At 67.6% G+C, this 57,211-nt stretch carries 50 protein-coding genes, 1 tRNA gene and 1 pseudogene (1 of these 52 cut by a window edge); 31 read left to right on the forward strand and 21 right to left on the reverse strand.

Going from position 1 to position 57,211, the window contains the following annotated elements; translation table 11 throughout:
• Both ACFPUZ_RS06420 and ACFPUZ_RS06425 read right to left on the reverse strand, forming a co-directional pair.
• Positions 1-369, reverse strand: a 369-nt coding sequence (locus tag ACFPUZ_RS06420; RefSeq protein WP_377000958.1) for a transposase family protein, incomplete at its 3' end; no start/stop codon positions are given.
• 226 nt (positions 370-595) lie between these two features.
• Positions 596-2,086: a hypothetical protein gene (locus ACFPUZ_RS06425; protein ID WP_377000959.1), complete on the reverse strand. Its 1,491-nt coding sequence runs from the start codon at positions 2,084-2,086 to the stop codon at positions 596-598.
• Between the two features lie 506 nt (positions 2,087-2,592).
• Between ACFPUZ_RS06425 and ACFPUZ_RS06430 the strand changes: the two are divergent.
• Together ACFPUZ_RS06430 and ACFPUZ_RS06435 are read left to right on the forward strand one after the other, a co-directional pair.
• Positions 2,593-2,865: pseudogene (locus ACFPUZ_RS06430) on the forward strand (GNAT family N-acetyltransferase); the annotation flags it as partial.
• Positions 2,866-3,301: 436 nt separating this feature from the next.
• Positions 3,302-4,153: an Abi family protein gene (locus ACFPUZ_RS06435; protein WP_377000960.1), complete on the forward strand. Its 852-nt coding sequence runs from the start codon at positions 3,302-3,304 to the stop codon at positions 4,151-4,153.
• 1,162 nt (positions 4,154-5,315) lie between these two features.
• Here the strand turns inward: ACFPUZ_RS06435 and ACFPUZ_RS06440 are convergent.
• Both ACFPUZ_RS06440 and ACFPUZ_RS06445 read right to left on the reverse strand, forming a co-directional pair.
• A tRNA-Arg gene (locus ACFPUZ_RS06440) sits at positions 5,316-5,388 on the reverse strand.
• Positions 5,389-5,498: 110 nt separating this feature from the next.
• On the reverse strand, positions 5,499-7,055 hold the full coding sequence (locus ACFPUZ_RS06445; protein WP_377000961.1) for an alpha/beta hydrolase: 1,557 nt from the start codon (positions 7,053-7,055) through the stop codon (positions 5,499-5,501).
• A gap of 107 nt (positions 7,056-7,162) precedes the next feature.
• Between ACFPUZ_RS06445 and argS the strand changes: the two genes are divergently transcribed.
• Both argS and lysA read left to right on the forward strand, forming a co-directional pair.
• Positions 7,163-8,809 (forward strand): arginine--tRNA ligase, encoded by a 1,647-nt coding sequence (argS, locus tag ACFPUZ_RS06450; RefSeq protein ID WP_377000962.1) that lies wholly within the window; start codon positions 7,163-7,165, stop codon positions 8,807-8,809.
• A 4-nt stretch (positions 8,810-8,813) separates the two neighbouring features.
• Positions 8,814-10,145, forward strand: coding sequence for a diaminopimelate decarboxylase (lysA, locus tag ACFPUZ_RS06455; RefSeq protein WP_377000963.1), 1,332 nt, complete (start codon positions 8,814-8,816; stop codon positions 10,143-10,145).
• Here the strand turns inward: lysA and ACFPUZ_RS06460 are convergent.
• Positions 10,142-10,840: a hypothetical protein gene (locus tag ACFPUZ_RS06460; RefSeq protein WP_377000964.1), complete on the reverse strand. Its 699-nt coding sequence runs from the start codon at positions 10,838-10,840 to the stop codon at positions 10,142-10,144. The two genes, lysA and ACFPUZ_RS06460, sit on opposite strands and share 4 nt — an antisense overlap.
• Before the next feature lie 162 nt (positions 10,841-11,002).
• Here ACFPUZ_RS06460 and ACFPUZ_RS06465 point away from each other — a divergent pair, with 162 nt between their 5' ends.
• Positions 11,003-12,334 (forward strand): homoserine dehydrogenase, encoded by a 1,332-nt coding sequence (locus ACFPUZ_RS06465; protein WP_377000965.1) that lies wholly within the window; start codon positions 11,003-11,005, stop codon positions 12,332-12,334.
• 11 nt (positions 12,335-12,345) lie between these two features.
• The gene (gene thrB / locus ACFPUZ_RS06470) at positions 12,346-13,272 is read left to right on the forward strand and encodes a homoserine kinase (protein ID WP_377000966.1); all 927 of its coding nucleotides are present in this window, start codon (positions 12,346-12,348) and stop codon (positions 13,270-13,272) included.
• A gap of 18 nt (positions 13,273-13,290) precedes the next feature.
• Here thrB and ACFPUZ_RS06475 read toward each other — a convergent pair whose 3' ends face one another.
• The 8 genes from ACFPUZ_RS06475 to ACFPUZ_RS06510 are packed head-to-tail and all read right to left on the reverse strand — an operon-like array spanning position 13,291 to position 24,812.
• Positions 13,291-13,989: a helix-turn-helix transcriptional regulator gene (locus ACFPUZ_RS06475; RefSeq protein WP_377000967.1), complete on the reverse strand. Its 699-nt coding sequence runs from the start codon at positions 13,987-13,989 to the stop codon at positions 13,291-13,293.
• Positions 13,990-13,996: 7 nt separating this feature from the next.
• A complete protein-coding gene (locus ACFPUZ_RS06480; protein WP_377000968.1) occupies positions 13,997-15,886 on the reverse strand; it encodes an ATP-binding cassette domain-containing protein in 1,890 nt (629 codons plus the stop codon).
• Positions 15,887-15,896: 10 nt separating this feature from the next.
• Complete coding sequence (gene modA, locus ACFPUZ_RS06485; RefSeq protein WP_377000969.1) at positions 15,897-16,613, reverse strand: molybdate ABC transporter substrate-binding protein; 717 nt, start codon at positions 16,611-16,613, stop codon at positions 15,897-15,899.
• Positions 16,613-17,398, reverse strand: a complete 786-nt coding sequence (narI, locus tag ACFPUZ_RS06490) for a respiratory nitrate reductase subunit gamma (protein ID WP_377000970.1) — start codon at positions 17,396-17,398, stop codon at positions 16,613-16,615. The genes modA and narI overlap by 1 nt, the downstream gene beginning before the upstream one ends.
• Before the next feature lie 2 nt (positions 17,399-17,400).
• Entirely contained in the window at positions 17,401-18,093 is a 693-nt protein-coding gene (gene narJ, locus ACFPUZ_RS06495; RefSeq protein WP_377000971.1) for a nitrate reductase molybdenum cofactor assembly chaperone, read from the reverse strand.
• On the reverse strand, positions 18,090-19,724 hold the full coding sequence (gene narH, locus ACFPUZ_RS06500) for a nitrate reductase subunit beta (RefSeq protein ID WP_377000972.1): 1,635 nt from the start codon (positions 19,722-19,724) through the stop codon (positions 18,090-18,092). The genes narJ and narH overlap by 4 nt, the downstream gene beginning before the upstream one ends.
• Entirely contained in the window at positions 19,724-23,464 is a 3,741-nt protein-coding gene (locus tag ACFPUZ_RS06505; protein ID WP_377000973.1) for a nitrate reductase subunit alpha, read from the reverse strand. Before ACFPUZ_RS06505 ends, narH begins: the two co-directional genes overlap by 1 nt.
• A gap of 13 nt (positions 23,465-23,477) precedes the next feature.
• On the reverse strand, positions 23,478-24,812 hold the full coding sequence (locus tag ACFPUZ_RS06510) for a nitrate/nitrite transporter (RefSeq protein ID WP_377000974.1): 1,335 nt from the start codon (positions 24,810-24,812) through the stop codon (positions 23,478-23,480).
• Between the two features lie 240 nt (positions 24,813-25,052).
• On the opposite strand from ACFPUZ_RS06510, the gene ACFPUZ_RS06515 reads away from it, so the two are divergent.
• Positions 25,053-25,532 carry a molybdopterin-binding protein gene (locus tag ACFPUZ_RS06515; protein WP_377000975.1) on the forward strand — a complete coding sequence of 160 codons (480 nt, stop codon included), beginning with the start codon at positions 25,053-25,055 and terminating at the stop codon, positions 25,530-25,532.
• Here the strand turns inward: ACFPUZ_RS06515 and ACFPUZ_RS06520 are convergent.
• The 6 genes from ACFPUZ_RS06520 to ACFPUZ_RS06545 are packed head-to-tail and all read right to left on the reverse strand — an operon-like array spanning position 25,529 to position 31,777.
• Positions 25,529-26,659, reverse strand: a complete 1,131-nt coding sequence (locus tag ACFPUZ_RS06520; protein ID WP_377000976.1) for a DNA methyltransferase — start codon at positions 26,657-26,659, stop codon at positions 25,529-25,531. The two genes, ACFPUZ_RS06515 and ACFPUZ_RS06520, sit on opposite strands and share 4 nt — an antisense overlap.
• An 11-nt stretch (positions 26,660-26,670) precedes the next feature.
• Positions 26,671-27,282 carry a molybdenum cofactor guanylyltransferase gene (gene mobA / locus ACFPUZ_RS06525; protein ID WP_377000977.1) on the reverse strand — a complete coding sequence of 204 codons (612 nt, stop codon included), beginning with the start codon at positions 27,280-27,282 and terminating at the stop codon, positions 26,671-26,673.
• The gene (moaC, locus tag ACFPUZ_RS06530; RefSeq protein ID WP_377000978.1) at positions 27,231-27,695 is read right to left on the reverse strand and encodes a cyclic pyranopterin monophosphate synthase MoaC; all 465 of its coding nucleotides are present in this window, start codon (positions 27,693-27,695) and stop codon (positions 27,231-27,233) included. The genes mobA and moaC overlap by 52 nt, the downstream gene beginning before the upstream one ends.
• A gap of 6 nt (positions 27,696-27,701) precedes the next feature.
• Positions 27,702-28,922: a molybdopterin molybdotransferase MoeA gene (locus tag ACFPUZ_RS06535; RefSeq protein WP_377000979.1), complete on the reverse strand. Its 1,221-nt coding sequence runs from the start codon at positions 28,920-28,922 to the stop codon at positions 27,702-27,704.
• Between the two features lies 1 nt (position 28,923).
• Positions 28,924-29,994, reverse strand: a complete 1,071-nt coding sequence (gene moaA, locus ACFPUZ_RS06540) for a GTP 3',8-cyclase MoaA (RefSeq protein ID WP_377000980.1) — start codon at positions 29,992-29,994, stop codon at positions 28,924-28,926.
• A 49-nt stretch (positions 29,995-30,043) separates the two neighbouring features.
• Positions 30,044-31,777, reverse strand: a complete 1,734-nt coding sequence (locus ACFPUZ_RS06545) for a long-chain fatty-acid--CoA ligase (RefSeq protein WP_377000981.1) — start codon at positions 31,775-31,777, stop codon at positions 30,044-30,046.
• Between the two features lie 353 nt (positions 31,778-32,130).
• On the opposite strand from ACFPUZ_RS06545, the gene rho reads away from it, so the two are divergent.
• The 19 genes from rho to ACFPUZ_RS06640 all read left to right on the forward strand — a co-directional run bounded on the left by rho (position 32,131) and on the right by ACFPUZ_RS06640 (position 48,906).
• Positions 32,131-34,098: a transcription termination factor Rho gene (gene rho, locus ACFPUZ_RS06550; protein WP_377000982.1), complete on the forward strand. Its 1,968-nt coding sequence runs from the start codon at positions 32,131-32,133 to the stop codon at positions 34,096-34,098.
• On the forward strand, positions 34,098-35,171 hold the full coding sequence (gene prfA, locus ACFPUZ_RS06555; RefSeq protein WP_377000983.1) for a peptide chain release factor 1: 1,074 nt from the start codon (positions 34,098-34,100) through the stop codon (positions 35,169-35,171). Before rho ends, prfA begins: the two co-directional genes overlap by 1 nt.
• Position 35,172: 1 nt before the next feature.
• Positions 35,173-35,994: a peptide chain release factor N(5)-glutamine methyltransferase gene (prmC, locus tag ACFPUZ_RS06560; protein ID WP_377000984.1), complete on the forward strand. Its 822-nt coding sequence runs from the start codon at positions 35,173-35,175 to the stop codon at positions 35,992-35,994.
• 4 nt (positions 35,995-35,998) lie between these two features.
• Positions 35,999-36,667: an L-threonylcarbamoyladenylate synthase gene (locus tag ACFPUZ_RS06565; RefSeq protein WP_377000985.1), complete on the forward strand. Its 669-nt coding sequence runs from the start codon at positions 35,999-36,001 to the stop codon at positions 36,665-36,667.
• 1 nt (position 36,668) lies between these two features.
• Complete coding sequence (locus tag ACFPUZ_RS06570) at positions 36,669-37,844, forward strand: MraY family glycosyltransferase (protein ID WP_377000986.1); 1,176 nt, start codon at positions 36,669-36,671, stop codon at positions 37,842-37,844.
• Between the two features lie 32 nt (positions 37,845-37,876).
• A complete protein-coding gene (locus ACFPUZ_RS06575) occupies positions 37,877-38,299 on the forward strand; it encodes a hypothetical protein (RefSeq protein ID WP_377000987.1) in 423 nt (140 codons plus the stop codon).
• A 486-nt stretch (positions 38,300-38,785) separates the two neighbouring features.
• A complete protein-coding gene (gene atpB, locus ACFPUZ_RS06580; RefSeq protein ID WP_377000988.1) occupies positions 38,786-39,583 on the forward strand; it encodes a F0F1 ATP synthase subunit A in 798 nt (265 codons plus the stop codon).
• A gap of 101 nt (positions 39,584-39,684) precedes the next feature.
• Complete coding sequence (locus ACFPUZ_RS06585) at positions 39,685-39,939, forward strand: ATP synthase F0 subunit C (protein ID WP_377000989.1); 255 nt, start codon at positions 39,685-39,687, stop codon at positions 39,937-39,939.
• 39 nt (positions 39,940-39,978) lie between these two features.
• Positions 39,979-40,551, forward strand: coding sequence for a F0F1 ATP synthase subunit B (locus ACFPUZ_RS06590; protein ID WP_377000990.1), 573 nt, complete (start codon positions 39,979-39,981; stop codon positions 40,549-40,551).
• Positions 40,552-40,556: 5 nt separating this feature from the next.
• Positions 40,557-41,375: a F0F1 ATP synthase subunit delta gene (locus tag ACFPUZ_RS06595; RefSeq protein ID WP_377000991.1), complete on the forward strand. Its 819-nt coding sequence runs from the start codon at positions 40,557-40,559 to the stop codon at positions 41,373-41,375.
• 59 nt (positions 41,376-41,434) lie between these two features.
• On the forward strand, positions 41,435-43,078 hold the full coding sequence (gene atpA, locus ACFPUZ_RS06600; protein WP_377001212.1) for a F0F1 ATP synthase subunit alpha: 1,644 nt from the start codon (positions 41,435-41,437) through the stop codon (positions 43,076-43,078).
• A gap of 56 nt (positions 43,079-43,134) precedes the next feature.
• Positions 43,135-44,109, forward strand: coding sequence for a F0F1 ATP synthase subunit gamma (locus ACFPUZ_RS06605; RefSeq protein ID WP_377000992.1), 975 nt, complete (start codon positions 43,135-43,137; stop codon positions 44,107-44,109).
• 3 nt (positions 44,110-44,112) lie between these two features.
• Positions 44,113-45,558 carry a F0F1 ATP synthase subunit beta gene (gene atpD, locus ACFPUZ_RS06610; protein ID WP_377000993.1) on the forward strand — a complete coding sequence of 482 codons (1,446 nt, stop codon included), beginning with the start codon at positions 44,113-44,115 and terminating at the stop codon, positions 45,556-45,558.
• Between the two features lie 12 nt (positions 45,559-45,570).
• Positions 45,571-45,942 carry a F0F1 ATP synthase subunit epsilon gene (locus tag ACFPUZ_RS06615; protein ID WP_377000994.1) on the forward strand — a complete coding sequence of 124 codons (372 nt, stop codon included), beginning with the start codon at positions 45,571-45,573 and terminating at the stop codon, positions 45,940-45,942.
• A 258-nt stretch (positions 45,943-46,200) separates the two neighbouring features.
• The gene (locus ACFPUZ_RS06620) at positions 46,201-46,665 is read left to right on the forward strand and encodes a DUF2550 domain-containing protein (RefSeq protein WP_377000995.1); all 465 of its coding nucleotides are present in this window, start codon (positions 46,201-46,203) and stop codon (positions 46,663-46,665) included.
• 21 nt (positions 46,666-46,686) lie between these two features.
• On the forward strand, positions 46,687-47,379 hold the full coding sequence (gene nucS / locus ACFPUZ_RS06625; protein ID WP_377000996.1) for an endonuclease NucS: 693 nt from the start codon (positions 46,687-46,689) through the stop codon (positions 47,377-47,379).
• Entirely contained in the window at positions 47,379-47,678 is a 300-nt protein-coding gene (locus tag ACFPUZ_RS06630; RefSeq protein ID WP_377000997.1) for a hypothetical protein, read from the forward strand. The genes nucS and ACFPUZ_RS06630 overlap by 1 nt, the downstream gene beginning before the upstream one ends.
• Before the next feature lie 10 nt (positions 47,679-47,688).
• Positions 47,689-47,985, forward strand: a complete 297-nt coding sequence (locus tag ACFPUZ_RS06635) for a thiamine-binding protein (protein ID WP_377000998.1) — start codon at positions 47,689-47,691, stop codon at positions 47,983-47,985.
• Between the two features lie 9 nt (positions 47,986-47,994).
• Positions 47,995-48,906 (forward strand): tetratricopeptide repeat protein, encoded by a 912-nt coding sequence (locus tag ACFPUZ_RS06640; protein ID WP_377000999.1) that lies wholly within the window; start codon positions 47,995-47,997, stop codon positions 48,904-48,906.
• 57 nt (positions 48,907-48,963) lie between these two features.
• Here ACFPUZ_RS06640 and glgB read toward each other — a convergent pair whose 3' ends face one another.
• On the reverse strand, positions 48,964-51,171 hold the full coding sequence (gene glgB / locus ACFPUZ_RS06645) for a 1,4-alpha-glucan branching protein GlgB (RefSeq protein ID WP_377001000.1): 2,208 nt from the start codon (positions 51,169-51,171) through the stop codon (positions 48,964-48,966).
• A gap of 69 nt (positions 51,172-51,240) precedes the next feature.
• Positions 51,241-53,259: a maltotransferase domain-containing protein gene (locus ACFPUZ_RS06650; protein ID WP_377001001.1), complete on the reverse strand. Its 2,019-nt coding sequence runs from the start codon at positions 53,257-53,259 to the stop codon at positions 51,241-51,243.
• Between the two features lie 93 nt (positions 53,260-53,352).
• Between ACFPUZ_RS06650 and ACFPUZ_RS06655 the strand changes: the two genes are divergently transcribed.
• From ACFPUZ_RS06655 to ACFPUZ_RS06675, 5 genes are all read left to right on the forward strand, one after another.
• Positions 53,353-54,210, forward strand: coding sequence for an ABC transporter ATP-binding protein (locus ACFPUZ_RS06655; RefSeq protein ID WP_377001002.1), 858 nt, complete (start codon positions 53,353-53,355; stop codon positions 54,208-54,210).
• A 6-nt stretch (positions 54,211-54,216) separates the two neighbouring features.
• Positions 54,217-55,032, forward strand: a complete 816-nt coding sequence (locus ACFPUZ_RS06660) for an NUDIX hydrolase (RefSeq protein WP_377001003.1) — start codon at positions 54,217-54,219, stop codon at positions 55,030-55,032.
• Positions 55,032-56,183: a THUMP-like domain-containing protein gene (locus ACFPUZ_RS06665; RefSeq protein ID WP_377001004.1), complete on the forward strand. Its 1,152-nt coding sequence runs from the start codon at positions 55,032-55,034 to the stop codon at positions 56,181-56,183. The genes ACFPUZ_RS06660 and ACFPUZ_RS06665 overlap by 1 nt, the downstream gene beginning before the upstream one ends.
• A gap of 79 nt (positions 56,184-56,262) precedes the next feature.
• On the forward strand, positions 56,263-57,060 hold the full coding sequence (locus ACFPUZ_RS06670) for an electron transfer flavoprotein subunit beta/FixA family protein (protein ID WP_377001005.1): 798 nt from the start codon (positions 56,263-56,265) through the stop codon (positions 57,058-57,060).
• Between the two features lie 30 nt (positions 57,061-57,090).
• On the forward strand, positions 57,091-57,211 hold the 5' end (the start) of the coding sequence (locus tag ACFPUZ_RS06675; RefSeq protein ID WP_377001006.1) for an electron transfer flavoprotein subunit alpha/FixB family protein. It continues 830 nt past the right edge of the window; 121 of the gene's 951 nt are visible here — the first part of the coding sequence; its start codon is at positions 57,091-57,093; its stop codon lies off the right edge, out of view.

The following is a 57,211-nucleotide window of genomic DNA, read 5'->3' on the forward strand; positions in this document are numbered from 1 at the left end:
CATCCGGTCAATCGCCAGTCGTTGCAGGACCCAGCGCGTGACGCGGTGGGTGAGCTTGGATCCATCATCCGCACAGGCCAGCGAAACCTGAAAGATCTTGCGGGGGCAGGACGCCATCGTGCACAGGAATCTGGGGACGCGCACACGCAGGCGGGTCGGGAACCCCACCACCGGCAAGTCGACCAGAGTCCGGACCACGTGATCACGTTTCGTCCCGGGGTGTCCGCACTCGGGACAGGTGGTGGCCACGGCCACCGGGGTGGCGTCGATGATGGTGAAGGGCCCGGCGTCAGCCGCACCGGTGATGGTCAGGCCGATTTCTGCCGTGCGGCAGATGGTGTCGGCGACGAGGTTGCCACTAGACTGCACAGCAAGGTCCTGGTTCGGTCAGATGGAAGCTTCGCAACTCTCATCTTGTACCGGCCAGGACCCCTACATGTTGTGCCACCCCGAACCCCACCCCGTGGTCAGCTACGCACTTCAAATCGTGAAGAGCCGCCAAAGCCTCACATCCCCATAGTGAAGGGCCCTGTATCCCCTGACGCGAGGCCCGCAATCCCCTTAGCAGATGCACCCAGTTTACAGGTGCGATTGGCTACCAGCCGCGGACCTCTTTAAGATGCGAAAACATACAGGCTGGAGTACCGGGAATCTCGTACACGAGGCGATCCCACACGGAGCCTCGGGGGATGGAAAGATCGCCTAGCGTGGCCGCGAAGACGCTGATCCGAGTATGTGCGGCCGTACGGAGCATCGAATACTGTTTGGTGTCCTTCGCGGGCTCAAGAGGAAGTTCTGTGGCAAGCGTGCCGTTTGGGTGAACGGCGAACACGGCTTCTTTGCCTGTATCCGGGTGGAAGGCCAGCACGGATGAGGCATTGACAGGGGAGGCTGTTGTCTCGAAGTCGCTGTAGTCTTTCCTCATCGCGCTGAGATGTGCTCTCCATCGCGCGAACACTCGGATGCGTTCGTAAATATTGATTAGGTGGGTTTCGAGCTTGCTGAAATCCGGCGACCATCCACCTCGAGATTCCAGACCTGATTTCCCAAGCAGGGCCAGTGCCGTTATCGGATAATCCCGGCGCCGCTTACAAACTTGGTCGGCTAAGTAAGAGTCGACTTCCGCGAAGGTATCTGCACAAGCCCCCAGGTCTTCTGCCGTAGGGGCGTAACCATTGTGGATGACCATGTTCCTGACTTCCGACACTTTTTCAATCCAGCGCTCAAGAGCTTTCGGGAGTTCTGTCTGGCCGCTCAGTAGAGGAACCAATCGTTCTTTGACCAGGTTGGTGATGCCCTCGTTTCTGAACTTCTTACCTCTTTTCGGAGCCTTGCCGTTCTGTGAAAACTCGACGGCGGCCTCTCTGGGGTTCAGGCCCCCTTCCCAGAGCAGGTGCTGTAGGAGTTCATCGAAGTACGACTCACATGCCGATGCGTACAGGATAATGGCTACGCGGTAGTCCCCGGCTACACGATGATAATGGGTAGCCTCTCGACGCAAGTCCGCGTAGGAGGAAAACGGTCCCTTCTCCGAGACAGACGCTAGGGCGGAGCCCAAGAAGCCGTCTAAGTTTTCGATGGGAGGCGGAGCTGCGAGAGAGAAAAGGTTCCCGTTGACCAACTGAACAACTTCGGGTCGCACTTTAGGTAGCTCTTGTCCCTGTAGCTCCCAGGGCTCGAATGCTCCCGACGCGGCGGTGAGCAGCGGAGGTAGGGACTCGAGAGTCACCTTCGGCACCAGTGTGTTTTGGATGAGTGCTAACGCGCTGAGGGTCTCGTTGAGCCGGGAAATGGCGTAGGTAAAGGCTTCGTGGAATCTCCTAGACTCGTCCTCGTCTGCATCTGCGACCTCTTCGTCAAACCTCTTGAATTTTTTGCTGACGACAACTTCCGCCACCGTAAATGACATGCCGGAGATGGAATCTCTGAAGGATCCACGGTCGGCGGGACCCCGCAGGCTTCGCGTATCCAGCACGCTCGACACCGCTACCAGGCCTGGCAGAGGATTGGTCTCCACTGTCTGCTGGTGGAAGACGATGTGAACGCTGTCATCTCCCGGATAGGGTGCGCCGTCGGCCGCCACCATATTCGATGGGTGGCGTGTTACAGGGTAACCGTCGGGAACCGGCGCGGCGGGGCTAAAGGGGATGAAGAAGTGCCAGGAATGAAGACGCACAAAAGCTCCTTGTTTCGGCTCAGGCTGCCAATGTGTCCGGACATCGACGGGCCCGTCCCAAGCAGTTTTTTAAACTCTATCACCAACATTTTTGGCTCAGGCGCGTGTCGTCATAGCTGCGGACTGCGAACCGTTATGAAAGGTGAGCCGCATGGGCGCTATAGCTCCCGTGGTTTTCATCCTCACACTCGTCTCCTGGGCCCTAGGCTCGAGGCCCTGAATACCTAAGGGCCAGCACGCCCCCCACCCAAACAAGTCTACGGCACCAGGTGGCATCCCACGTCATGAGCAATGTCACCGTCCGCTCCTTCGCCCCCCTTTGACAAGACCGAGGTCATGGACGTGTAGATCCGCTACCACCTCTTCTTCCGAGGAGGAGGTGCGCACGACGAAGCCAGTAGCGTCATCGGTCAGGCATAACGACTGGCGACAGTCTCATCGTCGTCGCGGAGGCCAGTGCGTCGACGGTCGATCTTGATCGTGTAACGCCGATGCCTGCGGCTGGGGAGCGCTGGTACATCCAGGACCTGTGGGTGGAACCGGCGTATCGCCGGCACGGGGTGGCGTCCGCGATGATGGGGGACATTGAGGCGCAAGCGAGGAGGGCGTCGGCTCCGTTCCTGGAGGCTGAGGTGCGAGTGGAAAACCCTGACGCTCAGAAGCTGATGCGGAGAGTCGGGTTCCAGCTTGTCGGCACCGAGTCGATCATGACGCGGCGGGCAACGTACGCGGACTTTATCCACGACTACAATTGCCACCGAGCCCACACCGCCATCGGCGGCTTAACCCCCATGCAACGCGTTCACAACGTCACGGGGAAGTACAGGCGGTCGGCGTGTCTACATTGAGAACGGCAGTTGATTGGCCTATTGTTACAGCCAACAGATCCCGCAGCCGCCTCTCTCGGAAGCGTCCCGCTGTAGTGGCCCTGGTAGGCCCTAGAAGCACATCGCTTCTAGGGCCTATCCCATTTATGCTAGGTTTGTCCAATGCGGATTAGGAGTCGGTGGAATGGTAAGGAGGGTCCCGTTCCTCTCTATCGGGCAGAGGGTTGACTATCTATATCGAAAAGACTATTTTCCGGATGGCAGTTTACAAGATCAGGATGTAGAACGTCTTGACGCAATGAACTTCCACTATTTCCTTGGTTATGCCCGGAATTTTCGGGAACTTCATTTTGAAGGAAAGCTGACAGGAGCGAAGCTGCCCTCAAGGGTGTTTCGTCTGATTGATGTTGACGCTGAGGTGTCAACTCTTCTTTACTCAGGAATCCGAAATTCTGAATGGCTATTAAGGCACTTTCTGGTTCGGCACTATTGCCAGAAGTTCGAACCCCATGGTTCGTTTCTTGATTTCGAAACTTACCTCGATCTAGGTGGTGAGTACTCGAATGGCCATCTTGCCCGTGGGCTGATGAATGACATACTGGAATACAGTGAATCATATGTCGTCAAACAGCTTCAGGAAGCAGGGTGGGAATTGGGCTACGACGTTCCCATGCGCTGTACGTCAGCTAACTGGGAGCTCTGCCGCGACCTTTCTGACCGCCTTCCTTTCTGGGCGGTAGCGGACAGTTTCTCCCTTGGGCGGCTGGTGAAATTCGTGCAGCGTTGCGACAACGACGAGGACTCTCGCACTCAACTCTGGAGGTCCGTTGCGGACGATATGGGGGTCCCGGCCAAAAGGTTTCAGAGTGGGGCAGAATCTCTGCGGTCGCTCAGGAACCTCGTCTCCCACCAAGCAAGGCTTTGGATGAGACCTACAACCAACACGGCGACGAAAAAGGGTCAGTTCCGCAAGAGGATTGACCGCTGTCACAAGAAGTCGATGCTGGTGGCGTTTTACAGCGTAGCGAGTTTCCAGGGAGACGAGTCGAAGAGACTTGAATTTGCTGATGGGCTTGAGAAGCTGATCAAAAACGAACCCGATTATGAATTTGGTGTCGGTAATTTCGGATCATCCACCCTGCTTGACTGACGGGTACTGGTTCCCATCTCGCCATTTACTCCCAATGTGTATCCTCATAATACCCATCTCCTCCCGTTCCTCCTCGCTCAGTCCCGCGAACGGGCCCTCTCCGTCGAACATACCCTTCGACATTGCTGCCTCAGCCCGTTTCTGGGCTATTCGCGTAGGTCAGAGGGTGTGGGCGCCGAGGCACTTCCGCGTAGGAAGCCCTGTTTTCCCAGGAGGGAACTTTGAAACAGTGCGTCAACCTTCAGTCCTCCTCACCATGGGCTCGAAAAAGGAATTGCCTCCTGGAGGGGGACCTGGTGGGACGTGTAGGAAGCCTCAGCCTGCTCCTGAAGACTGGGAAGGGGTACTCAAAAGGGGACGCGGAGAGGGTGATGCAGAGCGGGGTTAGGAGGGTACAAGATAGGGACCTCATCCACACGGGAGAGGAGCCGAGTTGGGGAGTGGTGTCCTGCTCCCAGGGCTCGCTGCACGAATGCCCGCGCACCTGCTGTACTAGGCGTGGTGCCGCCTTGAACCCAGACCCGCAAAGAATCGCGCAAGCGCCGCATGCCTGTTTCTGCAACTGTTTTGTCAGACTCGGATCGTGTCCCCGACAGTGTCTGGGTGCAGGAATTTGTTGACAGTGCTGATCTGGAGGGGGTAGCAGTGGTGGTTGAAAGGTGAGTCGGGACATCGTTGACACTGTCCAGGCAGTGGGATGTCCATGAGCTATGACAACCCGAACCTTGCGATCGTCAAAGCGACCACCGAGCAGCACATGATCGTGACTGCCGCGGCCCGCGGTTTCGGCCGGTCTCGCCAGTGGATTTACACTCTGCTGGCCCGCTACCGAGTCGGCGGGGTGCAAGCCTTTGCGTCTCAGTCGACGACCCCGCACTCCAGCCTCCGACGCACTCCATACGCCCACATTGACAGTGATCAGTGGGACCCAGGCTACGACCACTAACCGGGACTCCGGGGAGGTCATCGCCGAGCACGACCTGAACCCGAGTCGTCGATACCAGCCCAATCAGCTCAACCGGTGAGCAGAGAACACACGCCCTGCCGCAGAAAAGCAAAAATGAGTCAGGCCCTCACCGAGAACACGTTCTCGAGGTGAGGGCCTGACTGTCAACGATGTCGCGACTCATAGTGTCAACTATGTCCCGACTCATGACATTTGTGTCCCCGACAGGATTCGAACCTGCGACCTTTGGTACCGGAAACCAATGCTCTATCCACTGAGCTACGGAGACATTGCCGCCATCCGCGGGGGATGACAACGGTGAAAGTTTAGCACCACGTCCGGGGTCGGCCCAATCCGGTGCCTGATAGGCGGGAGCGAAGGCTCGGCGACCCCTTGCCGCTACCGGTTCAGCCCCGGCACCTCGGTCACGCTCGCGGACCCGGTGCGCAGGTACTCCACCACCACGTCATCGACGGCCGCGTTCCCCAGGCCGACGTGGCCGTGGCCGCTGCCGTCGACGGTGAGCACGTGGGCATTCATGGCCTCAGCCAGCGCGCGGTGCGTGCCATACGGCGTCTGCGGGTCGCCGGTGGCCTGGATGAGCAGCGGCCGGACCTCCAGCTCCGCCCCGGACGTCGGCGGCAGCCCGGCCACCGGCGCGGCGCCGGCGCAGGCGGCACCGGAGGTGAACATCGCGTTGGGCGCGGTGAAGATGTCGCCGCTGACGAAGTTGCTCCACGCGAACTTCGGCAGGTCGGCCGGGTTGGCGGGGTAGGTGTTCTCGTTGCACATGATGAGGCGCTGCATGAGCTGGGAGTTGGCGGAGTCAAGGAGCCCCTGCTCGGTGGTGGATCCGGCGATCTCCTCGGCGCTGGGCACGGGGTGGGTGCCGTTGATCATGCGGGCCAGGTTGTCCCACTGGGAGACGAAGGGCAGGCCCATGCGGGTGAGCATGAGCAGGGGAGAGGTGGCCTGGTTGCCGCCGGTGGCGGCCTGGGAGCTCAAGCCCTGGGAGGAGACGAGCGCCGGACCGGAAGAGGTCATGGCCTGGGCCCCCACCTCACCCGAGGAACCAAGCCCCGGGGGCAGGTCGCCGACCTGGGCCGGGGGCGGGACGACGGTGGGGTTGGTGCCGGTCTCGGCGACGATGCGCGCGGACCAGGCCTGGTAGACGGCGAGCGGGGTGCGGCCGAGGCCGTAGACGTCGTCACGCTCGGCGACCCATGCCAGGAAGTCGTGGAGGGAGTTCTCGTAGCTGGCCTGCTGGGAGCCCATGATGCCGTTCCAGGCGAGTCCGGGGTCCATGGCGGAGTCGAGGACGACGCGGTCGGTGTGCTGCGGGTAGCGGGTGGCGTAGGCGGAGCCGAGGAAGGTGCCGTAGGACAGTCCCAGGATGGAGATTTTCTCGCGGCCCAGGGCCTGGCGGACCCATTCCCAGTCGTCGACGGTGTTGTCGGTGGTCAGGGAGCCGGTGTAGCCGGGGTGGACGCGCTCGCAGGCCTCGCGGATGAAGGCACCCTGGCGGGTGAGAGTGTCCACCGGGCCCATGGCGAAGGCCTCCTGGGCGCAGGTGATGCCGGTGGAGCCGGGCAGGCCGCGCGGCTGGACGGCGACGCGGTCCCATTCGTTGACGATGCCCGCCGGCCAGGCGGAGTTCTCGGCGTCGCCGAAGTAGGTGTAGGCATCGCCGCCGGGCCCGCCCGGGTTGCCGAACAGCGTGCCGCGGGCGGTGCCGGAGGCGGCGGGCACGCGGACGAAGCCGACGGAGATGGTCTCGCCGGTGGGGTCGGAGTGGTACATGGGGACGTCGATACGCCCGCACTGGGCGCTCGGCTCGGTGACCTGCGCGGGGCAGGCCTCCCAGGTGATCGCGGGCGCGGCGGCGGCCGTCGGCGCGCTCAGCGGCAGCAGGCTGAGGGTGGCGGCGGCGGCGAGAGTGCGGGGGAGAAAACGCATGGGGGACTTCCGGTCGTCGATACGGTGTGGTCGGCTTATATGCTAGCCGCTTCCGGTCCCCGGGGCGGGCGAGAACGCGGCGGGCAGGTGCACTAGACTCATCGCCCATGACACCTGCTGATCTTGCGTCCCTCATCCGGGAGACCGCCGCCGGCGTGCTGGACTCCCGTGACCTCGACGCCTCTGTTCTTCCTGACCCGGTCGTCGTCGAGCGCCCCCGCAATCCGGAGCACGGCGACTACGCCACCAACCTGGCCCTGCAGGTGGCCAAGAAGGTCGGCATGAACCCGCGGGAGCTGGCGACGCTGCTGGCCGACGCTCTCGCGCAGGATCCGGCCATCGACGAGGCCACCATCGCGGGCCCGGGATTCCTCAACATCCGCCTCGCGGCGGCGGCGCAGGGCGAGATCGTGGCCAAGATCCTCGCGGCCGGGGCGGACTACGGGCACCTCGACCTCTACGCGGGCCAGAAGATCAACCTCGAGTTCGTCTCCGCGAACCCGACCGGCCCGATCCACCTCGGCGGCACCCGCTGGGCGGCGGTCGGCGATTCGCTGGGCCGCGTTCTCAGCGCGGCGGGCGCGCAGGTCACCCGCGAGTACTACTTCAACGACCACGGCGGCCAGATCGACCGTTTCGCCCGCTCCCTGGTGGCGGCGGCGCAGGGCGAGCCGACCCCGGAGGACGGTTACGGGGGTGACTACATCCGGGAGATCGCGCAGGCGATCGTCGAGAAGCATCCCGGGGCGCTCGAATCCGACGACGTCCAGGAGACCTTCCGCGCCGCGGGCGTGGAGATGATGTTCGCCCACATCCGGGAGTCGCTGCACGAGTTCGGGACGGATTTCGACGTCTACTTCCACGAGAACTCGCTCTTCGAGTCCGGCGCCGTGGACAAGGCCGTGCGCACGCTCAAGGAGAACGGCAACCTCTACGAATCGGAGGGTGCCTGGTGGCTGCGCTCCACCGACTTCGGCGATGACAAGGACCGCGTGGTGATCAAGTCGGACGGCGACGCCGCCTACATCGCCGGCGACATCGCCTACGTGGCCGACAAGATCGACCGCGGACACGACCTGTGCATCTACATGCTCGGCGCCGACCACCACGGCTACGTCGCGCGCCTCAAGGCCGCCGCCGCCGCGCTGGGTTACGACGCCGACCAGGTCGAGGTCATGATCGGGCAGATGGTCAACCTCGTCCGCGACGGCGAGGCCGTGCGCATGTCCAAGCGCGCCGGCACCGTCATCACCCTCGACGACCTCGTCGAGGCGATCGGCATCGACGCCGCCCGCTATTCGCTCATCCGCTCCTCCGTCGACTCCTCCCTGGACATCGACCTGGCGCTGTGGGCCTCCCAGTCCTCCGACAATCCCGTCTACTACGTCCAGTACGGCCACGCCCGCCTGTGCTCCATCGCGCGGAAGGCCGCGGAGCTGGGCGTCACCTACGAGGATCCGGATCTCTCGCTGCTCACCCACGAGCGCGAGGGCGATCTCATCCGCACCCTCGGCGAATTCCCCGCTGTGGTCAAGGCCGCCGCCGAACTGCGCGAGCCGCACCGCATTGCACGCTACGCTGAGGAACTGGCCGGCGTGTTCCACCGCTTCTACGACAACTGCCAGATCCTGCCGAAGGCGGACGAGGAGGCCGCGCCGATCCACAGCGCCCGCCTGGCGCTGGCCGCCGCCACCCGTCAGACCCTGGCGAACGCCCTCGCCCTGGTCGGTGTCACCGCCCCGGAGAGGATGTAAGCGTATGAGTGCAGACTTCAACGACCTGCCCGCCCACGTCTGGCCGCGCAACGCCGCGCGCCAGGAGGACGGCGTGGTCACCGTCGCCGGCGTGCCGCTGCCCGAGATCGCCGAGGAGTACGGCACGCCCGTCTTCGTCGTCGACGAGGACGACTTCCGCTCCCGCTGCCAGGACATGGCCCGCGCCTTCGGCGGCCCCGAGCACGTCCACTACGCCTCCAAGGCCTTCCTCACCCGCACTATCGCGCGCTGGGTCGACGAGGAGGGGCTGTCGCTCGACGTCGCCTCGCTCAATGAGCTCAAGATCGCCCGGGCCGCGGACTTCCCGGCCGCGCGCATCACCGCCCACGGCAACAACAAGGGGCCGGCCTTCCTGCGGGCCTGCGTCACCGAGGGCGTCGGCCACGTCGTGCTCGACTCCGAGCAGGAGCTCGAGCTTCTCGACGCCATCGCCGCCGGTGCCGACACCGTGCAGAAGGTGATGATCCGCGTGAAGCCCGGCATCGAGGCCCACACGCACGAGGCCATCGCCACCTCCCACGAGGATCAGAAGTTCGGCTTCTCCCTCGCCTCCGGCTCCGCCTACCGCGCCGCCGAGGCCGCCGTGCGCGCCGAGAACCTCGAGCTCGTGGGCCTGCACTGCCACGTCGGCTCCCAGGTCTTCGACGCCGAGGGCTTCACCATGGCCGCCGACCGCGTCCTGGGCCTGTACTCGCAGATCCACCGCGAGCTCGGCGTGCAGCTGCCTGAGCTGGATCTCGGCGGCGGCTACGGCATCGCCTACACCGAGGACGAGCAGCCCCTCAACGTCGACGAGGTCGCCCACGACCTGCTCACCGCCGTGGCCAAGACCGCCGCGGAGCTGGGCATCGAGCCGCCCACCGTCCTCGTCGAGCCCGGCCGCGCCATCGCCGGCCCCGGCACCGTCACCGTCTACGAGGTGGGCACCGTCAAGGACGTCACCATCGCGGACGACGCCAAGCGTCGCTATCTCTCCGTCGACGGTGGCATGTCCGACAACATTCGCCCGGCCCTCTACGACGCGCTTTACGACGCCCGCCTGGTCAACCGCTTCACCGAGGGCCAGGCCGTGGCCTCGCGCCTCGTCGGCGCCCACTGCGAATCCGGCGACATCCTCGTCCGCGACGCCGCCTACCCCGATGACATCGCGGTGGGTGACCTCGTGGCCGTCGCCGCCACCGGCGCCTACGCCTACGCCATGTCCTCGCGCTACAACGCCTTCGGCCGCCCCCCGGTGGTCGCCGTGCGCGCGGGCAAGACGAAGCTCATGCTGCGCCGCGAGACGGTGGAGGACATCCTGGCCCTGGAGCCTTAGGACTCCGCCGGCCGGAGCTCGCCGAAGCCCTCCAGGAGTGACATGACCAGGGAGGTGTAGAGCGGGCCGATGTCAGCGCCCGGCAGCACGGGCGGCCGTGCCTGCCCGGTGCACCGCGCCAGCGCGCTGCGGGCCTCCCGGGCGGCGGAATCCGCCCCCGGGGTCCGCTCCCACGCCCGGTCCCAGGATTCGGCGGCGGCGACGGACAGCCCCGTGCGGTAGTCGTGCAGCGGCGTGAAGCGCTGGCTGTCCAGCCGCTCGCGGGCCGCCGCGCGCGGCAGCGCCTCCCGACGGGCCAGGTCCCGGCGGCGCTCGTTGCGGTCCACCAGAACCCGCAGCGCGGCACTCGCCTCCTCGCCCGTATAACCCACCCGCTGCCCGGCGGCGTTGATCCGGTCGACGGCCGCGCGCACCGGTTCCGGCATGTCCGCCAGCTCCTCGGTGGTCTTGTCCGCGTGCCACACCCGCGCCAGCGACATGTCCGCCCCGGAACCGGGGATGTCCCGCAGGATCTCGGCGGACCAGTTGGCGGCGAAGATGCCGGACAGGGCGAGCATCTCCTCCCGCTCGGCGGTGGTGGCCAGCACCGTGCAGGTGGGCCCGGTGACGTGGACGTCGGCGGCGGGGGAGAGGGGGACGTCGATAAGCGGGGCGCACAACAGCGCGGCGGCGAGCATGCGCGCACGACGGGACATGACCTTCCTCCTTGCGACGTCAACTAGTGGTGCGTTTAGGTTAATAGGAAAAACGTGTTTCGTCGAGTGGGTGGACCTATTCTTGACCCCGGGCGCTGTGGAAAAGGACTGCGCCCGGTAGGCTGGTGCACGTTTAGCCCGGCCACAACCCTCAGGAGCACCATGACGGACCTCACGCAGCCCAGCTACAACCCCGGCAAGGGAGCCGGCGAGCCGGTCGGCATCGCCATTCTCGGCCACGGCACCGTCGGCTCCGAGGTGCTGCGCCTCATGGGCGAGTACTCCGACGCGCTGGCCCACCGCATCGGTGGCCCGCTCGAGCTGCGCGGCGTGGCCGTCTCCGATCTGTCCAAGCCGCGCCCGGGTGTCGCGCCGGAGCTGCTCACCGACGACGCCATGAGCCTGATCAACCGCGATGACGTGGACATCGTCGTCGAGGTCATCGGCGGCATCGACTACCCGCGTGAGCTGGTGCTCGCCGCCCTGCGTGCCGGCAAGTCCGTGGTCACCGCCAACAAGGCCCTCGTCGCCGCGCACGCCGACGAGCTGGCCGACGCCGCCGACGCCGCCAACGTCGACCTCTACTTCGAGGCCGCCGTCGCCGCCGCCATCCCGGTCGTGGGCATGCTGCGCCGCTCGCTGGCGGGCGACAACATCCTGCGTATCTCGGGCATCGTCAACGGCACCACCAACTTCATCCTCGACGCGATGGAGTCCACCGGCGCCACCTACGAGGACGCGCTCGCCGAGGCCACCCGCCTGGGCTACGCCGAGGCCGACCCGACCGCCGACGTCGAGGGCCACGACGCCGCCTCCAAGGCCGCCATCCTCGCCTCCCTGGGCTTCCACACCCGCGTCAAGTTCGACGACGTCAGCTGCGAGGGCATCACCCAGGTCACCGCCGAGGACATCGAGGCAGCCCGCGACGCCGGCTACGTGATCAAGCTCCTGGCCATCTGCGAGCGCCTCACCAACGACGACGGCACCGAATCCGTCGCCTCCCGTGTGCACCCGACCCTCGTGCCCGTCGATCACCCGCTGGCCTCGGTCAACGAGTCCTACAACGCCATCTTCGTCGAGGCCGAGGCCGCCGGTCGCCTCATGTTCTACGGCAACGGCGCCGGCGGTGCCCCGACCGCCTCCGCCGTCCTCGGCGACCTCGTCGGCGCCGCCCGCAACAAGGTCCACGGCGGCCGCGCCCCGGGCGAGAACACCTACGCCAACCTCTCCATCGCCGACCTCGGTGACGTGCGCACCCGCTACCACATCGACATGGAGGTCGAGGACCGCACCGGCGTCCTCGCCGAGCTCTCCGCCATCTTCGCGGCGCGCGACATCTCCCTCAAGACCGTCCGCCAGGAGGAGTCCGGCGACGACGCCCGCCTCATCGTGGTCACCCACTCCGCCCGGGAAGCCGACCTGGCCGCCACCGTCGAGGACCTCAAGCAGGCCCCCGCCGTCAAGGCCGTCGACTCCGTGCTGCGTCTCATCTAGGAGGATCGTCGTTGAGCATCCAGCTTGAGGTGGGCACCCGCGTCACCGTCACCGTCCCCGGCTCCTCCGCGAACCTCGGCCCCGGCTTCGACACCCTCGGCCTGGCCGTCGGCATCTACGATACCGTCGAGGTCGAGGTCATCGAGGCCGGACTCGAGGTCGAGGTCTTCGGCGAGGGCGAGGACGACCTGCCCCGCGACGGCTCCCACCTGGTGGTCAAGGCCATCCGTTCGGGTCTGCACGCCGCCCACGCCGAGGCCCCCGGCCTGCGCGTGGTGTGCACCAACAACATCCCGCAGTCCCGCGGGCTCGGCTCCTCGGCGGCGGCCGCCGTCGCCGGCGTCGTGGCGGCCAACGCCCTGGCCGGCTCCCCGCTGACCACCGACCAGGTCGTCCAGCTGTCCTCCGCTTTCGAGGGCCACCCCGACAACGCGGCGGCCTCCGTCCTCGGCTCGGCGGTCGTCTCCTGGACCACCACCCCCGTCGACGGCACCCAGCCCGGCTACCGCGCCGTGTCCGTCCCCGTGGACCCCCGGATCCGGGCCACCGCCCTGGTGCCGAACTTCCACGCCTCCACCCAGGCCGTGCGCCGGGTGCTGCCGAGCCACGTCACCCACACCGACGCGCGCTTCAACGTCTCGCGCACCGCGGTGATGACCGTCGCCCTGCAGAGCCACCCCGAACTGTTGTGGGAGGGCACCCGCGACCGCCTGCACCAGCCCTACCGGGCCGATGTCCTGCCGGTCACCGCGGAGTGGGTCAACCGCCTGCGCAACCGCGGCTACGCCGCCTACCTCTCCGGCGCCGGGCCGACCTGCATGGTCCTGTCCTCCGGGCCGGTCGAAGAGAATATTCTCGACGAGGCCCGTGCCGCCGGTCTGCGCATCATCGAGCTCGACGTCGCCGGCCCCGTGACCGTGGAGCTGTCCCGGGCGTAGGCCGTTCGGGCGGGTATGTCAGACTGCTTCGGGACGGGAAACCACCGTGCACATCCCGGCCGGGTGGAAAGGTCGCAGGTTGAGTGTGACCGGCGCTGAGCCCATCGACTCCTGCAGGAAGCCTTCGTGCATGGCGCACACGACCAGGGAGGGACGTCCCTGGTCGGTGACAAAGGGGCAGGCCTGCAGGTGGATGTCTACATGGTCGCTGTCGTCGACGGCGAGGAGGGCGGGATCGAAACCGAGCTCCCGGAGGCGTGCGGTCAGAACGTCGAGCGCGTCCTGGATCGTCTCGACACCGGCCCCCGAATCCGACATTCGTCGCGCCCAGGCGCGGCCGATCTCCCGGGCCTTGTCCATGGCCTCCGGCGAAGGGGACTCTTCGCCGACGACCATCTCGGCGAGCACCTCGACGAGGGAAATGTATTCGCGGGCGATGGCCCGGTTGTCAGGCACCCGCACCTGGAAGATGAGGGACGGCCGACCGCGTCCCACGGCGGGGGCAGTGGTGGCGTGCACGGCGCCGCGGGCGATGAGCTCATCGAGGTGACCGCGGACCGTGTTGACGTGCATGCCCAGGACTGTCGCCAGGTCCGAGGAGCGGGCGCCGCCGGGGAAGGTCTGCAGCAGGTCGAGGAGTTCACGCTGCTTGGTGCTCAGCTGGAGGGATTCGGGGAAGAGCTCCGCGGTGGGGCGGGGATGCCGGGCATCACTCATCGTTCACTCAACTCCTGTCGGGCCGGTGCAGCGTGTGCACCGTGATGGCGGTCGCCTTGATGACGCACTCGACGTGGGTTCCGGGGCTGAGGCCGAGGTCCACGATCGAGCGCCTGGTCACCGGAACGGTGATGCGGGCCGGGTCTGTGCCGGAGTGCAGCGCCACGGTGAGCAACGTGGCCGGGTGTCCGGCCGACGACTCCAGGGATTCGATTGTTCCCGGCCAGACGTTGCGGGCCGAGTCAGTCCGGGCCGGTGGTGTCTGCGGGTGACGCACGGTGACCGCCTCCGGAGGGAAGGTGGCCACGGCGGCAGCGCCGGGGTGGGGCATCGCACCGTATGCGGCTGGCACGACGCCTGTCACCCTCAATTGTCCTCGGTCCAGCGTGACGGTGTCAATTTCCGTTCGTGCCACGGTGCCCTCGAGACGATGGAGCCCGGCGAGGGAGGAGACGAAGTCACTCGGAGGCACGGCGAGGAGCTCAGCCGTGGGGCCGGCGGCGGTGACCTCTCCGCCCTCGAGCACGAGGAGATGCTCGGAGAGCCCGGCGACGTCGAGGGGATCGTGGGTGACCATCAGCGTGGTCCGGTCGTGGGCGGCGGCGCGGAGCAGGGCGCGCCAGGCGGTGGTGGAGGCGACGTCGACGCCCGCCAGAGGCTCATCGAGGATGAGCACCTCGGGCCGCGCGGCCAACGCCCGGACCAGGGCGACCTGTGCGGCCTGCCCGCCGGAGAGTGCGGGGACCGGGACGTCGTGGAGGGGGGTGAGCCCGGCGGCGTCGAGAAGCTCGCGGGTGCGGGTTACCGAGCGGGTCACCATGGTGACGGCCCCCGCGACGGTGGTGGTGCGCGGCAGGCCGGGGCGTTGGGTGAGGAGGATGACGCGGCCCTCGACACGCACCGGGCGACCGCGCAACCGCCCGGCGACCAGCCCCATCAGGGTGGATTTGCCCGCGCCGTTGGGGCCGACGACGGCGGTGATCCGGTCGGCGGGAAGGGTGAACTCACCGATGTGGACGGGCACGCCGCCGCCGGGCGGGGCGGTGAGTGCGCGCAGGCGGGTGGCGTCCAGTGTCCCGAGGGTGCGGGCCTGGGGCGCGGGCTCCCGGCGCAGCACGGCGGGAAGAGCTGAGAGGCCCAGCACCAGCACGGCCAGGCCGATGAGGACGGCGCCGAGGGCATAGGCGCGCCCGGGGTCGGTCTCCCGCTCGAGGTAGATGCCCAGCGGCATGGTGCGGGTGATGCCGGGCATGGATCCGGCGAAGGTGAGGGTGGTGCCGAACTCGCCGAGGGAGCGCGCGAAGGCCAGCCCCGCCCCGGTGGCCACGGAGGGGGCGATCGCGGGCAACGTCACCTGGCGCAGGACCTGCCCACGGTTAAGCCCCACCCCGGCGGCGGAGGCGGGGATCTCGGGGTCCAACTGTCGCAGTGCCGCGTCGACCGTGACCACCACGAAGGGCAGCGCGATGAAGACGTGGGCGAGCACGACGCCGGGGAAGGCGAAGGCGAACTGCAGCCCGGTGGCCTCCAGCAACGGCGCGGTGATGCCCCGCCGCCCCAGCGCTGCGGTGAGCGCCAGGCCCGCGACCACCGGCGGCATGGCCAGCGGCAGCAGAACCAGGAGGCGCACCAGGCGCCCGCCGCGGCTGAGGTGCTGGATCCACAGTGCCAGGGGCACGCCGAGCAGGACGGCGAACAGGCTGGTCCACACCCCGGCGCCGAGGGTGATCCGCAGCAGGTCGTGGGTGGCGGGATCGCCGAGCACCTCGCCGAGACGGCCCCACGGCACGCGCACCCCCAGCGCCAGCACGGGCCCGAGGATGAGCAGCAGGCCGACCAGGCCCAGCCCCGCCACCACCAGCGGGGGGCGGGTCGGGGCGGGGAATGGTGCGGACATGCCGATCAGACTAGCGGGTCGGGGTGAAACCGTGGTTCTTCCAGACCGGGGTCATCTCCGCGGAGGTCAGCAGGTCGACGAAGGCGCGCGCCTCGGCTGCGTCCCGGGCCGTGGTGGTCGCGGCGGCGACCAGGGAGTTCGGATGGTTAGCAGCCCCCGGCAGGTCAATGACCTCGACCCTATCGCCCGCGGCGACGGCGTCGGTGCGGTAGACCCACCCGGCGTCGGCCTCCCCGGAGACGACCTTGCCCAGCACATCGGAGACGGCGTGCTCGAGGGAGACGGGGTGGACCTCCCAACCGCCGGCGTCGATGAGCCGGCGGGAGACGGCCCCGCAGGGAACTTGCTCATCGCAGAGCACGAGGGCGGTGTCGGGGCCGAGGTCTCCCACGCCGCGGATCCCCGCCGGGTTGCCCTGCGGCACGACCATGACCAAGGTGTTGGTGGCCACTACGCGCGGGTCGGCCACCAGGCCCTGCGCGAGGGCGGCATCCATCGTCGCCTCATCGGCGGTGATGAGGACATCGCCGGGAGAGCCGTCGGCCAGCTGCTGGACGAGGGTGGAGGAGCCGGCGTTGAAAAACTCCAGCGGGGCGGGTGAGAGCTCCGCGAGGGAGCCGTTGAGCGCGCGTGTCGACGCCGCGCCCAACACCACCACGCCATCGTCCCCGGGAGCGCACCCCACGAGGAGAAGCAGCGCGGCGGCGAAGGCGGCGGCTTTTTTCATCAGGCACCCCGGGAGGGGGTCTCCTTTCTCTCGTCGAGCTCACCGGTGTGGGAGCGGATCGGCTCCCAGGCGACGTGCTCCTTGACGGGGCCGGTGCGGGTGTCGCGGGAGCGGTAGACCACGTAGGGACGGGTGGTGTACCCCACCGGAGCGGAGAATGCGTGCACCAGGCGGGTGAAGGGCCACACGGCGAGGATGGTGAATCCCGCGAGGACGTGGACCTTGAACTGCCACGGTACATCGGCCATGAGTTCCGGGCGGGCCTGGAAGATCAGGAGTTCGCGCAGCCACGGGGAGATGGTCTCGCGGTAGTCGTAGCCGTGGGGTCCGCCGAAGAGCTGAAGGGAGACGGTGGCGATGAAGCCGGAGAGAATCGCCGCGCCGAGGAAGAGGTACATCACCTTGTCGGAGGTGGAGGTGGCGAGGAACACCGAGCGGTTGACGATGCGTCGGTAGAGCAGCCCCACCAGGCCGAGCACCGTGGCGATTCCGGCGATGACACCCGGATAGGTGGCGATGAGGTGGTAGACGCCGTCGGAGATGCCCACCGCCCGGGTCCACGACTTCGGGATGGCCAGGCCCATGACGTGGCCGATGATGACGAAGAGCATGCCGTAGTGGAACAGAGGGGAGGACAGTCGGAGAAGCGTCGACTCGTAGATTTGCGTGGAGTGGGTCGTCCAGCCGAACTGGTCGGTGCGCCACCGCCAGATCATGCCGATGACGAAGGCGGCGATAGCCAGCCAGGGAAATGCGACCCAGAGGAAGGTGTTGAAGTCAGCCATGGTCAGTCCTTGTGGGCGGTGGGGAAGGGCAGCGGGGTTCCGATGCCGACGAGCTCGGCCGGCGGTCCGGAGCGGATGAGGTCGAGGTAGTTGTGGGTGGTCTCGGCGTCGATCTCCGGCAGCGCCATCGCGATTGCGGTGATCAGGTGCGCATAGGGGGAGTCGTGGCCGCTCAGGGCTGTGCGCAGCACCTCGAGGCCGTCGCGGTGGGCGGCGAGCATCTCGACCGTCTGCTCGTGCTGATCGCCCTCGGAGCGGGCGACCGCCTCGAGGACGACGCAGAGGTGGTCGGGGAGTTCGTCAGTGAGCTCCTCGAAACCAAGCTGCGCGAGGGCCTGGCGGAAGGCGAGGATGGCAGTGCCGCGCTGGCGGGTGTCACCGACGGAGTAGTACGACAGAAACAGGGAGCAGCGGCGCTTCTGGTCGAAGGTCTCCACGTAGTGCTCCTGCATGCCGCGCAGGCCTCGGGCCCGGGCGGCGTCCAGGAAGGCTGCCAGCTCCGTCGCAATGGGGAGCGGCAGGTCACCGGAGTGCTTATCGACGGCCGTCAGGCGCGCTCCGAAGTCCTCGGAGGGGTAGTCGAGGAGCAGGGAGGTGGCCATGGTGATGGTCCGCCGTTGCTCGCCGCTGACCGCGACGGCGCGGGTCAGCTGCTCGGGGATGCGTCCGGTGGGCAGGCGTTGTCCGCTTCTCACATCTCATCCCTCCTCTTGGAGTCACCGGGCGCCCGGGTGCCGTCGGGCGCGCCGATGCGGTCGGGGAACATGGCGTCCGGGCGGTCGCCGTCCCAGCTGAGCAGGGACACCTTTCCGGCGGGGGAGGCCTCCTCATGGCATGCGGCAGGCGCCCCCATGCCGAGGTCGGCGAACGCCTGGGCAGGGTCAGTGTCACCGAAGGGGTCGAGCGAGGTGATGCCGCGGGCGGACTCGGGGGAGGCGGTGGGGATGACGTAGCGGTCGTCATACTTGGCGATGCCCAACAGCTTGTACATCTTCTGGATGGCCTGGCCGGTCATGCCGACGGATTCGGCTATCTCTTCCTGCGGTTCGTTGCCCAAGTTGATGTCACGCATATAGGAGCGCATGGCCGCCAGGCGGCGCAGCGACTTCTCGACGGGCGCGGTGTCGCCGGCGGTGAACAGACCTGCGAGGTACTCCAGGGGGATCCGCATCGTCGATAGGGCCGTGAGGAGAACCTTGTGGTCCTCGCCGTCGTTGCCGGAGGCGGTGACGGCGTCGACGACCGGGGACAGCGGCGGGATGTACCAGACCATCGGCAGGGTGCGGTACTCCGGGTGCAGGGGCAGGGCCACATCGTAGGTGAAGATGAGGTCCCAGATGGGGGACTGCTGGGCGGCGTCAACCCACGAGTGCGGGATGCCTGCCTGCACGGCGGCGTCGACGACGCGGGGATCATGCGGGTCGAGGAGGATGTCCTTCTGTGCCTGGTAGAGGCCCTGGGGGTCCTCCGTGGCGGCGGCCTCGGCGACGCGGTCGGCGTCGTAGAGCAGGACGCCGAGGTAGCGCAGGCGGCCGACGCACGTCTCGGAACAGACCGTCGGCTGTCCCACTTCCAGACGCGGATAGCACAACGTACATTTCTCGGCCTTGCCGGACTTGTGGTTGAAGTAGACCTTCTTGTACGGGCAGCCGGAAACGCACATGCGCCAGCCGCGGCAGTGATCCTGGTCGACGAGGACGATGCCGTCCTCGGTGCGCTTGTACATGGCGCCGGAGGGGCAGGAGGACACACACGTCGGGTTGAGGCAGTGCTCGCAGATGCGCGGTAGCCAGAACATGAAGGAGTCCTCGATCTCCTTCTGCACGGTGAGGTTCATCTGGTGCAGGACCGGATCCTCATCCAGGGTGGCGGTGGAGCCGCCGAGGTTGTCGTCCCAGTTGGAGGACCAGGAAATGGTGTTGATCTCCCGGCCGTCGATCTGCGAGACGGGGCGGGCGGTGGGCTGGGTGTTCTGGTTGGCGGGGGTGGACAACAGCTTGTCGTACTCGTAGGTCCAGGGCTCGTAGTAGTCCTGGATGGTCGGCAGCTTCGGGTTGTGGAAGATGGTCGCGAGCTTCTTCAGACGCCCGCCGGCCTTGGGCTTGAGCTTGCCGGAGGAGGTGCGGACCCAACCGCCCTCCCACTTGTCCTGGTTTTCCCAGCCGCGCGGGTAGCCCACGCCGGGTCGGGTTTCCACGTTGTTGAACCAGATGTACTCGGTGCCCTCACGGTTGGTCCACGCCTGCTTGCAGGTGACGGAACAGGTGTGGCATCCGATGCACTTGTCCAGGTTCATCACCATGGCGATCTGGGCCATGACTTTCATCAGAACTGCACCTCCTGGGAGCGGCGACGGATGCGGGTGACCTCGTCGCGGTTGTTGCCGGTGGGGCCGATGTAGTTGAAGCCGTAGGTCAGGTGGCCGTAGCCGCCCGCCACATGCACCGGTTTGATCATGATTCGGGTGAGTGAGTTGTGGGTACCGCCGCGGCGGCCGGTGTTCTCGTTGAGCGGGGTGCCGACCGTGCGTTCCTGCGCGTGGTTCATGATCGCGGTCCCCTCGGGGATGCGGTGGGAGACGATCGCGCGGGCGGAGACGATACCGTTGCGGTTGTAGACCTCGATCCAGTCGTTGTCGGCGACGCCGATCTTGGCGGCGTCCTTGTCCGACATCCACACCACCTGGCCACCGCGGGAAATGGACAGCACGTGCAGGTTGTCGAAGTACTGGGAGTGGATCGACCACTTGTTGTGCGGGGTGAGGTAACGGACAGTGACCTCGGGGTTGCCGTCCTCACCGCGCACCAGTTCACCGGGATTGGACTCCCCGTTGAGGTGGAGCCGGTCCAGAGGGGGGCGGAAGACGGGCAGGGCTTCGCCGTAGTCGAGGAACCAGTCGTGGTCGAGGTAGTAGTGCATGCGGCCCGACAGGGTGTGGAAGGGCTTGTCGTACTCGAGGTTGATGGAAAAGGCCGTGTAGCGGCGCCCGCCCTTCTTCGAGCCGGTCCACTCCGGGGAGGTGATGACCTCCGCGGGGCGTTCCTTGACCATGTCCCAGCCGATGCGGTCGTTCTCGTTGCCGGCGATGAGGTCCATCATGTCGGCGCCGACGCGCGCTCCCTGGTTGCGGAAGCCCTCGGCGGCGACCTCACCGTTGGACACGCCGGACAGGTGGAGGATCATCTCGATGACCTTCGTCGCGGTGTCCAGGTCGGGACGTTCACCGCTGGAGGTTTCCGAGGTGCCATTCATCAGCGCCAGCTCCTCGACCTGCTTGGCCACGTTGTAGGGCGTGCCGTGGACGCCGGTGCCCTTCTCGGCGGTGAGCGGGCCGAGGTGGGACCACTTCTCGTACACCTTGGTGTAGTCGCGCTCGACGGGGATGAGCTTGGCCATGGTCGTGCCCGGCACGTAGCCCGTCTCCGCCAGGTCGGGAACGATGCCGTTGGGCATGGACAGCTGGTCCGGGGTGTCGTGGGCCAGGGGCGAGGTGATGAGATCGGTCTGCGTCCCCAGCCAGCGCACCGCCTGTGCGGAGAAGGACTTCGACAGGTCGCGGAAGACCTCGAAGTCGGTGCGTGCCTCCCACGGCGGGTTGATCGCCGCGTTGAAGGAGTGGATGAACGGGTGCATGTCCGTGGTGGACAGGTCGTTCTTCTCGTACCAGGTGGCGGCGGGCAGGACGATGTCGGAGACCAGGGTGGTGGACGTGTTGCGGAAGTCCGTGGTCAGCATGAGATCGAGCTTGCCGACGGGCGCCTCGTCCCGCCACGCGATCGACTCCGGCCGCTCCTCCGGACCCAGTTCGACGGCGGTGGCATCGGAGTCGACGCCGAGCATGTGACGCAGGAAGAACTCGGTGCCCTTCGCCGAGGAGCCCATGAGGTTGGTGCGCCAGTTGAGCAGGATGCGCGGCCAGTTCTCCGGGGCGTCGGGGTCCTCGGCGGCGAACTGCATGCGGCCGGAGTTGAGCTCGTCGGCGACGTGCTCCTGGATGGACATGCCCTTGGCCTCGGCTTCGTCGGCCAGCAGCAGGGGGTTGCGGTTGAACTGCGGGTAGGCGGGCATCCAGCCGCGCTTCATCGACTCGATGAGCGTGTCGGAGAGGTGCTTGTCGCCGACGACGCCGCGGGTGGCCAGCGGGGAGGCCAGGCGGGAGGCCTTGGAGTTGTCGTAGCGCCACTGGTCGGTGGTGAGGTAGTAGAAGCCGGTGGTGATCATCTGGCGCGCCGGGCGCTGCCAGTCGAGGGCGAAGGCGTACTGCGACCAGCCGTTCATGGGGCGCAGCTTCTCCTGGCCGACGTAGTGGGCCCAGCCGCCGCCGTTGACGCCCTGGGTGCCGCACATCGAGGTCAGCGCCAGGAAGGTGCGGTAGATGTTGTCGGCGTGGAAGTAATGGTTGACACCCGCGCCCATGATGATCTGGGAGCGGCCCTCCGACTGTTCGGCGTTGCGGGCGAATTCGCGGCCGATACGGATGGCGGCGTTGGCCGGCACACCGGTGAGCTCCTCCTGCCAGGCCGGGGTGCCCGGGGTGGAGGCGTCGTGGAAGTCAGTCGGCCACTCGCCGGGCAGACCGAGCTCGGGGCGGGCCACGCCGTAGTGGGCGAGCATCACATCGAACACGGTGGTCACCTTGTGCCCGTCGACCTCGCGGTAGGGCACACCGCGGTGGACCACCCCGGCACCGATCGGACCGTCACCGTCGATGTCGGCGGGGTCGGCGTCGAGGTCGAAGCGCGGGAAGAGCACTTCAGCGGTGCCGTATTCGCCGGTCTCGGCAATGGACATGACCGGGTCGACGTCGTCGAGACGTAGGTTCCACTTGCCCACACCCTCCTCGCCCCAGCGGTCGGCGACGGTGCCGCCCGGGTCGACGATGGAGCCGTCGGGCTGCATCACCACGAGACGGTGGGTGGCGTTGGGGGTGTCGCGCAGGTCGGCGTGGGAGTCGTCGAGCTGGCTGGCGGTGAGGAATTTGCCCGGGGTGAGCGTGCCGTCCGCCCGCTCGTCGAGGGAGATGAGAAAGGGCGAGTCGGTGTACTTGCGCATGTAGTTGAGGAAGTACGGGGTCTGTTCGCCGACATGGAACTCGGAGAGGATGACGTGGCCCATGGCGAAGGCGAGGGCGGCGTCGGTGCCGGGGTTGATGCGCAGCCACTCGTCCGCGAAGCGGGTGTTGTCGGCGAAGTCGGGGGAGACCACGACGACCTTGGTCCCCTTGTAGCGGGCCTCGACCATGAAGTGGGCGTCGGGGGTGCGGGTGACCGGGATGTTGGAGCCCCACATCATGAGATAGCTCGAGTTGTACCAGTCACCGGACTCGGGCACGTCGGTCTGGTCGCCGAAGGTCTGGGGGGAGGCGGGCGGCAGGTCGGCGTACCAGTCGTAGAAGGACAGGGCCACGCCGCCGATCATCTGCAGGAAGCGGGTGCCTGCGCCGTAGGAGACCTGGGACATGGCCGGGATGACGGTGAAGCCGGCGATGCGGTCGGGGCCGTGTTGGCGGATGGTGTACACGTGGGCGGCGGCGGCGATCTCGATGGCCTCGTCGTAAGGGATGCGGATGAGGCCGCCCTTGCCGCGCTGCGAGACGTAGGCGGCACGCTTCTCAGGTGTTTCGACGATCTCGCGCCAGGCGAGCACCGGGTCGCCGAGGCGTTCCTTCGCCGCGCGGTACATGTCGACGAGTACCCCGCGGGCGTAGGGGTAGCGGATGCGGGTGGGCGAGTAGGTGTACCAGGAAAACGAGGCGCCGCGGGGGCAGCCGCGGGGCTCGTAGTCCGGCATGTCGGGGCCGGTGGTGGGGTAGTCGACGGCCTGCGACTCCCAGGTGATCACGCCGTCTTTGACGTAGACCTTCCAGGAGCAGGATCCCGTGCAGTTGACGCCGTGGGTGGAGCGCACCATCTTGTCGAAGGACCAGCGGTTGCGGTAGAAGACGTCCGCCTGGCGTCCACCCTTGAGGAAGAGCTGTTGGCCGGAGTCGGTGACCTGGCCCTTGCGCAGGTAGCTGCCGAACTTGAACAGGGGGTTCACTGACTGTGAGCTGCTTGTGGTGGTCATGGAGGTCCTTTGGTCAGCCCGGGAAGGGGGCGTTGGGGCGGGCGTAGTAGATCCACACGAGGACGGTGGCGAAAGCGAAGAACACGACGCAGCCCCAGAAGAAGACGTGTGGGGCCATCATCGACAACAGGACACCGACGATGAAGGGGCCGAAGGCGGCGATGGCTCCGGTCCAGCCGATGACGCCGCCGGCCTGGCGCTTGGGCAGGATCATGGGCATCTGCTTGAACGTGCTGGCGTTGCCGATGCCGGAGAAAAAGAACAGGAAGAGCATGGCGCCGAGGAACCACCAGAACTGGTCGGGGTTGTCGGGGGTGAGGAACAGCGCGGCGACGATGGTGGAGATGGTCATGCCGACGCCAGAGACGAAGGTCCAGATGGCACCGCCGAAGCGGTCACACAGCGGACCCCAGGCGGCGCGGACGAGCGAGCCGATGAAGGGGCCGAGGAAGGCGAAGGCGGCGCCCTTGGGCAGGTCCTCGGCGGCGTAGGTGGCGGCGAAGTCGGAGTTGGCTCCGTAGACGTTGTTGATGATCAGTGCCAGCTGGGCGGCGAAGCCGGAGAAGGCGCCGAAGGTCATGAGGTAGGCGATCGTGAGGATCCAGGTGTTCTTGTTGCCGAAGATGTCGATCTGCTGGCGGAAGTTCGCCTTGACCGGCACGTCCTTGAGGAACACCCATGCCACGACGGCCATGACGATCGCCCACGGCACGAGGACGATCGCGGGATTATGGACGAACAGGTCGGTGTCCGCGCCGCGCTGAGGGGCGATGAATCCGATGCCCAGCAGGGTCATGCCCATGAGCCAGGGGGCGACGAGCAGGATGAAGGAGACGCCGAAGTTGCCGAGGCCGGCCTGCAGGCCGAGCGCGGTGCCGGAGAGGCGCTTCGGGAAGAAGAAGCCGGTGGAGGGCATGAAGCCGGAGAAGACGCCGCCGCCGATGCCGGTGAGGAAGGCGAGGACGAGCAGCCACCAGAAGGGGGTGTCGGTGTTCTGGACGGCGAAGAACCAGCCCATCATCGGGATGATGAAGAGCAGGGAGGACACCGTCACCAGCTTGCGGGTGCCCAGGATGGCGGGCAGGAACATGAACACCAGTCGCAGCAGACCGCCGGCGAGACCCGGCAGGGACGTCAGCCAGTAGAGCTGGGAGGTGGTCAGATCGAAGCCGATCTGGTTGAGGACGGGGGCGATGGCGGCGACGAGGTACCACGTACAGAAGGCCATGAAGAGGCTGATCGTGGTGATCCACAGGGTCCGCCAGGCTATGGCGGAATCCCAGGTCTCCTCGTTCTCCGGGTCCCACCCGTGGAGGATTCGACCATCGGTGTTGAGAGCTGAGCTCATGCAAACCTCACTTGACTGGGGCCGAATGGTCCCGGTCAGGCTTGCCGGAAGAATTCCGCCCGTTTGGTTGTTATCTACAGGTCTACCCGGATTAAGGCTCCTGTGCCATACTTTATACGGAAAAGTCCTCATATAAATAGGCAACAAGAGTGTTGCGTAATTGTGTCGTACGACACACTTCCGCTGGCAGTGCTCCCATGGCCTGCCATCGTCCGCGCCGGGATACGGAGAATAAAAGTGATGAAAGCAACGGTGATCGTCGTCAGCGACCGGGTCCTCACGGGCGAGCGCCCCAACGGCGCGGGAGAGCTCGCTGCCCGCCTGCTTCACGACGCCGGGCTGGACGTCACCGACCCCGACATCGTCCCGGAGGGCCGGGAGGCCGTGTCGGACGCTTTGGTCGACGCCCGCCGGGCGGGCCACAGGGTCATCGTCACCGTGGGCGGCACCGGGCTCGGCCCCCGCAATCTCACCCCGGAGGCGACCGCCCCGCACGTGACCATGGAGCTCACCGGCCTCATGATGCAGGTGCTTGTCGCGGGCCTGGCGAACACCGCTCAGGCGGGTCTGTCCCGCGGGCTCATCGGGCTGACGGGACGGGAGCCGGGGGATGCGCTCATCGTCAACGCGCCGTCGTCACGCGGCGGGGTGCGGGACACTCTCGGGGTGGTGTGCCCTCTGCTGCCGAACATCTTCGAGCGGCTCGACCGCGGGGACTAGAACCTCCGGAACGTCACCGACCCCCCGCCGGACCAGCCGACCTCCGCGGAGATCCCCGACTGCTCGCCGGCCACGACGGCCTCGAGGCGGGCCAGCGCCACGGTCTCGGCGAAGTCCTCCCGCTCGATGCCGATGAACCTCCGCCCCAGCTTGAGGGCCACGGCGGCGGTGGTCCCGGAGCCGAGGTGGTAGTCGAGGACCAGCTCGCCCGGCGCGGTGAACATCTCGATGAGCTGGCGCAGCAGGGCCTCCGGCTTTTTGCCGTTGCGGAAACTCACCCCGCCCTCGGCGGCGACCCGGTTGAACTCGGCGTGGAAGTCGAGGAAATTCGGGTAGGGCAGGCGGGTGTGGGTCGAGGACTGCGGCACGCCCTGGAAGTAGGAGCCGTTGCGGTTGCCGGCCTTGGGGGAGTGGAAGAAACGGTGGCCGAGGCCGTCGTCGCCGATGTCCGGCACCTGGATGAGCGTCATCGGTGGCAGGTCAAGGCGCTCGAGGTGGGCTACCCAGAAGCGCCCGGAGGAGTTCTTCTCCCGCAGGCTGCCGCGGACGGAATGGGTGCGGAACGTGCCCTCTCCGGGGCCGACCTCCACCTTCCGCCACTCCGCGGGGGCGAACACGCGGCACTCCCGGCCGCCGAGCAGGTGCGGCGTGCCCGCCCCGTCGACCTCCACCTCCCAGCGGTACTCGGCCAGGTCGCGTTCCCGCTCGCGGCGGGGCATGCGGAAGTGGGGGTCGGGGGAGTAGATGAGGATCTGCTCCATGACGTCGTTGAACTGCTTGTCCGCGGTCAGCGCCCGGCCGGGGTGGCGGACCAGGACGTGGAAGACCATCACCTTGTGCAGCCAGTCGAGCCCGTCGAGCATGACCTCCAGGTGGGCGGACTGGTGGAAGGAGCACTGGATGGCGATGACGCCGTCACCCTGCAGCAGCGGGCGCGCCGCCGCCAGACGCTCCACCATGAACTCCAGCCACTGCTCCCGCGGCATGGCGTCGGCGTAGAGGTAGTCGGCGCTGCCGGTGTTGTAGGGCGGGTCAATGTAGATGAGACGCACCTGCCCGGCGTGGGTGTCCCGGAGGGTGCGCAGAACCTGAAGGTTCTCCCCCTGAATGAGCAGGTTGTCCGGCATGTCTGCCCATCTTAGGGGGTGGTGTCTTCGACGTTGCCGCGCCGCGCCAGGTCGGCGAGGGTGTCGTAGTCGGTGTCCAGGCCCGCCCCGGGCACCTCCACGACGCTCGCCGCCGCCAGCAGCTTCTTTGCAGCGACGTCGCGGGTCGACTCCAGCGCGTTCAGGGCCGCCACCAGAGCTTCTCGACGCCACACCGCGCACAACGGCTGCACCCACCCGTCCGCGGCCCGCACCAGGGCGACGTCGGCGCCGGGGGTGGCGAGGGCGTCGATAAGCACCGGCAGCAGCGCCGGGGAGTCGGGGGCGTCGACGGAGAGCACCGCGACGAGATCTGAGCGGACGTGGGGGACCGCGGCGGCGATGCCGGCGACCGGGCCGCCGAAGGGCGGGTCCTCGCTGACGCGCCGCACGCCGGGAGGAAGCGGCAGGTCATGGGGGCTGACGACGATGACGGGCCCGGGCAGGGCGTCCAGGAGGTGGTCGATGAGGCGGCGGCCGTCGAGAAGCACGCTCGCCTTGTCCACCCCGCCCATGCGCTCGCCGCGGCCCCCGGCGAGCAGGATCGTCTCGATCAGCGCGACCAGTCCCCGGAGCGCCCGCCCGACTTGGCGGTGATCAGGCACGAGCGGATCTCGGCGGAACGGTCCACGCCCTTGACCATGTCGACGACCGAGAGCGCGGCGACGGTGACGGCGGTGAGGGCCTCCATCTCCACGCCGGTGCGGTCGGCAGTGCGCACGGTGGCCTCGATGAACACGTGATCCTCGCGGATCTCCAGCTCCACCACGCAGCCGTGCACGCCGATGGTGTGCGCCAGCGGCAGCAGGTCCGGCACCTTCTTCGCCGCAGAGATGCCCGCGATGCGCGCCACGGCGAGGACATCGCCCTTGGGCACGGTGCCGTCGCGCAGGGCGGCGAGCACCGCGGGGGAGCAGGCGACCTCGCCGCGCGCGGTGGCCGTGCGCACGGTGGGGTTCTTCTCGGTGACATCGACCATGTACGCCGCACCGGCGTCGTTGAGATGGGTGAACTTCATGTCTTCCTAACCTAGACGCAGCAGCACGCGGACGCGGTCGCCCGGGCCCAGTCGCGCCGTCCCGGGCGGCACGACCGCCAGGCCCTGGGTATCGCCCAGCGACGCCACGAGATGCGACCCCGCGTGCCGGTGGAAGGGCGTGGCGGTGACCGTGTCCCCGGCGAAGGAGAGCCGGACGGGCGCGCACACGCTGCGGTCCGGGCGCGCGGGCAGCCCCTCGCCCGCCAGCACGGCGGTGAGTTGCGGGCGCTGCGGCGCGCGGCCGGCCAACGCCTGCAGCAGCGGCGGCACGTAGAGCAGGAAGGACACGAAGGCCGCCACCGGGTTGCCGGGCAGACACACCAGCGGCACCCCGTTCCAGGTGCCCGCCCCCTGGTGCTGGCCGGGGCGCTGCGCCACGGTGCCGAACCACACGCCGGCCGGCTCCGTCACCTCGCGGACCACATCGAAGGCGCCGACGGACACCCCGCCGCTGGTGAGCACCAGATCATGGGTGGCGGTCAGCTCCTCGAGCAACGCCCGGAACATCCGGGGCCCGTCCCCGCAGTGGACGTCGGTGACTTGCGTGATCCCGTGCTCGGCCAGCAGCGCGGCGAGCATCGGGCGGTTGGAGTCCGGCAGCTGCCCCGGGCCGGGGGTGAGCCCGGGCTTGAGCAGCTCATCCCCGGAGGAGATGACCGCCACGCGCGGCCGCGGGATGACCGGCACGTGCGTCAGGCCGCAGGAGATCGCCGCCGCGACAGCACCCGCGTCGAGCACCGTCCCGGCCGCCAGCGCCGTCGCGCCGACGGCGATGTTCTCGCCCGCCAGCCGCAGGTGGGTCCGGTCCGGGCGCAGGTCGCGGACGGTCACGCTCGTCGGCAGTTCGCCGGGGCCGGGGGTGATGTCGGTGTCCTCGACCGGAATGACGCGCAGCTGCTCCGGGTCACCCGCGACGGGGGCGCCGGTCATGATGCGCAGCGCGGTGCCCCGCTCGAGATTCAGGGGCGCGGCGCCGGCCGGGACGTCGCCGACGACCGGCAGCGTCCACGGTGCGGACCCCTCCAGGTCGGCGGTGTGGACGAGGAAACCGTCCATCGCGGAGTTGGTGAACGGCGGCACCGGCAGGCGCGCCGGGCAGTCCGCGGCGAGGGTGAGGCCGTGGGCGGCGCGGATGTCGAGAAGCTGGGGCTGCCGGGGACCGGCGAGCTCGAGGATGGCCGCGAGGTGCTCGGAGACGCTGCGCATCTCAGCCGCCGATGGCCGACATGGTGCGGTCGGGCTGGAGGAAACCCGGGTCATCGATGTCGTGGCCGGGCTTCTTCTCCCGCATCGCGCCCGCCCAGGCGGCGGCGAGCGCAGCGTCATCGGCACCCGCGCGCAGCAGATCGCGCAGCGAGGTCTCCGTCCGCGAGAACAGGCACGTGCGCATCGCGCCGTCCGTGGTCAGTCGCGTGCGGTCGCAGTCGCCGCAGAACGGCCGGGTCACCGACGCGATGACGCCGATGGTGCCCTGCTTATCGACGCCCCGCGCCGTCCACACCGCGGCCGGCGCCGCGCCGCGCGGCTCCTGCGCTGGGGTGAGCTCGAAATCGGTGCGCAGGCGCGCAAGGATGTCGTCGGCGGTGACCATGTCGGCGCGCTTCCACTCTTCGCGAGGCCCCAGCGGCATCTGCTCGATGAAGCGCAGCTCGGCGCCCTTCTCCAGGGCGAAGTGGGCGAGCGGAAGGATGTCGTCCTCGTTGACCCCCGGCATGACGACGGTGTTGATCTTGAGGGGATGCAGGCCCGCGTCAAGCACGGCATCGATGGAGCGGAGGACGTCCGGCAGCCGGTCGCGGCGGGTGAGGCGGGCGTAGCGTTCCGGGTCGAGGGAATCCATGGAGATGTTGACGCGCTGCAGTCCGGCCTCGACCAGCTCCGGGAGGCGCTTATCCAGGCCGAGGCCGTTGGTGGTCAACGCGGTGGCGGGGGAGCGGCCTTCGTCGGTACGCAACGCGGTGGTGGCGGCGATGATGTCGGCCAGCGAGCCGCGCAGCAGGGGTTCGCCGCCGGTGAAGCGCACCTGACGGATGCCCAGGTCGCGCACGGCGATGGTGATGAGGCGGATGACCTCGGCGTCACTGAGCGTGTCAGCGGTGGGAATCCACTCCAGCCCCTCGGCGGGCATGCAGTAGGTGCAGCGCAGGTTGCAGCGGTCGGTGAGGCTGACGCGCAGGTCACGGGCGGTACGGCCGAAGCGGTCGGTGAGCGTGAGGGGGTGAGATGCCGGGGCGTCGATGCGCCGCGCCGGCGTGCTCAGGGTCAGTCTCACGGCCATGCCCGCCCATCTTAGTGACGCGCCGGACATATCAGCAATGATGTATGAACTACTGCGTCTCGGGCTGTGACATCTCGCCCGGGCCCTTGAGCTTGATGATCTCGAACTCCCCGGCCGCCAGGTGCTTGCGCAGGTCCTTCTTGTCGAACTTGCCCACGGAGGTCTTGTCGATATCGCGCACGAAGGTCCAGTACTCCGGCAGCATCCACCCCGGCAGGGTGGAACGCAGCTGATCGCGCAGCAGCTCGGCGGTCTCCTTCGTCTGGGCGATGTCCTCGTGCAGCACGGTGACGGCCAGCGGGCGCTCGCTCCACTTCTCGTCCGGGTAGCCGATGACGGCGCACTCGACCACCTCAGGGGCGTTCATGATGAGGTTCTCCAGCATCGCGGAGTAGATCCACTCACCACCCGATCGGATGACGTCGCGCGCGCGGTCGGAGACGGTGAGGAAGCCGTCCTCAGTGACCGAACCGACGTCGCCCGTGCGTAGCCATCCGTCGGCGGTGAACAGCTGCTCGGCGTCGTCGACCTCCCGCCCGCGGAACTGGCTGGCCGAGCCGTCGCCCTCCTCGGTCGGGGAGTGATAGTAGGAGCCGGTGACGATGTTGCCACGCACCTGGATCTCGCCCTGGTTGCGGTCGGTGGAGGAGACGACCTGGCCGTCGTTGACCACCCGGTACTCCAACAGATTGGAGAAACGCCCCTGGCTGACGCGGTACGCCTCGCGGGCCTCGCCCGAAGAGCCGGAGGGCGGGCGGGCGACCGTGCCCACCGAGGATGTCTCCGTCATGCCCCACACGTGGACGACGTCGACGCCGTAGCGCTCCTCCCACAGCTGGATGAGGACCGGCGGGGCAGGGGAGCCGCCGACGTAGATCTCGGTGAGCGACATGCGCTCGGGCGGATTATGCAGGTAGTGCACCATGAGCTGGATCCACACCGTGGGCACGCCGTGGGCCACACGCGGGTGGACGGCGGCGATGAGCCGGGCCAGCGTGGGGGCGGACACATCCGAATCCGGGAAGACCAGCGGGGTGCCGGACATGAACGCCGCGTAGGGCACGCCCCAGGACAGGACGTGGTAGATCGGCACGCAGCACAGGAAGGACTCGCCGTGGCTGACGGAGAGGGAATCGGTGGCGCGCAGGGCCATGGCCTGCAGGTAGATGGAGCGGTGCGAATAGGCGACACCCTTCGGCGCGCCGGAGGTGCCGGTGGAGTAACACAGTGCGGCGGTGGTGTTCTCGTCGAGGACGGGCCAGTCGTAGACGGTGGAGCGGCCGTCAAGAAGCGCCTCGTAGGAGTAGACGTCCAGGCCCTCCGGCAGGTGCTCGGCCAGCGGCGCGACGGGCTGCAGGCCGGTGAACACCACGGCCCGCATGGTGCGGCAGTCGGTGAGGGCCTTGCCCAGGGCGGCGGCCAGACGGGGATCGCAGACGATGACCTCGATCTCCGCGTGGTTGATGATGTGCCGCACCTGGTCCGTCATCAGCTGCTTGTTCAGCGGGGCGAACACGGCCCCCATGCTCGACACCCCGAACTGAACCTCCAGGTGCTCCGCGCAGTTGTACATGAAGGACCCCACCCGCTCCTGGCCCGTGATCCCCAGATCATCGCGCAGGGCATGGGCGAAGGCGGCGGCGCGTGCCTTGACCTCCTCGAACGTGGTCTGCTCGGCGTGATCGGTGCGCCACGTGGTGACCTTCGTCGAGCCGTGGGCTGTCGCTCCGTACTCCAGGATCCGGGAGATCGACAGCGGCACGTTCTGCATGGTGGAGAGCATGTACTCACTCTAGCCCGGCGGGTCACTACGACAGTGGGAGCGGCATGCGCTACACTGTCCGGAGATCGACGGGGGTCTGACTGTCACCACACCAGTCCCTGGTTTCCCGGTCCACCACTCCCTGTTGCCGGCTGGCGCTCGTGCGTTGTCGCCCGCGGGAGTGCTGTCACAGGTCCGGCCCGGTCTGATCAACCACGTAGTACGGCTCCATCCCTGAACCATTCACCGGGACACCTCATGTCCGGGTGCGGGGGATGTCGAGTCGCTCAACTCCACAGAAGGCTTCCAGTCCGGTGCACCAGGCACCGCACCCGCGCATAGGCGGGGGCTGGTGAAGCAACGAAAGGACATCCGTGACCGATACGGACACCGCCAACGCAGCATCGTCGACCGACCTCGCGTCGCTGAAGCTCACTGAGCTGCGCAAGATCGCCGCGGAGAAGGGCCTCAAGGGGGTCTCCGGCCTGCGCAAGGGCGATCTGATCACCGCCATCCAGACCGGCAGCGTGCCGGCCCGTGCCCGCGCCGCCGCGGAGGAGGCCGCACCGGCCGACGCGGCGCCGGTGGAGGCGGCTGCTGCTCCGGCCGCCGACGAGCCGCAGGGCGAGGAGCGCCCGCAGCGGCGCCGCGCCACCCGCCGCGTGCAGGCTGAGGCCGCGCCGCAGCAGGAAAGCACCGAGAAGGCTGAGAAGGCCGAGAGCGCTGGCAGCGCTGATAGTGCAGAAAACGCGGACTCCGCCGAAAACTCCAAAAACGCTCATTCCTCCGCGAGCAACGATGACTCCGAGGAGCAGCGCTACGAGTCCCGCTCCGCCGCCCGCCGTGCCCGCCGCAACCGCGCCCGCCACGGCCAGCGCGACAACGAGCAGGAGCAGAACCAGAAGGAGCAGCCCTCCGAGGAAGAGAACACCCGTTCCTCTTCCGAGGATTCCGGCGATCAGCAGCGCGGCCAGCAGCAGCGCGGTGGCCGCCAGCAGCGCAACGACAACCAGCGCGGCGACAACCAGCGCAACGACAACCAGCGCAACGACAACCAGGACGGCGAGGGCCGTCGGGGCCGCCGCAGCCGGCGCAACCGTCGCGGGCGGGGCAACGACCAGTACGAGGGCGGCCAGCAGCAGCAGCAGGAGCAGCAGCAGCACGATTCCGCTGACCTGCAGGACGTGGCCGGCATCCTCGACATCGTGGACAACAATGTCGCGTTCGTCCGCACCACCGGCTACCACGCCGGCCCGGCGGATGTCTTCGTGCCGAACCAGCTCATCCGCCGCTCCGGCCTGCGGGCCGGCGACGCCGTGACCGGCAAGGTGCGCATGGGCGCAGCCCAGACCCACGGTCAGGGCCGTAACCGCCAGAAGGCGAACCAGCTCGTCGGCGTCGATACGGTCAACGGGCTCAGCGTGGAGGAGGCGCGTCACCGCGCGGAGTTCTCCAAGCTCACCCCGCTGTACCCGAACCAGCGTCTGCGTCTGGAGACCGAGGCGAAGGTCCTGACCACGCGCGTCATCGACCTCATCATGCCGATCGGCAAGGGCCAGCGCGCGCTGATCGTGTCCCCGCCGAAGGCCGGTAAGACGACGATCCTGCAGAACATCGCCAACGCGATCTCCACGAACAACCCGGAGTGCCACCTCATGGTCGTGCTTGTCGACGAGCGCCCCGAGGAGGTCACCGACATGCAGCGTTCGGTCAACGGTGAGGTCATCGCCTCCACCTTCGACCGTCCGCCGTCAGAGCACACCGCCGTGGCGGAGCTGGCCATCGAGCGCGCGAAGCGCCTGGTGGAGCAGGGCCAGGACGTCGTCGTCCTGCTCGACTCCATCACCCGTCTGGGCCGTGCGTACAACAACTCCTCGCCGGCGTCGGGACGCATCCTCTCCGGTGGTGTCGACTCCAACGCGCTGTACCCGCCGAAGCGTTTCCTGGGTGCGGCCCGCAACATCGAGAACGGCGGTTCGCTGACCATCATCGCCACGGCGATGGTGGAGACCGGTTCCGCCGGTGACACCGTCATCTTCGAGGAGTTCAAGGGCACCGGTAACGCGGAGCTCAAGCTGGACCGCAAGATCTCGGAGCGACGTGTCTTCCCGGCCGTCGACGTCAACCCCTCCGGCACCCGTAAGGACGAGCTGCTGCTCGCCCCGGACGAGGCCCGGATCATGCACAAGCTGCGCCGTATCCTTTCGGCTCTGGATCCGCAGCAGGCCATCGATCTGCTGATCAAGCAGCTGAAGAAGACCAAGAGCAACGGCGAGTTCCTCATGCAGGTCGCCTCCAGCGCTCCGATGGCCGCCGACAAGGAAGAGGAGGACTACTCCTAGTGAGTTCCCATGTGTCCGCGGTCGACGATGTCGTCTCGGAGTATCAGGGCATCGAGGCCCAGATGGCGGACCCGGAGACCGCCGGTGATCAGGCGTTGTTCCGGAAGCTGTCGAAGCGTTATGCGGAGCTGCAGCCGATCATCAAGGTGAACACCGAGCTGGTGAGCACCCGCGAGGATCTGGCGGACGCCCGCGAGATGGCGCACGAGGACAAGGAGTTCGCCGCCGAGGCGGAGCGCCTGGAGGCCCGGGCCGTCGAGCTCGAGGAGGAGCTGGCGGATCTGCTGGCTCCGCGTGATCCGCATGACGCGGATGACGTCATCCTGGAGATCAAGGCCGGCGCCGGTGGCGAGGAGGCCGCGCTCTTCGCCGGCGATCTGGCCCGCATGTACGAGCGTTTCGCCGACAAGCACGGCTTCACGTGGGAGGTGCTCGGTCTCTCCGAGTCCGACCTCGGCGGAGTCAAGGACATGACCTTGTCCATCCGGGCGAAGAACCCCTCCCGCGACGGCGCGTGGAGCGTGTTCAAGTTCGAGGGTGGTGTCCACCGCGTGCAGCGCGTCCCCGTGACGGAGTCGCAGGGCCGCATCCAGACCTCGGCCGCGGGTGTCATGGTCTTCCCGGAGACCGAGGACACCGGCGACGTCACCATCGAGGACAAGGACATCCGCGTCGACGTCTACCGCGCCTCCGGCAAGGGCGGCCAGGGCGTCAACACCACCGACTCCGCGGTGCGCATCACGCACCTGCCGACGGGCATCATCGTGACCTGTCAGAAGGAGCGTTCGCAGATCCAGAACAAGGCGCGCGCCATGCAGGTCCTGCAGGCCCGTCTCGAGCTCCTGGAACGCGAGAAGGCCGACGCCGAGGCCGCCGAGGGGCGCGCCGCGCAGGTGCGCACCATGGACCGCTCCGAGCGCATCCGCACCTACAACTGGCCGGAGAACCGCATCAGCGATCACCGAATCGGTTTCAAGGCCAACAACCTCGACTCCGTCCTCGACGGCAACCTCGACGACCTGTTCACCGCCCTCAAGGCGGCGGAGCGCGCCGAGCGACTCGAGGCTGAATAGGATGGCGCTCCGCGCCGCGCTTCTCGACGCCGCGGAGCGCCTCCGCCGCGCCGGCGTTCCCTCCCCGCTTGTCGACGCCCGCCTCATCGCCGCCCACCTCCTCGGCTGCGGGCCCCTCGACGTCGCCTTCCGGGACGAGGTCCCGGAAGGCTTCGCGGAAATGATCGCGCGCCGTGAGCAGCGCGAACCCCTCCAGCACATCCTCGGGCTCGCCCCCTTCGGTCCCCTCGACCTGGAGGTGGGCCCCGGGGTGTTCATCCCGCGCCCGGAGACGGAGGTCCTCGCGGACTGGGGAGTGCGCCAACTGGCGGGCACCCCGGCTCCCCGCGTCGTCGACCTGTGCACGGGTTCGGGGGCGCTCGCGCTCTATCTCGCACATGAGGTACCGGGGGCGGAGGTGGTGGGCGTCGAGAAGCACGCTGAGGCGCTGGCCTTCGCACGTCGCAACGCGGCGGGCACGACCGCCCGCATGATCTCCGGTGACGTCACGGACCCGACCCTGCTGGGGGAATGGCACGGCAGCGTTGACCTGGTGCTGAGCAATCCGCCCTATGTCCCGGAGACCCCGGACCTCGACCGCGAGGTCTACGCCGACCCGCCGCAGGCCGTGTTCGCGGGCGCGTCCGGCATGGACATCATCGAGGCCTTCGTCCCGACCATCCACGCGCTGCTGCGCTCCGGCGGGCTCGTGGGCATCGAGCACGACGACACCACCTCGCAGGCCGTCCAGGACGTGCTGGCAGCTCACGGCGGTTTCCGGGACATCGCCGTGCTGCGCGACCTGACCGGTCGGGCGCGGTTTGTCACGGCGAGTAAGGTGTAACCCCATGAGCCGCATCTACTCCTGTGCTGACGAGACCTCCCGCGCCGAGGGCCTGCGCGCGGCCGTCGACGCCGCGCGCGGCGGCCGCCTTGTCGTGCTGCCCACGGACACCCTCTACGGGCTCGGTTGCGATGCCTTCGACAACCAGGCGGTGGCGAACCTGCTGGCCGCCAAGAAGCGCGGCCCGGACATGCCGGTGCCGGTGCTCGTCGGATCCTGGGACACCATCCGCGGCCTCGTGCGCGAATACCCGCCGATGACGGAATCCCTCGTCAAGGCCTTCTGGCCGGGCGGGTTGTCCATCGTCGTCCCGCAGGCGCCCTCCCTGCCGTGGAACCTCGGTGACACCCGCGGCACCGTCATGCTGCGGATGCCCCTGCACCCGGTGGCCATCGAGCTGCTCCGCGAGGTCGGGCCCATGGCCGTGTCCTCGGCCAACATCTCCGGCCACGAACCGCCCACCACGGCCATCGCCGCGAAGCAGCAGCTGGGCAACGCGGTGGCGGTCTACCTGGACGGGGGAGAAACACCCGTCGGTAAGCCGTCGACCATCATCGACCTCTCCGGCCCCACCCCCTACCTCCTGCGCGAGGGCGCGCTGAGCGCCGAGCGCATCGGCGAGGTCATCGGCGTCGACCCCGAGCTGCTGCGGACCCGTCCCCAGGGCAACTGACATGGGAGCCGGCGTCCCGCTGCGCGAACTCGGCCTGGTCATCCTCGTCGCCGCCGCCATCACGTACCTGGCGACGGGTGTCGTGCGTTCCGTCATGGTGCGCTCCGGCAAGGTCGCCGAGGTGCGCCAGCGCGACGTGCACACCCAGCCCACGCCCCGCCTCGGCGGGGTGGCGATGTTCTCCGGCTTCCTCGCGGCCGTTTTCCTGGCCTATCAGCTACCCGCCCTGACCAGGGGTTTCATGCCGATCACCCCGGAGATGAACGCCGTCGTCTGGGCGGCGTTCGCCATCGTATTGGTGGGCATCCTCGATGATCTCTACGATCTCGACGCCCTGACCAAGCTCATCGGGCAGATCCTCGCGGCCATCATCATGAGCGTGCTCGGCCTGTCCTGGACCCTGCTCTACCTGCCCGTCGGGGACGGCACCACCGTGGTGCTCGACCAGCTCCAGGCGACGATCATCACGACGATCTTCACCGTCGCCCTCATGAACGCCATCAACTTCGTCGACGGCCTCGACGGGCTGGCCGCGGGCCTGGGGATGATCGCCGGGGGAGCGATCCTCATCTTCTCGCTCACCGTGCTCCACGATCAGGGCGGTGCCGTCTCCGCCTACCCGCCGGCCATCATGGCCGCCGGGCTGGTCGGCATGTGCCTGGGTTTCCTGCCGCACAACTTCGAGCCCTCCCGCATCTTCATGGGCGATTCGGGATCCCTGCTCATCGGCCTGCTGCTCGCCGCCTCGGCGACCTCGGCCTCCGGCAAGATCAACATGTCGCTCTACGGCACCGCGGACATCGTCGCCCTCATGAGCCCCATCATCGTCGTCGCGGCCGCGGTCTTCGTGCCCGTCCTCGACCTCGTCCTCGCCGTGCTCCGCCGCCTGGCCAACGGTCAGTCGCCGTTCGCCGCAGACAAGCTCCACCTCCACCACCGCCTGCTCTCCCTCGGGCACACGCACCGGCGCACCGTCCTCGTGCTCTACATGTGGGTCGGGGTCGTCGCCTTAGGGGCCGTGAGCTTCTCCGTCGTGCCCGCCCGGGTGGCGCTGGCCGGCACGCTCATCCTCCTTATCGTGGCCGCCCTTCTCACGCTGGGCCCCGTGCGCGCCGGCAAGCTGGGACGGCGCTCCCGGCCCACCCGCGTCATCGTGCACACCGATCCCACCTCCTGAGCCCGGGGAACGTACGGGTAGTATCCGGGGGCGTGACTACTCCGGAAGCTTCCGTCTACGACGATCCGCGCCGACCGCTCCTGCGCGCCGTGCGCTTCGGCACCATCGCCCTGGCCCTCATCACGCTGGTCTCCCTCATCGCCTGGGGCAGCCTGCGCGACCTCCCCGGCATCTGGGGGGTGCTCATCGGCGCCGCCATCGGCGGGGGATTCGTCCTCCTCACCGCGGCCAGCGTCCTGCTCACCTCCTCGACCAACCCGGCCACGACCGGTGCCGTGGTCCTGGGCAGCTGGCTGCTCAAGATCGTCGTCCTGCTGGTGGTCCTCTTCTTCCTCCGCGGCATGGATTTCTACGACCGCCCGGCGCTGCTGGTGACCACCGTGCTGGCGCTGGTCGTCGTCCTGGCCACCGAGGTCTACGGAGTCATCACCGCGCGCGTCACCTACGTCAACTGACGGGGGAGCGGGCAACCTCCCGGCGCTGCAACCACGGCAGTCGTTCGGGGGGTTGTCGTGTATTCGGGGGCAGCAGGCAGGGGGAATCACCCCCGACGGGGGAGCGGCGCGCGCTCGTGTGACCGACCTTACAGCTGCCTGCAAAAGTGCCGATACAGGCCCTTTTCACGACAATAGCGACGGCCGCCCGACGGGGTATCGCGCCACGTCAGCAAACATATTGGGGCCCTGCGCGAGAATCCGCAGGGAGCCTGATAAGCTTTCCTGCGGGTTACCCCGGCACGTTGAAAGCGACTTCTGAGTCATCTGCACACAGGCGCTGAGGCAGGTTCGTGGTTCACCCCTGTCACCGCCATCGCTGATGTGCGACGGAGTCCGAGGCGGTGCCGGAAAGAGTTTTTCAGACGTCCATCGCACCGTGTGGGAACTGACCTTCCACACACGGCCCGAACACGGGAGAGAACGCTGAGCGTTACAACACTGGCCATGAGGGGCGAATTCCACGCACCCGACTTGGATTCGGAATTTTTCCCGGGGCAAACCTACGGCCACATGCTGTTCGCGGATGTCGCGAACGGGTGGTTCGCACTGGACCGACTGATGCTCGTCAGAATTCTCATGACGATCCTTCTGGCGGTCCTTTTCCTTGTCGCCTTCCGGAGCCCGAAGCTGGTTCCGTCAGGTCTGCAGAACTTCGCAGAACTCGCACTGGATTTCGTCCGGGTGCACATCGCCGAGGACATTCTGGGCAAGAAGGAAGGCCGCCGGTTCCTGCCGGTCATCGCCACCATCTTCTTCGCCGTCCTGGCCTTCAACATCCCGACGATCATTCCGGGTCTGAACATCTCCCCGAACGCGCGCATCGGTTTCCCGATCGTGCTCGCGCTGTTCGGATATGTCGCCATGATCTACGCCGGAGCCAAGCGTTACGGCTTCGGTAAGTTCATGAAGTCCTCGGTGGTCATTCCCAACCTTCCGCCGGCACTGCACATTCTCGTCGTGCCGATCGAGTTCTTCTCGACGTTCATCATGCGACCGGTCACTCTCGCACTTCGTCTCATGGCGAACTTCCTTGCGGGACACCTCATCCTGGTTCTGCTGTACTCCGCCACGAACTTCTTCTTCTGGCAGATGAACGGCTGGACCGCCCTGTCGGGTGTGACCGTCCTCGCCGCAATCGCGTTCACTCTGTACGAGTGCATCATCATCTTCCTGCAGGCGTACATCTTCGCCCTGCTGGTCGCGGTGTACATCGAACTGTCGCTGCACGCGGATTCTCACTGACAAGCTGCGAACCTCACGCGGCCAACTGAATAACCCCACTTCACATCACCACCTGAAGTCCCGGTCGACTTGACCGGGCACCAAGAAAGGGAACGACTTTCATGAACGAGATCATCCTGGCTCAGACCGAGACCGCCGCTGCAGCAGTCCCGCACCTCGGTGCCATCGGCTACGGCATCGCCACCATCGGCCCGGGCCTGGGCATCGGCATCCTCGTCGGCAAGGCACTCGAGGGCATGGCTCGCCAGCCCGAGATGGCCGGCCAGCTGCGCACCACCATGTTCCTGGGCATCGCTTTCGTTGAGGCCCTCGCCCTCATCGGTCTGGTCGCCGGCTTCCTCTTCACCAGCATCTAAGCACGAGCGGAAACCACACCCCTTTAAGACTGGAGACTCATGACGAACGTCATTTACTACCTTGCGGCAGAGGCGGGTGAAACCCTTCCCCTGGAAGGCGGCAACTCCATCCTCCTGCCCAAGGCATACGACATCGTCTGGTCCATCATTCCGCTCGTCGTTATCCTGCTGATCTTCTGGAAGTTCGTTCTTCCGAAGTTCCAGGAGGTCCTGACTGAGCGTGAGGACCGGATCAAGGGTGGCATTCAGCGCGCCGAGGCCGCACAGGCCGAGGCGAAGGCCGCACTTGAGAAGTACAACGCCCAGCTCGCCGAGGCCCGTGCCGAAGCAGCCGAGATCCGAGAGCAGGCCCGCGAGAAGGGCAAGCTGATCGAGGCTGACATGAAGGCCCAGGCCACCGAGGAGAGCAACCGCATCATCGCATCCGGTGAGAAGCAGCTGCTGGCCCAGCGTGAGCTGGTCGTGGCAGAGCTTCGCCAGGAGATGGGACAGAACTCGATCAACCTCGCTGAGCGCCTGCTCGGTGGCGAGCTTTCCGACGCCACCAAGCGCTCCGGCACGATCGACGCCTTCCTGTCCGACCTGGACACCGTCGCACCGGCAGGAAAGTGAGCGCCATGCACGCAGCGAGCCGCGAAGCACTAGCCACGGTCGAATCCCACCTGGACGGTCTCGTCCAGGGTGCGGGTGACGCCGTCGCCACCGCAGCCCAGACCGGAACCGAGCTCTTCGACGTTGTCGACGCCCTCGACCGCGACCGCACCCTGCGCGTCGCCGTCGCGGATCCCGCCGCCACCGCCGAGCAGCGTACCGGCGTCATCCGGACCATCTTCGGCGGCAAGGTCTCCGACAGCACCCTCTCGGTGCTCAACGAGGCAGCCTCCCTGCAGTGGTCCACCCCGCGCCAGTTCCGCACCGGACTTGTCGAGCTCGGCCGTCGCGCACTTCTGCGTGGCGCTGAGCGGCAGGGCCAGCTGGGCCAGGTCGAGGACGAACTGTTCCGCCTGTCCCGTGTCCTGGACCGTGAGGGCGAGCTGACCCAGCTCCTCTCCGACAAGGCTGCGGACCCGGCACGCAAGCGTGCCCTGCTCGCAAGTGTTCTGTACGGCAAGGTCAACATGATCACTGAGGCGCTCGCGCTGCAGGTCATCGGCCGCCCCGAGAAGAACCCTATCGACGACATCAGCAACCTGGTGGCCACCGCAGCGCAGCTGCAGGGCCGCTCTGTGGCACACGTCGTCTCTGCCGAGCAGCTGAACGAGGGCCAGCAGGCGGCGCTCGCCGACAAGCTGGGACGAATTTACGGTCGTGCGATGTCCATCCACTCTGAGGTTGACCCCAGCCTCCTCGGTGGCATGACCATCCGCGTCGACGACGAGATCATCGACGGAAGTCTGGCAGGCAAACTGACCCGACTCCGCGCGAACCTCGCGTAAGACACGACTACAGACGAGATAATAATATGCTGGAAGATACAACCGAGAGCAGGAAGAACATGGCGGAGCTGACGATCTCCTCCGATGAGATCCGTAGCGCGATAGCGAACTACACCTCGAGCTACTCCGCGGAGGCCTCCCGTGAGGAGGTCGGCGTGGTCATTTCGGCAGCTGACGGTATTGCCCAGGTTTCGGGCCTCCCGTCGGTCATGGCGAATGAGCTGCTTGAGTTCCCCGGCGGCGTCATCGGCGTCGCACAGAACCTTGACACCGACACCGTGGGTGTCGTCGTGCTGGGTAACTTCGAGACCCTCACCGAGGGCGACGAGGTCAAGCGGACCGGAGAGGTCCTCTCGATCCCCGTCGGCGAGGAGTTCCTTGGCCGAGTAATCAACCCCCTCGCACAGCCGATCGACGGCCTGGGCCCCATCGCAGCAGAAGAGAACCGTGTTCTCGAGCTGCAGGCGCCCTCCGTGCTGCAGCGTCAGCCCGTCGAGGAGCCGCTGGCCACCGGTATCAAGGCCATCGACGCGATGACCCCGATCGGTCGTGGTCAGCGCCAGCTGATCATTGGCGACCGTAAGACCGGTAAGACCGCGGTCTGCATCGACACCATCCTCAACCAGAAGGCGAACTGGGAGACCGGCGACAAGACCAAGCAGGTCCGTTGTGTCTACGTCGCCATCGGTCAGAAGGGCTCCACCATCGCAGCGGTCCGCAAGACCCTCGAGGAGCACGGCGCACTGGACTACACGACCATCGTGGCAGCCCCGGCGTCCGACTCTGCCGGCTTCAAGTGGCTGGCCCCCTTCACCGGTGCCGCCCTGGCTCAGCACTGGATGTACCAGGGCGCCCACGTCCTGGTCATCTACGATGATCTGACCAAGCAGGCCGAGGCCTACCGTGCGATCTCCCTGCTGCTGCGCCGCCCGCCGGGCCGCGAGGCATACCCGGGTGACGTGTTCTACCTGCACTCCCGTCTGCTGGAGCGCGCCGCCAAGCTGTCCGATGACATGGGTGCCGGTTCCATCACCGCCCTCCCGATCATCGAGACCAAGGCGAACGACGTGTCGGCCTTCATTCCGACCAACGTCATCTCCATCACCGACGGCCAGGTCTTCCTCGAGTCCGACCTGTTCAACCAGGGTGTGCGCCCGGCCATCAACGTCGGTGTCTCCGTCTCCCGAGTCGGTGGCGCCGCGCAGACCAAGGGCATGAAGAAGGTCGCAGGTTCCCTGCGTCTGGATCTCGCCGCCTACCGTGACCTCGAGGCCTTCGCCACCTTCGCCTCTGACCTGGATGCTGCATCCAAGGCTCAGCTGGAGCGTGGACAGCGTCTAGTCGAGCTGCTCAAGCAGGCCGAGAACTCCCCGCAGGCCGTCGAGTACCAGATCATCTCGATCTGGCTCGCCGGCGAGGGTGTCTTCGACGTCGTTCCCGTCGAGGACGTCCGCCGCTACGAGACCGAGCTGCACGAGTACGTCCGTGCCAACAACCCGGAGGTCTACGAGCAGATCGCCGGTGGCGCTGCCCTGTCCGACGAGTCCCAGGCTGCCCTGCTGGCCGCCAACGACGAGTTCGCGAAGTCCTTCCAGACCACTGACGGCCGCCCGGTCATCAATGAGCCGGAGGTCGACGCACTGTCTGACGCAGAGCACAAGAAGACCCAGCTCACCGTCCCCCGCAAGACGGCCAAGAAGTAGGGCTTCGATGCCCACTGTCGAAACCGTCAACAATAACGAAGGGAGGAGTGTGAACCATGGCTAATCTTCGCGAATTGCGTGACCGTATCCGGTCCGTCAACTCGACCAAGAAGATCACCAAGGCTCAGGAGCTGATCGCCACCTCGCGCATCACCAAGGCTCAGGCCAAGGTCGAGGCATCCCTGCCGTACGCGCAGGAGCTGTCCGACATGATGGAGCGTCTGGCGGAGGCGAGTTCGCTCGACCACCCGATGCTGCATGAGCGTGAAGACGGCAACGTGGCCGCCATCCTCGTGGTCTCTTCCGACCGCGGCATGGCCGGTGGCTACAACCACAACGTCTTCAAGAAGGCCGCCGAGCTGACCAAGAAGCTCGAGGACGCCGGCTATGAGGTCGTCCGCTACGTGACCGGTGGCAAGGCCGTCGGCTACTACAAGTTCCGCGAGGATTTCGTCGCGGGCCAGTGGACCGGCTTCTCGCAGGATCCGTCCTGGGAGGCGACCCACGAGGTCCGTCACCACCTCATCGAGGGCTTCAACGCCAGCTCCCAGGGCGAGGCCCAGTACCGCGAGGGCGTCAACTCTGACGAACAGCCGGTCCGTGGCTTCGATCAGGTGCACGTGGTGTACACCGAATTCGTGTCCATGCTGTCCCAGGTCCCGGTCGCTCACCAGCTGCTGCCGATCGAGCCCGTCATCCGCGAGGATGCGCTCGACACCGGCGAGTCCATGCAGGACGTCGGCGGCGAGATCGGACCGGACGTCGAGTTCGAGCCGGATGCAGACACTCTCATCGACGCGCTTCTGCCGAAGTACGTCTCGCGTCGTCTGTACGCGATGTTCCTCGAGGCTTCCGCAGCCGAGTCCGCATCGCGCCGCAACGCCATGAAGTCTGCGACTGACAACGCGTCGGCACTGGTCAAGGACCTGTCGCGCGTGGCCAACCAGGCCCGTCAGGCACAGATCACCCAGGAAATCACAGAGATCGTCGGTGGCGCTGGCGCGCTCGCCGAAAGCGGAGAAAGTGACTAGAAAATGACTACAGCTCTCGCAGAGCAGAACGCACAGCAGGCGTCCACCGCCGGCCGTGTCGTGCGTGTCATTGGTCCGGTCGTCGACGTGGAGTTCCCGCGCGGCGAGCTGCCGGCCCTGTACAACGCACTGACTGTCGAGGTCACCCTCGAAGCAGTCGCCAAGACCATCACCCTCGAGGTTGCCCAGCACCTCGGTGACAACCTTGTCCGTGCCGTCTCCATGGCACCGACCGACGGCCTCGTCCGCGGCGCCCAGGTCAAGGACTCCGGCAAGCCGATCTCTGTTCCGGTCGGCGATGTCGTCAAGGGCCACGTGTTCAACGCCCTCGGTGACTGCCTCGACGAGCCGGGCCTCGGCCGCGACGGCGAGCAGTGGGGCATCCACCGCGACCCGCCGCCGTTCGACCAGCTCGAGGGTAAGACCGAGATCCTGGAGACCGGCATCAAGGTCATCGACCTGCTGACCCCGTACGTCAAGGGCGGCAAGATCGGTCTGTTCGGTGGCGCCGGTGTCGGCAAGACCGTCCTCATCCAGGAGATGATCACCCGTATCGCGCGTGAGTTCTCCGGTACCTCCGTGTTCGCCGGCGTCGGCGAGCGCACCCGTGAGGGCACCGACCTCTTCCTTGAGATGGAGGAGATGGGTGTTCTTCCGGATACCGCCCTCGTGTTCGGCCAGATGGATGAGCCGCCGGGAGTCCGTATGCGTGTCGCCCTGTCCGGCCTGACCATGGCCGAGTACTTCCGCGACGTGCAGAACCAGGACGTTCTGCTGTTCATCGACAACATCTTCCGCTTCACCCAGGCCGGCTCCGAGGTCTCGACCCTGCTGGGTCGTATGCCCTCCGCCGTGGGCTACCAGCCCACCCTGGCTGACGAGATGGGTGTCCTCCAGGAGCGAATCACCTCGACCAAGGGTAAGTCGATCACCTCGCTGCAGGCCGTTTACGTCCCTGCCGACGACTACACCGACCCCGCCCCGGCGACCACCTTCGCCCACCTGGATGCCACCACCGAGCTCGACCGTGGTATCGCCTCCAAGGGTATCTACCCGGCCGTGAACCCGCTGACCTCGACTTCTCGTATCCTCGAGCCGTCGATCGTCGGCGAGCGCCACTACAACGTCGCGCAGCGTGTCATCGGCATCCTGCAGAAGAACAAGGAACTCCAGGACATCATCGCCATCCTCGGTATGGACGAGCTGTCTGAAGAGGACAAGATCACCGTCCAGCGTGCCCGTCGTCTCGAGCGCTTCCTGGGCCAGAACTTCTTCGTCGCGGAGAAGTTCACCGGTCTGCCGGGTTCCTACGTTCCGCTGGTGGACACCATCGATGCCTTCGAGCGCATCTGCAACGGTGACTTCGACCACTACCCGGAGCAGGCCTTCAACGGTCTGGGTGGCCTGGACGACGTCGAGGCTGCATACAAGAAGATCACCGGTAAGTAGGAGGAGACGCACATGGCTGACATCACCGTTGAACTGGTTGCCGTGGAGCGCATGCTCTGGTCGGGAACGGCCAGCATCGTCACCGCGCAGACCACTGAGGGTGAGATCGGCGTGCTCTCGGGTCACGAGCCTTTCCTCGGCCAGCTGCGCGAGAACGGCGTCGTGACCATCCGTCCGACCGCCGGCGACAGGCTCGTCGCCGGCGTGCAGGGTGGCTTCCTCTCCGTCTCTCCGGAGAAGGTCACCATTCTCGCGGATTACGCGATCTGGGCTGACGAGGTTGACGCCTCGCTGGCCGAGTCCCAGCTGCAGGACGAGGACGAGTCTGTGCGCGCCCGCGCCGAGGCTTCGCTCAACGCCGTGCGCCGCAAGGCTGAGGGCTGATTCCGAGGCACCGCCTCTACCTCTCTCACACCGGCACCCCCCAGCGTTTCGCTGGGGGGTGCCGGTGCTTGACATGAACATGTGGCGTGGGTTACATTAATCGGACATGCTTCACCGGACAGCAGTCAGGGTGAAGAAGTGAATCCCGGGAGTCCCGTCGAGAGACGGGGCCCGGGATTTGCGCCTTTACACACCACTTCGTAATCGTCGGGGTGGGGACTAGAATGATGCCTTAACCGTCCCGAAAGGTGTGTGTCTGTGGAGTTTCTCTTCTGGGCCCTCGTCTGTCTCGCTGTGCTGGCCGTGTTGCTCGCCGTCTGGCGGTTTCTCACGCTGCGTTCCCGCGGGCAGTCGATCCTGCTGCGTCGTCTCCCGGCCTCCGGTGTGCACGGCTGGCGGCACGGCACGATCCGCTACAACGGCGACGACCTCGAGTACTTCAAGCTGCGCTCGCTCTCGCCCCTGGCGGACCGTGTCTTCAACCGGCAGCACCTGGACTTCCACGAGCCCCGCCAGCTGAGCGAGGGGGAGGAAAAGTTCATGTCGCGGGACCTGTCCATCGCGACGCTCTGTGACGACGGCACCCACTACGAGATCGCCCTCGACCAGCACGGCCTCATGGCGCTGACGGCCTGGGTGGAGTCTGCCCCCGACATCCGCCACGAGCGCATCAACCACGCCGCGCTGCGCGATCGGATCACCCGGGGGAAGAACGGGAAATAGTCTCCGGCTAGGGTGGTCTGCATGCGTTTAGTCATCGCCCGCTGTTCCGTCGATTACGTCGGCCGCCTGGAGGCGCATCTGCCCATGGCGGACCGCCTGCTCATGGTCAAGGCCGACGGCTCGGTGTCCGTCCACGCCGACGACCGGGCGTACAAGCCCCTCAACTGGATGACCCCGCCGTGCTCGCTCACCGAGACGGTCATCACGGACATCGACGACGAAGACACCGGCGAGCAGCTGTGGATCGTGGAGAACTCCAAGGGGGAGCAGCTGCGGATCACCATCGAGAAAGTCCACCACGAGACCAACCATGACCTGGGCACCGACCCGGGTCTGGTGAAGGACGGCGTGGAGGCCCATCTGCAGGAGCTCTTGGCGGAGCACATCGTCACGCTGGGGGAGGGCTACAGCCTGGTGCGGCGCGAGTTCCCCACGGCCATCGGCCCGGTGGACCTGCTGGCCCGGGATTCGGCCGGCGCCACCGTCGCCGTGGAGGTCAAGCGCCGCGGCGGCATCGACGGGGTGGAGCAGCTCACCCGCTACCTCGAGCTGCTCAACCGCGATGAACTGCTGCGCCCGGTGACGGGGGTCTTCGCGGCCCAGGAGATCAAGCCCCAGGCCCGCCTGCTGGCCGAGGACCGCGGCATCCGCTGCGTCACCCTCGACTACCAGGAGCTGCGCGGCATCGAGACTGACGAGCTCCGTCTGTTCTGATGCCGCGGCGGAATCAGCGACCGGGACAGCGTCGAGAAGCTCGGAAGCCCCGGGCCCTGCCGCGCGACGGCGCGGCCTTCTACGGCACGCAGGCCGTCGAGGGGCCCTCGTGGACCCAGGGGGAGACCTACCTCTTCCGGCACATGGGGTCGCACGCCGCGACCAAGTTCTACGTCTGCCCGGGCTGCAACCAGAACATCCCCCCGGGCGTGGCGCACATCGTGGCCTGGCCGAGCGAGAGCGGGCGGGGCGCGGAGGATCGTCGCCACTGGCACCGACCCTGCTGGGACAGGAGGTAGCCTGGTGGGCATGATCATCGCCTTTTCCGTGGCACCCGCGGTCACCGCGACCCCGGATGCCGAGATGTCCGCCGCCGTCGCCGAGGCCGTCCGCATCGTCCGCGAATCGGGTCTGCCGAACGAGACCAACGCCATGTTCACCCTCGTCGAGGGGGAGTGGGACGAGGTCATGGACGTGGTCAAGCGCGCCACCTTCGCCGTCGCGGAGGTCGCGCCGCGCGTCTCGCTCGTCCTCAAGGCCGATATCCGGCCCGGATACGCGGACCAGCTGCACCAGAAGGTCGAATCGCTCGAGAAGCACCTTTAAGGAGAACACGTGAACACCCCGCACCGCTACGTTTCCGGAGCCATCGACCTCGGCGAGGTCAAGGCCCGCGTCGAGGCCCGCGAGCAGGCCGCCGCGGCCGCCTCCCGCCCGCATACCGGGTCCGGCCCGGCACCCTTCATCACCGTCACCGCGGAAAACTTCGAGGCGGAGATCGTCCGCCGCTCCCTTGAGGTGCCCGTCGTGGTGCTCGTCGGCTCCCCGCGCAGCCCCGAGTCCGAGCAGCTGCGCATCGACCTGGAGAACCTCGCCACCGCCGCCCAGCTGGCCTACATCGTCGGCTACGTCGACGCCGACGTCACCCCGGAGGTCGCCCAGGCCTTCGGGGTGCAGGTGCTGCCCACCGTCATCGCCCTCGGGGGCGGGCGCCCCATGACGCAGTTCGAGGGCGCCCAGCCCATCGATGCGCTGCGCCAGTGGCTGGACACCCTCGTCGAGCAGGTCGGCCCGCAGCTTTCCGGGCTGCAGGGGGCCGGGGAGGAGGCCCCGGAGGATCCGCGCCTGGAGGCCGCGCTGGCGGCGCTCAACACCGGTGATTTCGACGCGGCCATCGCCGTCTACGACGAGATCCTCGCCGAGACCCCCGGCGACACCAACATCATCCAGGCGCGCGACACCGCGAAGCTGCTGCAGCGCCTCGACCCGGTCAACCAGACCGAGGACCCCATCGCGGCGGCCGACGCCGATCCGCAGAACGTGGACAAGGCCTTCACCGCCGCCGACGCCGAGGTCGTCGCCGGCGCCCCCGAGCGCGGCTTCGACCGCCTCCTCGGCCTCATGCTCACGGTGCCGGGGGAGAAGCTGCGCATCCGCGACCGGCTGGTCGAACTCTTCGCGCTTCTCGACGCCGCCGATCCCCGCGTCGCCGACGCCCGCACCCGGATGGCCTCGGCGCTGTTCTGACAGACAAACACCCGCCCCTCGCCGCGAAACGGCGAGGGGCGGGCGTCGATAAGCGAGCTACCAGCTGCCGCGGTGGCGGTACCACTGCACGGAGTTGGCGGGGATGTGCACGGTGAGGGAGTGCTCCTGGCCGTCCCAGCCCTCGGGCGCGGTGGACACGAGCGGGGCGAGGTCATTGCCCGCACCCTCGTACTTGGCGTCGTCGGTGTTGAGGACGAGCTCCCACTCGCCGGCGCGCGGGATACCCAGCTTGTAGGCCGGCTGGGAGGTGCCGGAGAGGTTGATCACCGAGAGCAGCGCCGAACCGTCGTTGCCCCAGCGCACGTAGGCGAGGAGGTTGTTCGCGGCGTCGTCGCCCTTGATCCACTGGAAACCGGCCGGATCATGGTCCTGGGAGTAGAGCGCCGGGGAGGAACGGTACACCCAGTGGATGTCCTTGATCAGGTGCTGGATGCCGGCGTGGAACTCCTCGCCCCAGCCCTCCAGGTTGGACCAGTCGATGGAGAAGGCCTCGTCCCACTCGCCAGTCTGGCCGAACTCCTGGCCCATGAACAGCAGCTTCTTGCCCGGGTGGGAGAACATGTAGCCGTAGAGGGCGCGCAGGCCCGCGGCCTTGTTCCAGTCGTCGCCCGGCATGCGGCCCCACAGGGAACCCTTGCCGTGGACGACCTCGTCGTGGGAGAAGGGGAGGACGTACTTCTCGGAGTAGGCGTAGATCATCGAGAAGGTGATGTCGTTGTGGTGGTACTTGCGGTGCACCGGGTCGAGCTTGAAGTACTCGAGGGTGTCGTTCATCCAGCCCATGTTCCACTTGAGCGAGAAGCCGAGGCCGCCGTGCTCGGTGGGGGCGGTGACACCCGGCCAGGAGGTGGACTCCTCGGCGATGGTGAGCACGCCCGGGTGCGCGCGGTGGACGGTGGCGTTCATCTCCTGGAGGAACTGCACCGCCTCGAGGTTCTCGCGGCCGCCGTACTGGTTGGGCTCCCACTCGCCGTGCTCGCGGGAGTAGTCGAGGTAGAGCATGGAGGCGACGGCGTCGACGCGGAGGCCGTCGATGTGGAACTCCTCGATCCAGTAGAGGGCGTTGGCGACGAGGAAGTTGCGCACCTCGTTGCGGCCGAAGTCGAAGACGTAGGTGCCCCAGTCCTTCTGCTCGCCGCGGCGCCAGTCCGGGTGCTCGTAGAGGGCGGGGCCGTCGAAGCGGGCCAGGGCCCAGTCGTCCTTGGGGAAGTGCGCCGGGACCCAGTCGACGAGGACGCCGATGCCGCGGTTGTGGAAGGCCTCGATGAGCGCGCGCAGCTCATCCGGGTCGCCCCAGCGGGCGGTGGGGGAGTAGTAGCCGGAGACCTGGTAGCCCCAGGAGCCGCCGAAGGGGTGCTCGGCGACGGGCATGAGCTCGACGTGGGTGAAGCCCTGCTCGGCGACGTAGTCGACCAGCTCGGTGGTGAGGTCCTGGTAGCCCTTGCCGATCTTCCAGGAACCCAGGTGGACCTCGTAGATGGACATGGGGCCGTTGATGATGTCGGACTCCGCGCGCTGGCGGATCCACTCACCGTCGCTCCAGTCGTAGCGCGAATCAACGACGACAGAGGTGGTCTCCGGCGGCGCCAGGGTGCCCTTGGCCAGCGGGTCCGCCTTGTCGCGGCGGTGCCCCTCCTGGGTCTGGATGGCGAACTTGTAGGTGTCGCCCGCGCCGATCCCGGGGACGAACAGCTCCCACACACCGGAGGAGCCGAGGGAGCGCATGGGGTACTGGTTGTTGTTCCAGGCACAGAAGTCACCGACCACGGCCACGCCCTGGGCATTGGGGGCCCAGACCGCAAACGAGGTGCCCTTGACCGTGCCCAGGGCCGTCTCGTAGGAACGCACATTGGCACCGAGGACATCCCACAGGCGCTCGTGGCGGCCCTCGGAGATGAGGTGCAGGTCGAGGTTGCCCAGGGTGGGCAGGAAGGCGTAGGGGTCGGCCACGACGACCGGCTCCGCGTCGGGCCACGTGATGCGCAGGCGGTAGTCGGGGGTGTAGATGTCGGGCAGGCCGAGCACCCACACGTCGTCCCCGACCGGGGTGGCCTCGCGGGCCTCGTTGTGGATGAGGATGTCCACCTTCACGGCGCCGAGCTGGCGGGTGCGGATGACGGATCCGCCCTCGATGGCGTGCCATCCGTAGAAGTCGTGCGGGGCGTGGTGGCTGCAGTTACGCAGGCGCTCCAGGGCCGCGTCGGGGATGAGCAGTTTCTGGTCGAGACCAGTGGCGTCGTGCATGGCTGTAACCTCACAGATGGAAGGTGGATCGGTTGTCTCGGTACTCCTGACGCTACAGGAGCGGGGTGGTCAGGCGCGGTAGTCTGCGACGTCGCGCCACGCGAGGGATTCGCGCTGATCGGTGGGCACGGTCGGCAGGATGAGGATGTGGGCGACGTCGACCTCCGGGGTGAGTTGGACGTAGTTGTGCCCGCCCCAGGTCCAGGTGGCGCCGGTGACGGCGTCGTGGACCGGGAAGGTGGCCCCCGGGTGCTGCCCGAGCGCCGCCAGGTCGAGGTGCACGGTGCCGGCCTGGGTGTTGTAGGTGTCCAGGTTGACCACCACGAGGACGACGTTGCCGGTGACCGGGTCGACCTTGGAGTAGGCGAGGAGCTGGTCGTTGTCCACCTCATGGAAGTGGAGGTTGCGCAGCTGCTGCAGCGCCGGGTTCTCCCGGCGGACGTGGTTGAGCAGCGTGAGGTAGGGCTCCAGGGAATCCCCGGTGGACAGGGCGCCGGCGAAATCACGGGGGCGCAGCTCGTACTTCTCGGAGTCGAGGTACTCCTCGGAGCCCGGGGCGACGGGCTGGTACTCGAAGAGCTCGTAGCCGGAGTACACGCCCCACAGTGGGGAGAGGGTGGCGGCCAGCGCCGCGCGCACCGCGAACATCGCCCGCCCGCCGACCTGGAGGGACTCGTGGAGGATGTCCGGGGTGTTGACGAAGAGGTTGGGGCGCGAGTAGTCGGCGGCGTCGCGGATCTCGGAGGCGAACTGCGTGAGCTCCTCCTTCGAGGTCTTCCACGTGAAGTAGGTGTAGGACTGCGAGAAGCCGAGCTTGGCCAGGCCGTAGAGGCGCGGGGCGCGGGTGAAGGCCTCGGCGAGGAAGATGACGTCCGGGTCGGTCTCGTGCACCTTGCTGATCAGCCACTCCCAGAAGTTGGCCGGCTTGGTGTGCGGGTTGTCCACGCGGAAGGTGCGCACGCCAAGGTCGACCCAGTGCATGACGACGCGGTAGATCTCGTCGTACACCGCGGAGGGGTTGTTGTCGAAGTTGATGGGGTAGATGTCCTGGTACTTCTTCGGGGGGTTCTCCGCGTAGGCGATGGTGTCGTCGGCGAGGACGGTGAAGAAGTCCCGGTGCTCGGTGGCCCAGGGGTGGTCCGGGGCGGCCTGCAGGGCGAGGTCGAGGGCGATCTCCAGGCCGAGCTCCTCCGCGCGCTCGAGGAGGGCCACGAAATCCTCCTCGGTGCCCAGGTCCGGGTGGACGGTGTCGTGGCCGCCCTCCAGCGCGCCGATGGCCCACGGGGAACCGACGTCGCCCGGCTCGGGGGTGAGCGTGTTGTTGCGGCCCTTGCGGTTGATCGCGCCGATGGGGTGGATCGGGGGGAAGTAGACGGTGTCGAAGCCCATCGCGGCGACCCGCTCGAGGGCCGCGGCGGTGGTGTCGAAGGTGCCGTGGACGGGCTGGCCGTACTGGTCCCAGCCTCCGGTGGAGCGCGGGAAGAGCTCGTACCAGGAGTTGACCAGGGCGCCGCGCCGCTCGACGAGGACCTCGCACACGGGGCCCTGGGTGAGCAGCTCGCGCAGGGGGTGGCGGTGCAACACGGCGGTGACGACCTCGGACAGGCCGATCTCCACGCGCTTCTCCAGGCTGAGGTCCTCGTTGCGCAGCGCCGCCGCGGCGTCGACCAGCACGCCGGACACGGAGTCCGGGGCGGACTCGGCGGCCTTGTCGAAGAGGTCCGCGCCGTGGGCGAGGTCATTGGCCAGCTCGGCGGCGGACTGACCGGCGTCCATCTTCTTGTTCACGGCATTGCGCCAGGTGGCGAAGACATCGGACCAGGCGTCGACGCGGAAGGTCCACAGGCCGGGCGCATCCGGGACGAACACGCCGTGGACGCGGTCCTGGTTGTGCGGGTCGGTGGTCATGTGGATGGCGACACTCGCGCCCTCGGGTGGGGTGACGTTGAGGGTCGCCGCGATGGCGTCGTGGCCCTCCCGCCAGGCCAGCGCGGTGACGGGGATGACCTCCCCCACCACTGCCTTGGCGGGGTACAGCCGCCCGGTGATCTGGGGGCGGACGTCATCGATTCCGAGTCGACCGGTCATGTGTTTCACCTTCCACATTGAGGGGTTGGAACTACTCAGTCGAGCCTAGTCCAGCTGTGTCAGTTCCACAGGGGACGCACAAAATCGGCCACAATGGGGGATGTGACTGACTTCCATGCCGATTCCGCCTCCTCCGAGGACCTCCTCGTCGATTTCCGTGACGTGACCTTCAAACGCGGGGGACGTAACCTCGTCGGCCCTGTCACCTGGCAGGTGGAACTGGATGAGCGGTGGGTGATCATCGGCCCCAACGGCGCCGGCAAGACCACCCTCATCCGGATGGCCGCGGCGGAGGAGTTCCCCAGCACGGGACGCGCCTTCGTCATGGGCGAGCAGCTGGGCCGCACCGACATGCGCGATCTGCGCGCCTCCATCGGCGTGTCCTCCTCGGCGCTGGGTAACCGCATCCCGCCGGACGAGAAGGTGGGGGACCTGGTCGTCTCGGCCGGCTACGCCGTGCTGGGCCGGTGGCGGGAGGAGTACGAGGAGATCGATTTCGAGCAGGCCAACGAGATCCTCGACCAGGTCGGCGCCTATCACCTGCAGGACCGCACGTGGGGCACGCTCTCCGAGGGCGAGCGCAAGCGGGTGCTCGTGGCGCGCGCGCTCATGACCAACCCGGAGCTGCTCATCCTCGACGAGCCGGGCGCGGGCATGGATCTCGGGGGCCGCGAGGACCTCGTCGGCTACCTCGGGGATCTGGCGATGGATCCGGACGCCCCGGCCATCGTCATGATCACCCACCACGTGGAGGAGATCCCCTTCGGCTTCACCCACGCCATGCTTCTCGACGACGGCGAGGTGGTCGCCCAGGGCCTCATCAACACCGTGCTCACCAGCGAGAACCTCTCGCGGGCCTTCCATCAGCCCATCGAGGTCTCGCGGATCGGTGAGCGCTACTTCGCCCGCCGTTCCCGGCGCCGTCCGGCGCACCGCGCGCCCCGGGGGTGAGCGGACGTGACCCAACGCAACGCGCCCACCGGCTATCAGCAGGCCCGCCTGTCCACCACCATCATCCTCGTCCGGGATTCCGAGCAGGGACTGCAGGTGTGGGCGCAGGAGCGGGTCTCCACCATGCGCAACTACCCCGGCATGACCGTCTTTCCCGGCGGCGGCGTCGACCACCGGGATTTCCCCTCCGGCACGTGGGACACCGATGACCAGTGGACGGGGGAGCCCGTCGAGGCGCTCGCCGGGCGGCTGGGCCTGAGCCCCGAGCAGACCCACGCGGTGGTCTTCGCCGGGGTGCGCGAGCTCTTCGAGGAGACGGGCACGCTGCTGGCCGTCCACGGCGATGGTCGCCCCATCACCGACGTCACCCCCTATCACCAGGACCGCGTCGACCTCATCTCCCACCGGATCTCCCTCACGGACATGCTCACCCGCCGTGACCTGCGCGTCTGCTCCGACCTGGCGCGCCCCTGGGCCCGCTGGGTGGGGGGCTGGAAGGACCTGCACTGGTTCGACACCGTCTCCTTCGTCGCGGTCGCCCCGCGCGGCCAGTCCCCGGACGGCGACACCTCCGAGGCCGATGACGCCGGCTGGTTCCCTCCGCATCTGCTTCTCGACGGCTGGCGGCACGGCCTCGTCCGCCTCGCCATCCCGACGTGGGCGCAACTGAGCTTCCTCGCGCAGTTCCCCACCGCCGCCGAAGCCCTGGCGGGGGCCGACGCCGCCGACCTCACCCCCGTGGTCGGCGACCCCGTCGACGATCCCCGCTTCGCGGAGTACTTCACCACCGCCTGGGTCGACCGGATCCGGCCCGAGTTCTGATGGCCTTCACCCACGAGGAGGTCGCGTTTCTCGCGGCCCACACCGACGACATCGCGGCCGCCACCGCTGACCTCACCTTCAGCCGCGCCAGCCTGCTGGAGGACGCCGCGGCCCTGCGCGCCCGCTTCGGCGACTTCGGCCGGGCGGTCGCGGAACTGGCCCAGGCGCGCCGTTCCGCGGGGGCCAACGGCAAGTTCCCCGCCGACTGGGTGACGGATCTCGACGCCGCCCAGCAGGCGACCCCGCAGGTGGTGGCCGCGCAACGCGCCGCCCGCCTGCGCCGCGTGCTCGGCGGGGACGCCCTCGTCCACGATGTGACGTGTTCGGTGGGGACGGAGGGGGCGTCGATAAGCGGTGCCTACCTGGGCAGCGACCTCGACCCCGTGCGCCTGGCGATGGCGCGGCACAACCTCGGCCCCGGTGCGTGGCTGGTGCGCGCCGACGCCACGCGGCCGGTGAGCAGGGGAGTCGACGCCGTGATCGCCGATCCGGCGCGCCGGGCCGGCGGGCGGCGCATCACCCACCCGGACCAGCTGCTGCCGCCGCTGCCGGAGCTTCTCGACGCCTGGTGCGGCACCGAACTCGCCGTGAAATGCGCCCCCGGCCTGGACTTCTCCGAGTGGGAGGGGCTGGTGAGCCTCGTGTCCGTCGACGGCGGCGTCAAGGAGGCGTGCCTGTACACCCCGGGGCTGAGCGAGGGGACGCGGCGCGAGGCGCTCATCATCACCGGAGGACACGTCGACCGGCTCAGCGACGCGCTGCCCGACGAGGTCGGCGCCGGCGACCCGGGGCGCTACCTCATCGACCCCGACGGCGCGGTGGTGCGCGCCGGGCTCGTGCGGCACTACGCGGCGCGGGAGGGGCTGTGGATGCTCGACGAGCGCATCGCCTACCTCACGGGCGACACCATCCCCGCCGGCCGCAGCGGTTTCCCCATCGAGGAGATCGTCCCGCTGAAGAAGCTCAAGGCCGCGCTGGCCGGGCGGGACATCGGCTCGCTGGAGATCCTCGTGCGGGGTGTCGACGTCGACCCGGATGCACTGCGCAAGAAGCTGCGGCTGCGGGGCACACGTGCCGGGGCGGTGGTGTGCACGCGAATCGGCACGCAGGGGGTGGCGATCGTGTGCGGCCCTCGCGAGCATAAAAACTAAGGGTGGCCTTGGTTGCGGGGGGTGGGCCTAGCGTAGACTCTCTGCAGACTTCCCCCACCCCGTAGAAAGGTGACTGCCGATGCCCGCGATCGTGGTACTCGTCAAGCATGTTCCGGACACCTGGTCCCGGAAGGCCCTCGAGGCCGACCACACCCTGGACCGCGTCAACGTCGACTCCGTCATCGACGAGATCAACGAGTTCGCCATGGAGCAGGCCCTGCAGCTGCGGGACGACCACCCCGAGGCCGGCTACCGCGTCATCGCCCTCACCATGGGCCCGGACGGGGCAGACGAGGCCCTGCGCAAGGCCCTGGCCATGGGCGCGGACGACGCCATCCACCTGCGTGACGAGGCACTCGCCGGCTCCGACCTGCTGGGCACCACCTGGGCGCTGAGCAACGCGATCAATACGGTCGAGGATGTCGCGCTCATCGTCGCCGGCAACGCCTCCTCCGACGGCGCCATGGGCGCACTGCCCGGCATGCTCGCCGAGTACCGCCTGCTCCCGGCCCTGACCGGCGTGCGCTCCGTGGCGCTCGACGGCCAGACGATCACCGCCGTGCGCGAGAGCGCCGCCGGCCGCCACGAGCTCTCCGCGCAGCTGCCGGCGATCATCTCGGTCACCGACAAGGCGCCCAAGCCGCGCTTCCCCAACTTCAAGGGGCTCATGGCGGCGAAGAAGCACGAGATCACCGTCCTCGACATCGCCGCCGTCGGCGTCGACGCCGCCCAGGTGGGCCTCGCGCATTCCGCCACCGCGGTCACCGCCGCCACGGCCCGCCCCGCGCGTACCGCCGGTGACGTCATCGGCGGCGCGGACGGGGCGGCCGCCGCCGCCCATGTGGCCGCGTACCTGGCCGACGAGAAGTTCCTCTGACCCCCTCGACCCCGTAATAGGAGCATGAGCATGTCCACTGTCTACGTCCTGGTCGAGCACGACGGTTCCCAGGTAGCCCCCGTCACCAACGAGCTCATCACGGCCGCCCGCCCGCTGGGCGAGGTCACCGCCGTGGTCGTCGGCGCCCCCG

Origin of the sequence: Corynebacterium nasicanis (genome assembly GCF_042658165.1) — a bacterium.
Taxonomy (GTDB): Bacteria; Actinomycetota; Actinomycetes; order Mycobacteriales; family Mycobacteriaceae; genus Corynebacterium; species Corynebacterium nasicanis.

Excerpts from the sequence above, each read along its gene's own strand:
- ACFPUZ_RS06425 (WP_377000959.1), bottom strand. The coding sequence starts at position 2,086 with ATGGTGGCGGCCGACGGCGCACCCTATCCGGGAGATGACAGCGTTCAC.
- ACFPUZ_RS06435 (WP_377000960.1), top strand. The coding sequence starts at position 3,302 with ATGAACTTCCACTATTTCCTTGGTTATGCCCGGAATTTTCGGGAACTT.
- ACFPUZ_RS06445 (WP_377000961.1), bottom strand. The coding sequence starts at position 7,055 with ATGCGTTTTCTCCCCCGCACTCTCGCCGCCGCCGCCACCCTCAGCCTG.
- argS (WP_377000962.1), top strand. The coding sequence starts at position 7,163 with ATGACACCTGCTGATCTTGCGTCCCTCATCCGGGAGACCGCCGCCGGC.
- lysA (WP_377000963.1), top strand. The coding sequence starts at position 8,814 with ATGAGTGCAGACTTCAACGACCTGCCCGCCCACGTCTGGCCGCGCAAC.
- ACFPUZ_RS06460 (WP_377000964.1), bottom strand. The coding sequence starts at position 10,840 with ATGTCCCGTCGTGCGCGCATGCTCGCCGCCGCGCTGTTGTGCGCCCCG.
- ACFPUZ_RS06465 (WP_377000965.1), top strand. The coding sequence starts at position 11,003 with ATGACGGACCTCACGCAGCCCAGCTACAACCCCGGCAAGGGAGCCGGC.
- ACFPUZ_RS06475 (WP_377000967.1), bottom strand. The coding sequence starts at position 13,989 with ATGAGTGATGCCCGGCATCCCCGCCCCACCGCGGAGCTCTTCCCCGAA.
- ACFPUZ_RS06480 (WP_377000968.1), bottom strand. The coding sequence starts at position 15,886 with ATGTCCGCACCATTCCCCGCCCCGACCCGCCCCCCGCTGGTGGTGGCG.
- modA (WP_377000969.1), bottom strand. The coding sequence starts at position 16,613 with ATGAAAAAAGCCGCCGCCTTCGCCGCCGCGCTGCTTCTCCTCGTGGGG.
- narI (WP_377000970.1), bottom strand. The coding sequence starts at position 17,398 with ATGGCTGACTTCAACACCTTCCTCTGGGTCGCATTTCCCTGGCTGGCT.
- narH (WP_377000972.1), bottom strand. The coding sequence starts at position 19,724 with ATGAAAGTCATGGCCCAGATCGCCATGGTGATGAACCTGGACAAGTGC.
- ACFPUZ_RS06505 (WP_377000973.1), bottom strand. The coding sequence starts at position 23,464 with ATGACCACCACAAGCAGCTCACAGTCAGTGAACCCCCTGTTCAAGTTC.
- ACFPUZ_RS06510 (WP_377000974.1), bottom strand. The coding sequence starts at position 24,812 with ATGAGCTCAGCTCTCAACACCGATGGTCGAATCCTCCACGGGTGGGAC.
- ACFPUZ_RS06515 (WP_377000975.1), top strand. The coding sequence starts at position 25,053 with ATGAAAGCAACGGTGATCGTCGTCAGCGACCGGGTCCTCACGGGCGAG.
- ACFPUZ_RS06520 (WP_377000976.1), bottom strand. The coding sequence starts at position 26,659 with ATGCCGGACAACCTGCTCATTCAGGGGGAGAACCTTCAGGTTCTGCGC.
- moaC (WP_377000978.1), bottom strand. The coding sequence starts at position 27,695 with ATGAAGTTCACCCATCTCAACGACGCCGGTGCGGCGTACATGGTCGAT.
- ACFPUZ_RS06535 (WP_377000979.1), bottom strand. The coding sequence starts at position 28,922 with ATGCGCAGCGTCTCCGAGCACCTCGCGGCCATCCTCGAGCTCGCCGGT.
- moaA (WP_377000980.1), bottom strand. The coding sequence starts at position 29,994 with ATGGCCGTGAGACTGACCCTGAGCACGCCGGCGCGGCGCATCGACGCC.
- ACFPUZ_RS06545 (WP_377000981.1), bottom strand. The coding sequence starts at position 31,777 with ATGCTCTCCACCATGCAGAACGTGCCGCTGTCGATCTCCCGGATCCTG.
- prmC (WP_377000984.1), top strand. The coding sequence starts at position 35,173 with ATGGCGCTCCGCGCCGCGCTTCTCGACGCCGCGGAGCGCCTCCGCCGC.
- ACFPUZ_RS06565 (WP_377000985.1), top strand. The coding sequence starts at position 35,999 with ATGAGCCGCATCTACTCCTGTGCTGACGAGACCTCCCGCGCCGAGGGC.
- ACFPUZ_RS06570 (WP_377000986.1), top strand. The coding sequence starts at position 36,669 with ATGGGAGCCGGCGTCCCGCTGCGCGAACTCGGCCTGGTCATCCTCGTC.
- atpB (WP_377000988.1), top strand. The coding sequence starts at position 38,786 with ATGAGGGGCGAATTCCACGCACCCGACTTGGATTCGGAATTTTTCCCG.
- ACFPUZ_RS06585 (WP_377000989.1), top strand. The coding sequence starts at position 39,685 with ATGAACGAGATCATCCTGGCTCAGACCGAGACCGCCGCTGCAGCAGTC.
- ACFPUZ_RS06590 (WP_377000990.1), top strand. The coding sequence starts at position 39,979 with ATGACGAACGTCATTTACTACCTTGCGGCAGAGGCGGGTGAAACCCTT.
- ACFPUZ_RS06595 (WP_377000991.1), top strand. The coding sequence starts at position 40,557 with ATGCACGCAGCGAGCCGCGAAGCACTAGCCACGGTCGAATCCCACCTG.
- atpA (WP_377001212.1), top strand. The coding sequence starts at position 41,435 with ATGGCGGAGCTGACGATCTCCTCCGATGAGATCCGTAGCGCGATAGCG.
- ACFPUZ_RS06605 (WP_377000992.1), top strand. The coding sequence starts at position 43,135 with ATGGCTAATCTTCGCGAATTGCGTGACCGTATCCGGTCCGTCAACTCG.
- atpD (WP_377000993.1), top strand. The coding sequence starts at position 44,113 with ATGACTACAGCTCTCGCAGAGCAGAACGCACAGCAGGCGTCCACCGCC.
- ACFPUZ_RS06615 (WP_377000994.1), top strand. The coding sequence starts at position 45,571 with ATGGCTGACATCACCGTTGAACTGGTTGCCGTGGAGCGCATGCTCTGG.
- nucS (WP_377000996.1), top strand. The coding sequence starts at position 46,687 with ATGCGTTTAGTCATCGCCCGCTGTTCCGTCGATTACGTCGGCCGCCTG.
- ACFPUZ_RS06630 (WP_377000997.1), top strand. The coding sequence starts at position 47,379 with ATGCCGCGGCGGAATCAGCGACCGGGACAGCGTCGAGAAGCTCGGAAG.
- ACFPUZ_RS06635 (WP_377000998.1), top strand. The coding sequence starts at position 47,689 with ATGATCATCGCCTTTTCCGTGGCACCCGCGGTCACCGCGACCCCGGAT.
- glgB (WP_377001000.1), bottom strand. The coding sequence starts at position 51,171 with ATGCACGACGCCACTGGTCTCGACCAGAAACTGCTCATCCCCGACGCG.
- ACFPUZ_RS06650 (WP_377001001.1), bottom strand. The coding sequence starts at position 53,259 with ATGACCGGTCGACTCGGAATCGATGACGTCCGCCCCCAGATCACCGGG.
- ACFPUZ_RS06655 (WP_377001002.1), top strand. The coding sequence starts at position 53,353 with ATGGGGGATGTGACTGACTTCCATGCCGATTCCGCCTCCTCCGAGGAC.
- ACFPUZ_RS06665 (WP_377001004.1), top strand. The coding sequence starts at position 55,032 with ATGGCCTTCACCCACGAGGAGGTCGCGTTTCTCGCGGCCCACACCGAC.
- ACFPUZ_RS06670 (WP_377001005.1), top strand. The coding sequence starts at position 56,263 with ATGCCCGCGATCGTGGTACTCGTCAAGCATGTTCCGGACACCTGGTCC.